Here is a 56,650-nt window from a genome sequence, read left to right as displayed (position 1 = left end):
GGCCTTGGTGCGAAGCTCCGCGATGCGCTGCTCGGCCGTTTCCATGATCTGCTCGGCCTCACCCTGGGCGACGAAGAACTCCTCACCCAGTTCCAGCAACCGCTGCTCCCGAGCCATCGACTCCGCGGCCGCCCGGCGGGCCCGCTCCCGCGCCTCGGTCTTGGTCGCACTCTTACGCTGCGCCATCACGCCTCCTTAACATCAGCAACACCATTCCATCCCATTGAACACCAAACCCGCCCTAACGGTCATAGACCAACTTCTCCCACCCCGACCGTTCCGCCGGCCGAGCCGGCACTGCGGAAAAGGACGCCCTGGGGGCGGCAGTGTCGTGAGCTGGGGTGGGAGCTGTGGACCGCTTCCGAGATTCATCCTCCGGTCTCTCCACCGGACCCACAGCCCCCACCCCAGCTCGCGCAGGTAGCCCACACGAACAGCACATGTGGACAACCTGGTTTCGCTTGCACCCAATCGACGGTGGGTGTGGACAGCTGATGCTCTGCGGTTCGTCCTCGTCCCTCGTCCTCCCTGGGCATCCCCTGCCCACACCCACCGTCTCGTGGGCACAACCGCGTCACTGTCGTGACGGACTTTCTGGGTCGCTCCAGTCCAATGACTCGCAAGCTCGCATCGGCCTTCCACGCCCTATCAGAACGTCACACCTAGTGCATCATTGATAAATGAGGATGAAAACGCGATAGATTGCTTCTGTGATGACCCTCCACAAGCTCAGCGCTGGGGACGGGTATGCCTACTACACCTCCGAGGTCGCCTCGGCCGATGAGCTGCGCTCCGGTGACCGCGCGCTGGGGGATTACTACACCGTCGAAGGGGTGCCCCCGGGGCAGTGGGTGGCCCATTCGGAGGCCCTGCTGGGGGTGTCCGGCGAGGTGACGGAGGCGCAGATGGCCGCCCTGTTTGGGGAGGGCATCCGCCCCGACGCGGACCGCATCCTGGCCGCCGGCGGCACCGAGGCGGACGTGGCTCTGGGCCAGAAGTACCACCGCTACGCCAGCGCTGACACGGAGCTGACCCGGCGCCTGGATGAGGAATTTGCCCGGCACGAACGCACCACCGGGGCCGCCCCCACCCGCGAGGAGCGGCAGGCTATCCGGGGCCGTGTCGGTGGTCAGCTGTTCCGCGAGACGCATGGGCGCGACGTGCGGAACAAGGAGGAGCTGGGCCGGTTCATCACGGCTCAGACCACCGCGAAGCAGCAGACTGTGGCCGGTTATGACCTGGTGTTCTCCCCGGCCAAGTCGGTCTCCCTGCTCTGGGCCCTGGGCGGGGACGAGGCCCGCAAGGCCGTGGAGGCCGCGCACAACGAAGCCATTGCCGAGACGCTGAGCTTCCTGGAGCAAGAGGCGACGTTCACCCGGCGCGGCCGTAACGGGGTCCGTCAGATCGACGTCGAGGGCGGACTGATCGCCACCCAGTTCCGTCACTACGACTCCCGCAACGGGGACCCGCAGCTACACGATCACGTGGTGATCGCCAACAAGGTCTTCGGCGCGGACGGCAAGTGGTCCTCCCTGGATGGGCGCACCCTGTACCGCATGAAAGTGGCCGCCTCGGAGACCTACAACGCGAAGGTCATGGAGAAGATTTCAACCTCCCTGGGGGTCGCTGCAACCCCCAGAATGGCCAGCGGGAACGAGCCGATCTACGAGATTGCCGGGGTGGACCTGGACGCGATCCACCACGCATCCTCACGACGAGCCGACATTACGGCGACCTTGGAACGGCTGGAAGCCGAGTTCACCGAACGCCACGGATACGCCCCACGACCGACTCAGAAGATCGCTTTGGCCCAGCAAGCCACCCTGGAATCCCGGCCGGCGAAGAAGTCCGCCCGCCGCCTGTCCGAACTGGTCGAGGAGTGGGGCAAGGAGTACCGCGAGCAGGTGCACATGCCCGTGGGAGAGGACCTGTTGGCCCACGTGCGGGCTGCGGCCGGCAACGCGCCGCTGGGCGCCGAGGCCACCCAGATCGACGTCTCCGAGCACGCCCGCCTGGTGGTCCACGAGCTGTCCCAGAAACAGGCGACGTGGAGCGTGAACCACGTCCACGCGCAGACCCGCCGGCACCTGAAAGAGGCCATGATCGGGCGCACCGTCCCCGATGAGCTGGTGGCCGAGGTGGTGCGCGAGGCCACAGGCACGCACAGCCTCTCGGTCACCCCGACCGCCGATGTGCCGCGCCTGGCGGAGTTCACCCGCGCCGATGGCACGAGTCAGTTCATCCGTTCCGACGCCCAGGTGTTCACCTCCCGGGAGGTGCTGGAGACCGAGCACCAGGTGCTCGCTGCCGCCCAGCGCACCGTCATTCCAGCCGTGTCGGTGGAGCGGTTTGAGGAGGTGTTGGCGGCCCACACGGGACCGCTCAGTGAGGGGCAGGTGGCCCTGGCTCGGGCCTTCGCCACCGATGAGAAGCTGCTCTCCTTGGGCATCGGCCCGGCCGGGGCCGGCAAGACCACGAGCCTGTCCCTGGCCGCCGATGCGGTCCGGGCGACCGGTGGCAACGTCATTGGCCTGGCCCCCACCGCGGCTGCTGCTGCCGTCATGTCCGAGGATATTAAGACGCAGGCGACCACGATCGACGCCTTCCTGATCGCCCACCGCACCGGCCGCACCGGGGCGGCCCAGCTGAGTGCGGGGGACGTGGTGATCCTCGATGAGGTGGGCATGGTCACCACCCCGAAACTGGCCGAGCTCGTGAGCGTGGCGGCCCGCCACGGGGCCGTGGTGCGCGCCATCGGGGATGACCGACAGTTGGGCGCCATCGGCTCCGGTGGGGCGCTGCGCCTGCTCGATAACGAGGTGGGAGCGACCCGCCTGGAGACCGTCCACCGCTTCCAGAGCGAGGGCGAGGCCGACGCGTCCCTGGCGCTGCGTGAGCCCCCGGCGGCCGGGGCCGACGTCCCGTGGGCCTGGTATCTGGAGAACCGCCGGGTGGTCGCCGGGGACACCGAAGCGATGACCGACACCGCGCTGCGCGCGTGGATCACCGACACCCAGGCGGGCAAGCGGTCCCTGCTGATCGCCACCGACAACGCCACCGTGACCGACCTGAACGCCCGGGCTCAGGCGGCTCGGATCGCCACCGGGGCACTGGATGCTTCCGGGGAGTCGGTGGTGCTTCGTGACGGCCTTACTGCCCACGCGGGGGACGTGGTGGTGACCCGCCGCAACGATCGGACCTTGCAGCTCAACGGCGGCCGCGACTTCGTGAAGAACAACGATGTGTGGACCGTGGAGAAGGTCGGAGCCGACACCGCGACGCTGCGCCACACCGGCCACGGCGGCAAGATCACCCTGGACGCCGACTATCTGAGCAAGCACACCCAGCTGGGTTACGCCGCGACCGTGCACCGGGCCCAGGGCGCCACCGTGGACACCGCCCACGCCATCGTGGACTCCGCCACGGACCGTCCTGCCGCCTATGTGGCCGCCACCCGAGGACGGGAGACCAATCAGCTCTATGTGGCCCTGAGCGACGGTCAGAGCCGGGATGAGGTGCTGGAGAGCATCGCCGGGGCCTACGACCGGAACCTGTCCGCCCACGAGACGGTGGCCGCCGAGGCCATGCGCAACGGTGACGTCGCCACCCTGAGCGAGGTCTATCGGGAGACCGCTGAGGCTGCCTGGATGGCCAAGACCCGTGCGATGGCCGTGGAGGTCATGGGCGCGGACAAGGCCGCGGACTTCACCGGAACCGAGGCGTGGGGCGCGGTGGCCACGCACCTGCACACCGCCCAGCAGGCCGGCATGGACCCGGCCGAACTGCTGTCGCGGGCAGTGCACCAGCGCGGCTTTGGTGGGGCCGAGGACCCGGCCGCGGTGCTGGCCTGGCGACTGGAGCAGCAGATCGAGGCCGCCCAGCGCGTCCTGGATAACGCCGACCGCCGGCCCCTGGGCAACCTCACCGACGAGCACCTGGAGCAGCTGGCCCAGCGTGCTGGGGCCGCCCAGCACCCGCCCCAGGTCGAGGACCCGGGATGGACCTCCCACCCCTACGCGCTTGTGCCCTCCACCCAGTTGGCAGAGGCGAAGGCCAATGCGGAGGCTGAGAACCTGGCCCTGCCTCCCGAGCTGTGGGAGTCCACCACCTCACTGCACCTGGACTGGATGACCCGCACGATGGGCGCTGAGCAGGAGCGCCGGGCGGGGCTGTCCCCGGAGCAGACGGCGGTGGAGCAGATCGCCCGCGGTGAGCGCCCCCGCACCGACACAGCAGTGTCGATCGGGGAAGCGATCACCGCCGAGCAGCAGGTGCGCGCGGTGGCCGCCAAGACCCCCGCGCCGGCCCCCGTGGCGGACGGGCGGCGGGTGAGCGAGGACCTGGCCCCCACCCCACTGATCACCGACGCGCAGGTGCCGGTGCAGTACCGGGAGCAGCTGGAGCGGCTGCGCACCCGTCTGGAGGAGCGCGTCATGGTGCGCGGGGCCGAACTGGCCGAGGCGGCCCCGGAGTGGACTGCGGCACTGGGGCCGGTGCCGGCCAAGCCGACCAAGGCGGCCGAATGGCACCAGGTCGCCGCCGAGGTCGAGGCATACCGAAACCGCTACAACGTCCCCGCCCACGAGACCGCGCTGATCCCCCAGGCCCACCGGGACGACCCGACCGCGGCCGCTCTGGTGACACGGGCCACCGCGCTGCACAAGCACTCCGCGCTCACCACCACCGCCCCGCAGACCCGGGAGCAGATCCGGCAGACCGTCGATGAGGCGCACGTGGCCGAGCGGGTGGGCACCACCCCGTCACCAGCTCAGGAAGCCGTGGAGACGCTGCGCGCCACCCGCGCCGAGGCCGGCGACCCGCTGCCGGCACCGCAGGCGAGGGAGGCCGCCATCACCGCGGCCGCTACGACTCCGGTAGCCGAGGAGACCCGGCGGGTGCTGACCAGGGAGGAGCTGATCGCCCACGTCGTGGCCCAGCACCGGGCCCAGACCCAACAGGCCACCCCGACCACCGAGGCAGCTGCCCCCCAAGAGCCGACGACCCTCACGCCGGAGCCGCAGAAGAAGGAGAGCCCCGTGTCCGAGAACGCCCACAACGACGCCGCCAGGAAGCCTATGAAAACTAACCTGGAGCGCAGCCAGGCCGAGGTCATCAAGCGCTTCAAGGCCGCTAATCGTGTCGAGCAGAAGTCCCGCCGGCAGGAGGAGAACGCCGCGGCAACGCGCCATGCGGCTGACCGCATCCGCCGCGACGGTGGCCGCAGCCTTTAGGGACGGCCCACAAGACCAGACCCCACCTTCGCTATGTCTTCCGAGAGCAATCGACTGCGCTTGCGCGATGTGGAGGATCAATCCCATGTGGGCCAACAAGCTCCACCTATGATTTCCAGATGGGCATCCCCGACGAACTGAGCGACAAACATGGCAGTTGACCAGTTGCAAGCAGAGACCGACAGGCAGCTCCAGCAACAACGCACGCACTCGGACGCTCTCGCTACTCGGGCTGGCATTTTAATAGCAGTTTGTACTCTGTTAATTGGTCTTGTGCCGAAGGGGAGCGGAAGTCTTTCTGATGGACCTTTGGTGCTAACTGTTGGAGCCACTGTGGTTGCAGGCATCATTGTCTTGACAATGTGTCGAATATCGCCAGGACCATCTGCTGTTGCATTGACTGGTTGGAATGGCGAAGAAGACTCCAATCGGAAGCTGCTAGATGCGAAACTGTTGGTAATAGAGGCAAACAGTAAAGTTTTGGGTCGAACAGAAGTTGTTTTTTGGGGGCAGGCCGTTGGCACGGCGGTGGTGGCCATCATGATCGCAACACAAGCGTAAGGCGTGAGAATGCCAACATCACAGGATTACGAGTACCTGGAATATTTGGAGCGTCAATTTTCAGGCGAGGCATCGACTGGAAAGCCGATGCGACCGGATGGTGGATCGCGAGCAACAACCCAGGATGCGCGACGTCAAGCAGAATATGTGAAGTCGGAGCAGGTGCGGTGGCGAGCGGCGGAAGCTGCGGTAGTTCCAAGAAGTAAACTAGGGGTGCTCTTTGGGCTCACCGCAGATGACATAACCAGGTCACGGTTGTTATTGCAGGGCCTCCCTGCTCTTTCAAAGTTCGCGCTGGCCACTAAGCGATTTATGGACGTAATATCCTCTGTGTTGTCCTTATTTTTGCTTGCACCCGTACTTTTGGTGGTTGGCATCTTTATCAAGGCTTACGATGGCGGACCCATCCTTTATGCCCAAGCCCGGGTGGGAGCTCATGGCAAAATATTCTCGATGTATAAATTCCGCACGATGCACCTGGACTCCAAAAATCGCTCAGCAGCATCTTTGACGGATGGACTAAGTGCCGATGGTGTCTTGTTCAAAATGAAAAGTGATCCCCGGATTACACCCATAGGCGCGGTGCTACGTAAATACTCGATCGACGAACTGCCGCAGTATTTTAATGTATTGCTCGGTGATATGTCGTTAGTTGGACCGCGCCCACCGCTGGTCTCTGAGATGGAAGCTTTTTCCCAGTTCGGTGATGGGAATCTTCTGGTCAAACCAGGGATTACTGGACTGTGGACTATTGCAAAAAATTCCAACTTGACCTGGGATGAGCATCAGCAGGCCATTTTATTTTATGCCGAGAATTGGTCCATTTGGCTGGACTTTCTAGTTGTGCTGCGCACGTTTGGGGCAGTTATTCGTTATGGGCCTGAAAAGCCATAAACCTTTTTGAGTTCTTCTCACCACTTAATGTGTGTTTGGTCGAGGGAGACCGATTACCGCACTGGGAGGTGATGAACCAAGGTGTCGAGTAGCTCGATGTCGTACCGCTCTGCGCGCACGGCAGCCTCAGCGAAGGGTCTGGGCCACGACTGGGGCAACTCCCACGCAATTCGTCCCGGACTGAGGTCGGCCAGCACGCCATACCACTCCTGCAAGGGTGTCCGCAGTTGTACGTGTAGGTCAAAGGAACGACGTGTGCGCGTTGCGTCGCCATCTTTTCGTTCTCGCAGGGTGACCTCGTCCGGAAGTGCGACAAATACGGCATCAGCAAAGCCCAGTTGTCGACACCGCATAGCCTGCCGAACCTGCTGGTACTCGTGCGTAAAGCGGGCCCGAGGGGCCGCTCCGATTCGATAGAGACACCAGCTGTAGTGCAGCTTCAGCGGATCGCTGTCGCATAGCACATGACCAAGTGTGCCCTCCAACTCCAAAGCTTCCGACCAGCGCCGTTCATTTACCTGGGTCCAGTACCGGCCCTGCGTTTCAGGATCGCTACCATCGGGCTCACGCCCTGTCGGCACGTACTCCGCCACGAATTGGTCCGCGACGCGACGGCACCAAGTCGTTTTGCCGGCTGCACTCGGCCCCTCCACAGCAATAATCACTCCAACACACTATCTGCCTGCGGCCGCCACTTGCACGAAGGGCTTCCGGCCTGACGCCACATGATAAGAACACTTTATTGTGGAACCCATTGGTTTCTTTGGAGTTTTCAAGTTTTTTGCCATAACTTAATTAGTGTCGAACAGAAGCATAAGTCTTATAAATGCGCATAACAGTGGCCGGGCCCCTGGGAAGGAGGGGCCCGGCCACTGCGGGACAGCGCACGAGTGCCTGTCCCCGGGAAGGGAGCAGGGCGCCTACTGGGAAGGGATGGCGACCTGCCCCAGGTCTATGTGGTCACCACGACCAGTCGGCCGGAGGATGCTCACAGGCCAGCGTGCGTCGGAAGCTTTTCTCGACGTGGGAGGTCCCGCACTCCCCGAAGGGACCGCGTTTGGTGAACAGCACGGCGGCGTGGCGGTCGAAGTGATTGGTCCACCAAGCCGACATGCCACCACCGGCCTGACACACCATCCACTCCTCATAGAGTGACTTGAATCGGTCCACGGCCTCGGTGTGAGCCCACCACTGCGGGCACCAGCGCATGGCCTGGTTCATGTCCACGGACTCCACCCGTGCCACCAACTGCTCCACCCACTCCACGAACTCCTCCGGGGTGAACTGCTCGCCGGTCTCTGCCTGCTGTTCGCTCATGAGCGCTGTCCTTCCGTGATCCGCTCCAGCACCGGGCTGATGTGGGCTGTCAGGTCCTTGTCCTCGAACCACCGCACGGTGCGCACGATGGTGCCCCCGCCGGTGGAGGTCTTCACCCAGGCGTGCCCGGCCGGCAGCTCGGAGAGCTTGGAGACGGGCATGATGTCGCGCTGCTGGGTCTGCACCGACCGCGACGCCACACCCCGGGAGGTGGAGGTGCTGCGCACCTTCGCGTCGTAGGTGCCGATGAGCTTGCGCAGGGACTCCAGGAACTCCGCGTCATCGGAGCCACCGCCGTAGACCTTCACCGCGGCCGCCGACCACAGCGTGTCCCACCCGGTGCGTTGCAGCATGTCCACGCCCTGTCCCTTGGTCTGGAAGTAGGCCGAGACGACGATGCCCATCGACCCGAAGTAGGAGTACCACTCGGGCAGCTGCTTGAGCTTGACCACGTTGCCCACCTCATCGAGGTCAGCCACCAGCGGCACCGGCAGCCGGCCCCCGGCCCGGCGCGCCGCCTGCTGGGCAGCGGTGACCACCGCATAGACCAGGGCCGAGACGAACGCGGCCCCAGACCCGGCCGCATCCTGAGTCAGCAGAATCAAGGTGTCCCGGCTAGTGACAAAGCGGTGCGGGTTGAATACCGGCACCCCCGGGGTGGGGGTGGTCCAGGCCAGGAGCTCGTCGTGGACCAGGGCTGAGGACATGCGCTGGGCACTGGCGGCCACCGACCCACGGGTGTCCTCGGGCTGATCCCCCATGCCCTCCAGCGCCGCGGCCGGGCCGGTGTGCCCGGCCTGCTTCAATAGCTGGGCCGGTTCCATGAAGTTGCCCGCGGACACCCAGCCCAGCACGTCGGAGAGTGTTTTTCCGCTTTTGGTCGCCGCCAAGAGGCACCAGGAGAGGTAGTCGCGGCCCTGGGAGTCGAACTGCGGATCGCCCTTCCCGCCGGCCGAGCCGGCGGCCGAGGCCGTTTCAAAGATCGAGGCGACCTCACCGGCGGAGACCGTATCGGTGACGGTGGCCAGGAGGTTGAAGATCATCGCCGGGCGGGTGCTGTCGCGCCAGATGCGTTGCGGGTCGAACAGCCACACGGTGGCCCCCACCTCGGTGCGGGCGGCCATGACCTCGGCCACTCCATCGACCTTGTTCGACGTCATCACGAACGCCCCCGGGGCCTCGGTGGCATGGCGGATGACCTGGGAGGTGGTCTTGCCGCGCCCGGTGCCCCACACGTGCGCCGAGCATTCCCGCCACCCCTGATAGATCGGGTTCTTGCCCACCAGCCCGATCGTCAGTCCCGGGCCGAGGTTCTCGGCCTCGGGGTGGAGGCGTTGCGCCTCCGTGGTGCGGGCGGGGCCCATCGCCGGGTTGATCCGCCCCGGAGGACTCATCCGGCGTGCGGCTTCCTGGGTCTTGGACGGGGTGCGGGTGCCCCAGATCATCAGCGCGGCCACACCCACCACGACCTCCAGGCCCACGAGGAAGGTCGCAGCGGTCGGCCAGTCCACCGCCCCGGTGGCCAGCTGGATGCCCAAGGTAAACGGGTTCCACGGCAGGTCCCCGGCCACCGGGGTCAACACGTTGCCCAGGTGGGTCAAACTGACCGCACCCATGACCGCTGTGAACAGGATCAGGATGCCGATAAAACTGCGGTTCTGGTCGTTGGTGCTCATGCCATCACCCGCGCCTGTGCCGTCGCCCACGCGGCGTTGGTGTCATGCACCCGGTGCTCCCCGGCGGTGAGGTTGGTCTGGAAGGGCACGCCCGGCGCCTCCCCGGTCTTCAACATGAACCGGCCCCGCCCCGGCGGCGGAGAAGTGCGCCCGGTCTTGGGGTTCACCGACCCCTCGGCCGACCACGCCACCAGCAGCGCCTTCTCCTGCTCAGACAGGGGGAAGACCGTCTCCAGCATTTCCATCTCGTTCTGCGCCAACCCACCCAAGACCTTCATGGAAGACCGCTCCATGAACCCGGTAGCGATCTTCGTCAGCTCCTCCGTGGACAGCTGGAGGTCTTTCATGGAGTGGGTGATCAACAGCTGACCCAACCCCTTGGTGCGGTTCAGCCGGGTGATGCCGTCGATCTGGTGCACCAGCAACTCCGAAGCGCGCAGGGCCTGCCACAGCTCGTCCATGATCATCAGATGGTGACGCTCCTCCATCAGCCCGGCCTCAGCCAACGTCTTAGCCGCCGAAATCCCGGCCTGGGCATAGGACCAGCACACGATCTGCACCGCCGCCCGCAGGTCCAACAACGTCTCGTCAATAGCGGACAGGTCGAAGTCCACCGACTGGTCGATGTGCATCTCTTCGGAGGTCTGCCGGCAGAACACATCACCGAACGGCCCATGCGCCCCCAGAGCGTTGAGCCCGGCCAGCAGATTGCGCACCTGCCCCCGATAGGCCGCCTCGTCATCGACGAGGATCGCGGCCATGATCGCCGGCCGTGCAGCCGTGATGACGTCCACGACGTCTTGGATGATGGGCTGGCGGCCCTGGGCCTCGGCGTGCTCGGCGGCTTCGGTGATCGCCATCGACAGCACCGTGGGCTCCTGCTGCCGGGCATCCAACGGGGCCTTGAACACCAGCTCCAGCAGCCCGGTCAGAGCATTGAGACGGCGGCTGTGAATCTCCGCGCGCATCTGCCGCTGCAACGCCTCCGGCAGCTCCCCCAGCCGGCGCCACAACGGCCCAGCATCCAGGGGATTGATCGACCCCACCCCGGGGGCGACCCGGATGACCTGGCCACCGACCTCGACGGTGAGCCCGGCCAGGTCCGGCTTCACATCACTGGCCCCGACGAACAAGAACCCCTGGTCCACCAGTGCTAGGGCCATGCGCACGGCCACCGAGGACTTCCCCCGAGCCTGGAGACCGAGGATGAAGCAGGAGGGCGAGGAGATGATGCCGCGCAGGAACAGGTTGATCGGGTCCCCGCAGACCACCGAGCCGTTGAGCTGATTGCGCCCCAGCACCGCTCCCACCAGGGGGGAAGAGGTGCCCACCGCAAACGGCCACAGCCCGGCGGTCTGGTTGGAGGTCGCGGTGAACTCCGGGGGTGCCTCCACCCAGGAGGTCATCCCGCCGTGGGCGACGTCCACGCCCTTCTCCGTGAGCTCCCGGAACGCCCCGGTGCCGGCTGCGGTGGAGCGGCCGAAGAACTTGTTGAGGATCGCATCGGTGAGCTGGTCGAAAACAGACATCACAGCGCCTTTCGCACATCAGCCGGAATCGTGGCCACGGCATCCGGGACCACACCCAGGCCGAGGTTGAACGCGAACGCGGCGTCGTCGTTGTAGTCGCACTCGCGCAGTCCCAGCTGCACCCCTTGGGAGGCGTTGCGCCGTAGCGTGGCCGCCACCCGGGGCAGCTGCTCGGGCCGCTCCACGGTGGCGGTGACCACGATCGAGAACCGCACCAGCGACGCGCCCTCGGCCTGCTCACGCTCGGCCTTCCGGGCCTTTTCCAGGGCGATGATCTGGGAGCTGGTGGGTCGGCGGTTCTTCTGGTTCGCCGCGAACTGGGCATTGGTCAACGCCTGCTGTACCTGGGTAGCGGACTTGTCCGGGGACTGCGGGCGGTAGAACACCGTGACCCGCTTCTGCAACATCTCGGAGTTGGGCGCCAGCAGGGCCACCAGCGCGTTCTCCCGGAACGTCCCGGCCGGGGGGCGCCACATCTGCCAGGACTTCGACACCACCCCACCGTGCTCATACCGCCCCGGAGAACCCACCACGCGGGCCGCCGAGGGGCCGACCTCCTCCCACCGCAACCCGGTGCCGGCCTCCGACAGGCGGGCCTTCTCCACCGCGGCGGCCGCCAGGGGGTTGTACGCCAGATAGGTCTGGTCGATCAGGTCCTGTTCCTGCATCAGGGAGACCGACCCGGCCCCGGCCTGCTCCAGCTGCTCCAGGAATCCGCTCAGCAGCGAGGACACGTCCGTGGCCAACTCCTCGGCCGTGCGCTCGGGCACCCCCTCCCCCTCGTTGGCCTTGGCGCTGAACGTCAGGGCGATCCACTGCTCCAGCTTGGGCACGTCCTGGTTGAGGTCGGCCACCACCTCATCCATCGTCGCGCGGGCGAAAGCCGGAACCGACTGGGACCCGGCCTGAGCCCGTCCCACCGCCACCGCATCGGGCAGCCGCTCCCCCGGGTCAGTGGTGGACTGGGTGGTGACCGAGACCTGCACCAGCTCGGTGTTCGACCCGGCATCGCGCTGGAAGGCGGCCCAGGTGCCCACCATCCGGTCCACCCGGTCCTGGTCCAACAGACCCAGCCCGGAGGAGTTGGCGATCACGAACACCGTGCCGGTCTTCAGCTTCGGGTGCCACAGCATCACGCCTTGGTGCCCAAACAGGTCGGTGAAGGTCACCGGCTCGGTGGCCGCCAGCACCCCGGGCGCCCGGAACGACCCATCGGGGAGCTGCGAGGTCGGCCCGGCCTTGTACGTGGTGCGCTGCTTCTTCTCCGCCCGGGAGAACATCGTGCGCGCCACCCACCGCTCGGGCTTGGACCGGCCGTGGCGGTCCTTGGACCCGAGCACCGTGGCCACGATGAACGCGGCCACCGCGATGCCGGCGGCCACCCAAATCTGGGAAAAGATGATGAACACGAACACCAGCACCGCACCCACGCCCAGCACCACGGTGGAGGCCATCGAGAACCCCAACAGCCCGGCCGTCTTGTCCTCAGCGATGTTGCCGTACTGCCGCACGATCACCTGGTTGCTACTCACAGATCCTCACCACTTTCGATGGATTGCTCAGCGTCCCGGACGACTTCCCGCAGCCCGAACTCGATCCGCTGGCCGTTGATCAACGGTTTTTTCGCCCCGGTGGCCGAGGACCCTTCCCCGCCCGGGTGCCCGGTCGGCCCCGCGCCATTGGTCGCAGCCACCGGCTCCGCGCCCGCCGGCCCGCCTGTTTCCCCGGTACAGGTGGCCGGGCCAACGCCAGAGCTCGAGCTCTGCACGCTTTCGGCACCCGAGGGCCCGCCGGTGGTCGCTCCTGCTGCACTGCTGGGAGCAGCGCCGGTCGTGGGGCTTTGGATGTTCTCCGCACCTGAGGCCCCACCGGTCGTGGTTCCTGGCGCGGAGGTGGCAGCTGCACCGGGCGTGGTGCTCTCCACGTTCTCGGCACCGGCCGGCCCACCGGCCGAGGGAGACCCACCGCTAGGTGCGCCAGCACCAGCCGATCCCGGCGCCCCGGCAGCACCGGAGCCGGTAGAGGCACCTCCCCCGGCACCCGAGGCACCGGCCCCCGAAGCGCCGGCCCCGGCACCCGAAGCCCCAGCGCCAGCAGCGCCTCCGGCAGCTCCAGCACCGGCCCCGGCACCCGAGGCACCGGCCCCGGCAGCCCCAGCACCTCCGGCAGCCCCAGCACCTCCGGCAGCCCCAGCACTAGCAGCGCCTCCGGCAGCTCCGGCCCCAGCAGCGCCAGCGGCCCCGGCTCCGGCAGCAGCCCCGGCGGCCAGGGCGCCGACACCAGCGGTGACCGCGCCAATGGCCACCGCACCACCGAGCATGGCCAGCCCACCAGCACCCATGCCACGGGGTCCGGCGCTGACGGCCGGGACCATGACGCGGGCCAGGGCGGGCATCGACAGGCAGGCCATGAAGATGATCACGGTCCCGGTGAGCAGGGTGATCACATGGTTGGCCACCTCACCGTCGCCGGTACCCCGGATGCCGTTCATCAGCGCCAGGCCGAAGCCGTAGAGCACGGCCGCGACCGGCTTGAACAGGATCACCGCGATCAGCCAGCCCACCGCTTTGTCGAACGACTTGCGTCCCCGCTCCGTGGTCGAGGCCGCAGCGAAGATCGGCAGCAGCCCGCACAGGGCTCCGGCCACCCCGTAGGAGAAGATCACCAGGGCCGCGTTGAGGATCGACCCGAGGATGGCGAAGGGAGCGAGCACGATCAGGATTCCAGCGGTGGTCAGCGCCATCTTGGACCCGGCCGCAGCGTCCAGGTCCATCGACTGTCCCAGCCCGTCCCGGGCCGCGTTGCCGGCAATGGTGTCCACCAGCCACGGGGCCACCTCATCGGTGACCGCCAGCGACAGGGACACCATCGAGACCGCCAGCCCGGAGACCACCACGGTGCGGATCAGCCCCATCACCAGGTTCTCGGCCGACTCCCGGTTGTGGTCCCGAGCGATGCGTAGTACGGCGAAGGCTGTTCCGATGATGCCGGCGACCCCGACAAAGGTGGTCGTGGCCCTCTGCACCCGTTCGGTGGCCGATCCCGGGCCCATTTCCACGGCGCCGATGTTGAGCCACCAGGTGCCCACGAAGTCGAGCATGGTGGTGAAGATTTCGATCAGCCACCCGGCCATGAACAGGATCAGCTTCTCCACCGTGTCCCCGGCGATGCTGCCGGCGATGTCCTTGACGATGTCCATCAGCTTTTGGGCCCCCAGTCCACGTAGGGCTGGCCCTGGTACTGGTCAGCGCTCATCAGCTCAGTGCCCGAAGCGGGGTCCAGCTTCCAGTCCCCGTCCTCCCACACCACATCGGCCTGGACGGAAGCTTTAATCGTCAGACCGTCCTCCGAGGGCATGGAGTAGATCAGCTGATAGGACGCCGCTTCGTCGGTGTAGTGATCTTGGGAGTAACCGATCAGCGTCGTGGACGCGGAGGCGGCCCCGTCGTCGCCTTCTTCCACACCGTCACGGATGCGCTGGGCCTTTTCCTCCAGTCGGTCCCGGTTGGGCCCCTCGGCAATGCCTACTTCGATGTTCTCGGCGGCCTCCTCGCTCACGGACGGGTCCAGGGCCATCGCGTAGGTCGCGGCCGCCATCAGTGCCCCGGCCTCGGAGTGGGCGTAGCCGACTCTCAGCCCCGAGTCCCGTCGCTCACAGCCGCCGAACTCCGGGGAGGAAGGCACCACGCTGTAGCCGGCGGCCACCCAGTCCTGCACCTCGGGGGCCTCATCGGCCACCGATACCGCGTCCTGGTTCAGCTGTGCTTGGCAGTCCCAGGCGAAGTTCTCCCCCAGCTGGGGAATGGCCGCCTCAGCCGCCCCGGCAGTGGGGGCTATCGAAGCAGCAGGCGCGGTGGGTGCCTCCGCCTCGTTGGGGGCCGTCAGGTCCCGAATGATCCACCCGGCCACACCGACCAGCAGCAGCACCAGGGCGAGCAGCGCCGGGCCGAACCAGCGGGGGCGGGTCCGGGAAGTGTTGTCGTTCGTGTCCATCGTTGAGCTCTCCCTCTCGTTGCGTGGTGATCAGGGCCGGCTCAGCCGCCGGTGATCATGTTCCAGATCGCCCCGGCCGCCCCGAGCAGGGCGGCGGCGACCAGCGGCCACACGGGGGCCTCGACCTCGTCCCCTCGGCGGCGGTTCCGCCCGGCGGTGACGAGCCCGAAGATGAAGTAGACGAACAAGACCAGGCCGGCGGCCCAAAGGATCCAGCCGAGGATCATGGTCACGTTCTCCATGCCCGGGGGCTGGGTGGGGGTGGCGTTGATGGCCGGGATCATCAGGGCGTTGAGGGTGTTGATCAGCATTGGGGGGTTCCTTTCTCAGTGCCCGGTCTGGGCGATTTTGTGGATCTTCCGCAGCACGGTTTTCAACCGGGTGCTGGAAGGGGAGGGGGTGACGCCGACCTCGCGCCAGGACGGCTCGTAGGGGACGGTCATGGCCACCGGGAACATGCGCGCCACACTGCGGGCGTAGGTCAGGGTGGGTTTGGTGATCCGGTTCTTGGGCTGGTCGTGGACGATGACCAACCCGACCAGCTCATAAGGCAGCTCCCCGGTGGCGGAGGCCCGGGCCATCTGCGCGGCCGCCTCCAAGGAAGACGCACTGGTGGAGCACACCAACAGCGCCCGCCCCGCCCACTCCGGTTCCTGCACACCCGCGTCCACGACCTGCTCCGAGCACAACCCGGCCAGGGTGGAGGTGCCCACCCCACCGGAAGCGCCGACCAGCCACAACGTGGCCGGGGTGACCTCCACCGGGGCCACCGGCTCCTCCGCCGGCGCTGGTTCCTCGGCCAGCCGTTGCTGGAGGTTCTGCGGGCCGCGGATGGAGTCTCGGGTCCCGAGGATCGGGTCCTCCTCCATCGGGTCCTCCTCCTCCACCACCTCGGGGGCGGCCACGAAGGGGTTGCGGGGGCTGTCCACGATCACAGTCCCTCCCGCACCGCTGCCCCGGCGCGCAGCCAGGCCCGGCGGGTGGCCGGGGTCATCGCGGTGAACCGCACCCGCCCCTCCACCAGCGCCCGGTCATAGGGGATCGTCACCACCGCCCGGGCGTAGGGGGCGAACTCCTCAGCCAGTTCTTTGGCCTTGGTCTTCTGGTGGCCGGGTTCGCAGCACAGCACCACCACCACCGCGTTGCGCGCGAGGTCCTGGGCGTGGGGGTCCCCGGTGTGCAGGGCGGCGAGGACCCGGGAGGCGCCTTCGGCGGCGTCATCGATGGACTTCACCGGGATCACCACCTGATCGGCGTGGCCGATCATCGCCTGCCAGTTCGCTCCGCGTTCGGTGTTGCCCGAGTCCATCACGATCGCCCGGTAATACTTCGCGGCTACCGCGTGCAGCCGGTCCACCTCGTCCCCGGTGACCATGTGCCGCTCCTGGTCCCCGGAGCGGTCATCGGAGCGCAGCACGTCATAGCGATCGGCCGGCTGGTGGTGGACGTACCCGGACAGGTCCCCCACCCGGGCGTCAGAGGTCATGAAGTGCTCGGTGCGCCCCAACAGATCCACCACGGTGGAGGCGTGGCCGGCGTCGAAGGTGCGCCAACCGAGGGAACCCAGGGAATTGTTGTTGTCCCAGGCCAGCACCCCACCACCGGACAGGCGGGCGAACACGGCGGCCAGGCAGATCACCGTAGGGGTCTTGCCGGCCCCGCCCTTGGGGTTCAGGACCGCGATCGTGCGCGGGCCGGCCCAGTGGGCCGACACCGCGGCCTCGTCCTGGCGCTGGCTCAGCTCCGCGGCCGAAGGCGCCAGGTGTAGGCCCATCGAGTTCAGCGCACCACGCCACCCGCGCTGGGCCGGGGCGTCGACCTCGGGGCGGTCCACGAAGGACGGCAACGACTCCCGCCGGCTGCCAGCCGCCTCGGGCTCGGCCGTCGTGCGGGCCGTGGAGGGGCGACCGCCGAGGAACGAATTCGGGGCCGTGGACGTCGCCGCCACCGGGGCCACCGCCTGATCCTCCTCAGCCGCAGCAGCCACCGGGGCCGGGGACTCAACAGCGGCCGACGCCACTGGCTCCACCGCAGGCACCGGCTCAGGGGAATCGACAGGGGAGGCCGCCGGCTCTGTCGTGGCCACGGACTCAGCCGGGGCCTGCATGGTGGCCGGTGCCGCGCTCTCCTGCCGGGAGGTGCCATCGGCGCCGACCAGGAAGGTGCGGGACCCGGAGGGGTCCTCGATGTGCAGCTTCATGTCTTGATTGGTCTGCTCCGCCAGGGCCTTGGCCGTGGCCATGACCGAGCGGCGGGCATCGCCTACGGAGGAGTGGTTCTCCTGGGTCGTCTCCCCGGCGGTGTCCAGCTCTACGGCACCGGTGGAGTCGATCGTGGCGGTCATTCTCATCAGGGGGTCTCCTTGGCAGTGGGGGTAGGGCTCGCAGTCGGTGAAGTGCTGGTAGTGGGGCTGGCTGTGGGGGTGGGGCCGGTCTCCACCAGGGCGTAGAGGGAGCCATCGGTGGACCCGTCCACCCGGGTCAGCGCCATCCCGTTGTCCGTGATCACGTCAGGGACCGCTGCCTGGTCCGCCCTGGTGGTGGCCTTGGTCTGCCCGTCGCGGGTGACCTGGGCCTGCTGCCCGTCATCGGTGACCCAGGCGTAGCCGGCGGCCAGCGTGGCTTGGCCCTCCAGGCGGTGGGCGGTGGTGGCGTCCACATCGACCAGCACCGTCGAGGCCAGTAGCAGCCCGTGCACCCGATCGGCCTGAACCGTGGAGGTGGTGATCTGGTTCCCGTCGAGCTCGCGCACCGCGACCTGTTGCACCACAGTCGCCTCGGTGGCCTCGTCCACGTCATAGAACCCGACCAGGGTCTGCTTCCCGTCCTTCCACGCGGCCACCACCCGGCCCTCCACGCTGCCGAGGATGCCGGTCAGTTCCGCACCCTTGGACGGTGCCGGCAGGGTCGCCGGCTTGGGCAGGGCCGCCGAATCGGTGCCGACCCGCCACACCTTCCCCGCCTTGGCATCAGCGGCGATCAGGTCCGCCCCCTGGGCCTCCAGGGGCTTGGCGGCCGCCGGCACCACCCGGGCGGCGGTGGACCCGTCCGCACCGACCAGCAGGGACTTCTGATTGGGCAGGTCCAGCCGGGGGACCGTGCCGCCGTCCAGGACCACGGTGGCCTCCTGCGGCACCTGGACCCGGATCGGCTCGGGTGAGTCCGGGGTGAACAGCACCAGCTCTTTGCCCGTGGCGGCGGCCAGGCGGGTTTGCCCGTCCACGGTGAACAGCCCCAGCTGGGTCACGGTGAACGGCGCGGTGCGGCTCCACTGCTCCACCCCCGTGTCCGGGTCGTGGCCGATGAGCTTGGCGCCGTCCACACTGACCGGCCGTCCTTCCCAGTCCAGGACCGCCTGTACCTGGGACCCGGACATGGGCGTGGCCCAGGCACCGTAGGTGTCCCATCCGGCCGGGGCCGGCACCGGCAGCTGCGCTGGGGGCGGGGTGTGCACCACCGCCACCGGCTCCCCCTCGCCCTCGGTCAGGTTCATCGCCACCGAGGCCCCGGCCGTCAATCCCAGAATCCCGACGCTGCCCCAGATCGCCAGGGCCCGACGACGCTGGTTCCCATACCGGGCACCCGCCGTGCGTGTCCGGGCGGAGCTTCCGCCCCGCCGGGCTGCGCTGCGGTCAGCATGCCCGGGGCCAGTCGGCCGGGGACCAGCCGGAGGCTCGTACTCCTCCAGGGTGCCGAGCTCGGCGTCCACGACCATCTCGAACATGGACCCGTCCTCGGTGTGGCCCTGCACCCGGCACGCCTTCAACCCGAGTCGCCGGCACGCCTCGGTGGCCGCATCAGCGGCGACCTCGTGCGCGGTGGTGGCATCGAGCACGGGATAGGTCAGCACCTCCCCGTTGGCCTCAGCCACGATCTGCTCGGCCCCGAAGGTCAGGGTGATCACCGGCCAGGTGTGCACGGCCGGGCTCACGAGGTGACCTCCCCGGCGGGCAGGTCGTGGGACTGGTGGCCGACGACCTCCCAGGCTCCGGAGTGGCGTTCCAGGTAGAGCGTCACGTGCCGGGTGCCGGTGCCCTCGGCCGGTTCCCCGTCGCGGCTGGCCCACCGCCAGGTCACCTTGTACGCCCGCACCGCTTTGTCGTCAGCGACGTCGCGGGTCGTGTCCCCGATCGCCGGCACCGCTTGGGCCCGGCTGTAGGCCCCGTGCGAGGCGGGGTCCAACCACGCCCCCTGGGAGGAGTTGCGCTCAGGCTCCACCTGCTGCCCCGCCCACTCATCCGACATGAGCGGCTTGGCGCGGATCGCCGCGGCCGTCTCGGTGCGATCCACCACGGTGTCCCAGGAGTGCAGCAGGACCGCGGCCGCCCGGGCGGTGGAGTCCACATCGGTGCGGTCCACGTCCTCAACGGCCGGGAACGTCCCATCCCCGGGGACCTGAGGGGTGGGAAAGCTGCTCGACGTCGGCCAAGCGGCCGGAGACGAGCTGGCCGGGGCCGCAGCACTGGACGGGGCGGACGTCTCCTGACCCGTCTCGGTGGAGCACGCCGCCAGGGGCAGGGCGCACAGGGTCAGGGCAGTGATCAGGTGGGGGTGGTGGCGGCTCATTGGGGCCACGCTCCTTTCTCGCGCAGGATCGGCTCGGGGTCGATGTTGAAACCCTGATAGGGGAAAACCACGTCGGGGGCATCGGGCTTGTAAATCTCGATGTGCAGGTGCGTGGACATGCCGAACTGGCCCCGGTTGCCCTCCGTACCGATCACCTCACCGCGGGCGAGGCGCTGGCCCTTGGCCACGCCCCAGGAGTTCAGGTGGCAGAAGGCGAACCCGAAATTGGGGTCGTCGTCGTTGTCGACTTTGGCAATCACGCACCCGTCCGCATCGTTGAACCCGGTGATCCGCAGGTCGGTCGGGGCGATCACCGGACCACCCGGACGGGAGCCGGCACCGGGGGTGGCGAAGTCCAAGCCCATGTGGTTCTGCGCCCACGCGGGCACACCGGGCACGTTGCGCCGCCCGTAGCCGGAGGTGAACTTGCCCCCGGGCAGCGGGGCGGTCCACTCCCCCTCCCCGAGGTCCCCGTCCCACGCCTTGCCCCCGGTGGGGGCTTCACAGCCAGCGGAGAACTCGATCTGTCCCCCGTCGAGGATCGTCTCCACGTAGCGCTGGGTCTCCGCGAACGGCGGCACGCCTTTGTGCTGGGCCACCGCACCAGGCCCGGCGTTATAGGCGGCCAGCGTCAGGCGCACCAGCTGGTCAGCGTCACCACCGGCCAGGGGCTTCACCTCATTGCGCAGCGCTGCCATGTAGCGCCCATAGGCAGGGATGGCGTCCTCGGGATCGGTCACGTCCCCGCCCTCCCCGTAGGCGGCCCAGGTGTCGGGCATGAACTGGGCGATGCCCTGAGCCCCGGCGGAGCTTCCGGCCCGGGGGTCCCAATTGGATTCCTGCTTGAGCTGGGCGGCCGCCACACTCACCGGCAACCCGGCAGTCCTGGCGGCCTCCTCCACCAGCGGTTCCCAACCGTTAGGGACGTTGATCACCGCGTCGGCGGTGTCCTTACCGGAGACGAGGGTGGCGGGGGTGCACCCGCTGGCCGAGGCCTGCATGCCCGACACCAGCGCAAGGCCGACCACACCAACGACCGGCACACCGACAGCCACCACCCCGACCAATGCCAAAGCAGCGAAAACCAGGCCGGAGGAGCCCTTGGGCTCGTCTTCTTCCATGAGCCACCTCCCTTTCCTGGTCACCATCCACCAAACTGTCTTAGACAGTTATAAAAACTAGCATGTCTCGTCTGTGTAAGGCAGCCATAAGAGTCCTTCAAGGAGTGTTGGAAGCTGCTGGTTGAGGGGTGCGGAGTCGGGTGTTCAGTGCGGGTGCGCCACAATGGCTTTTGTGCCGTCCATAGTCCGTCCCGCAGGCCAGTCCGAACTCGTCGCTCAAGCCGCCAAGGTGTTCGGCAACACCGTCCGGCTGTCGATCATCCATGCCCTCGGGCACGGGCCGGCACTACGCGCGGAACTGGTGGCCCAAACAGGACTCCCAGCCAAAACCATCGGTGCCCAGCTGACCGAGCTCGAGGCCGTAGGTGCCGTCAAAGCAGAGGCGCAGTGCGGACGGGGCCGCCCCATGCTGTACTACGCGAACCAGGTGCACTTAGAGAAGTTGCTATCCGCCCTCGCGGAATACGCGCTTGGGGGCATGTCCGATAAGGGCGCAGTGGTGCCCTGAAGCCTTACTAGAACCTCCCTTCTGTGACCGCCCCATCTAATGGTTCGTGAACCTGTTCATGAACGTGTTCATGGCTAACTATAGGGGTACCCGAAGCGGCATCACAACGAGAGGGAGTGGCTACTGGGGTGTCTCGTCCGCAGACGACTTCTCGTTCTTTTCGATCACGTCAAGGATGGCCTGAAGTCCTGCGGGGTCGATGTCCCCGAGGGCGCGCATGGCGAAATCACGGACCTGTGCGCGGCGCATGGAAATGATTATGTTCAGTTCCCGCTCGACCTGGTCGGGCAAGGGTCCGTCCTCGTGCATGAGGAATCCAGGATCGACACCGAATAGATCAGCGATGGCGCTCAGCAGCTCGCGGTCGGTGCGGAGAGCTGGGTGACCGGTGGTGAGGTAGTACCACTTGGTGCGCCCCAAAGCGACACCCCGCTCCCGCAAGCCAGCCTGGATCGCAGGAAAGTTCAGGGGTTTGCCGTCCTCGCCGGGCAGGGCGTCGAGCAGCAAATTGACCTTATTGGCCAGGACCTGCTGCGGGGTCCGCTCGTCCTGTTCCATGCCTGCTCCCTCTACCCGACTAGAAGTCGGTACGTCACAGCGTAGATGCCTCCGATGACGGCCACGCCGAAAGTCGCCCCAGCTATCACCTGACTGGCGGTGTGGGCGCGCAACACCACCCGGCTGATGCACACGAAGGCACATACCGGGATGGCCAACAGCCCCCACAGGCCCCATGACAACGTGGCAATGGCTGCCACACTTCCTGCTGTCATGGCGTGTCCGGAGATCTTCCACCACGGGCTGATGATGATCAGCCCCACCATCCCGGAGGCGAAAGCCACAGCGAGAGCGAGCAAAATTGATGGACCTTGCCACGTCAACAAAGCCATCATATAGAGCGCCGCCAGCGCGAAGGTGGCGGCCATGATGGGGGCACGTTCCCTCTTGTCGCTGACGTGATGGTCAGACAGGACACCTCGACGGGCCAGGACGATGACTACCGCGAAGGGGATCAGGCAGATTGCACACGCCCCTAAAAATCCCCACAGGACTCCGGCAAGCCCTGCTCCCTGGACCAGGGAAGGCATCGTCACAAATAAGGCGGAAAGCACCAGAGGAGGTTGAAACGCCTCGCTGAACGCAACAGCGATCTTCCGGGCACGGTGTTCGGTCGTTGTTGCTGTACTAACTACCAAAGCGAGCCTCCACGGCTTCCATCATCTTGTTCCTCTTGGGACAGGGAGGGATGTCCCCACGGGATTCGGCATCGTAAGCGGCGATCATGGCCTTGTAGAGATCCTGCCGGGGTTGCCGACTGCGGGCCGCTACGGCGAGGCCGTGGCCCACCCTCCCCTGGCGCTCCGCCACGAGGCGACCTAAATGGTAGCGATCGCCGAAATGCCAACGCCGCAGTGCTGCCGAAAATGCCAGCACAAACAGGCCCACAGCCACCAAGCCGGCCCCGGATAGGTACAACGGCCCGAAGGCCGCATGCGTGACCGTGATGAACCGGCTGTCAGCAGCATGAAAATGATCTGCGGCCATGTAGAGACACTCGATCACTGAGGCGATACCCATGCTCAGCGCCCCCGCACACACCAAGGACAGTGCCACCTGCACCCGGGCGGGCCGCCGGCGCTTTTCTCGCAGTCCACCGAGTACACGCCGGGAGGTATCAAACATCAACCCCGCAGCCGCGGCCATGTAGACCGTGCCGTAGACCAGAGCGGGTAACTGGTCGATGTGCTCCGGGATAAATGCCATTGAGGTCACTGACTTGTCGATGCCCCAGAACGAGAACGTCATCAGGCTATAGACGACGATCGCGATCATCGCCTCCACACGCCGCTGCCGCCGGAACCGGGGACTCATCTGTAGCGCCTCCAGCAGGGCCACCCGCAAAAACCACATGGCTCCCAGGACGAGAACGTTGCGTACGAGGTGGAACCAGTTGTGTCCACCGAGCGCAGCATCGACCTCGTACTCCGTGATGAAGACCGGATTGATCGACAGGGCCAAGGCGCCCAGGATGGTGCCCAGCCAAGCGGCATGGCTGCGAGACCGGTCGAAGATGACGGGCAGGCGCAGCAGCGTGATGGCAAATAGGATCAGCGCGGCGCAGGGCTTGAGTAGGTCAATCAGCACAGGCTCAACCGAACAGCTCGAGGACGGGGTCTGGCTGACTGGCGAGGTGGGCCGCCAGGGCCACAGCAATGGCCTCGGCGTCCTTCTCTTGAGAGGTCCAGCGATCGCTGCGGGCAAGGACCTGCCGGACGTTCTTGTCTTTGCCCACCTTGGAGAACGCCGTCCCGATGCTCAGTTCACACCCGCTGTGGCGCAGCAGGATGTGTCCATACTCGTGCGCCACGATGTGTCTGACGAACGCATCGGACTGTACGCATCCCTCGTCGTGGAAAATGTAGGACTGCGTCTCTGTCCTCATCCACACACCAGTGACTGAACGACCGAGGCTCTGCGGAGCTGGTCCAACGCTGATCTTGTATCCGTGCTGCCGTTCAACGGCCGTGTGTATGTCCGGCCAGGACCTCAATGACGAGGCATTGGGTAGTAACTGGTCGAGATCAACGCTGGGAAGGCGCAGGGGGAGAGCCAGGACTTTCACCTCATGACTGTACCGGGAGTGGCGCGCACGAGTCGGCTCGCGCCTGAAGGGTGGGGCTCGTGCGTATGTCGGTAGAAGAGCTTACCGATCATGTCCTACCATGAACATGTTCACGCTTCCTTGTAGAGCGACTCATGCAAATGTGCTTCAGCTGGGAAACACGCCGCTTTGCTGTGGGCAAATGTGCATTTACCGTGGCAGACTGGCGCTATGACCGAGTACAAGCCACCGAAGATGATCGGGCGCAAAGTGCCGTTCAGCATGCGCCTGACACTGGATCAACACCGGTTGGCAGCAGAGAACGCTTCTCACGTGGGGCTCTCCATGGCTGAGTACATCGGCGCGCTCATCGAGCGTGACTCGGGAAGGACCAACAAGCTCGACAACCCACAGGAGACAGAACTCCCCCTCAGCAACACCGCTTAAACGACTGACGGCCCGCCGGGCAAGGCGGGCCGTCTAAGTCAATCAGCTGTCCCAGGTCGCCAAACTCGTGACAGCTGGTTCAACAGAACTGAATCAGGAACCTCATGAACCCAATACCAGGGGACTGTTGTGTCCCCTAGTGTACCTGAGGCGCGTCCGCAAATGGACCCCTCTTCACTCAGTCACGCCGATTTTCGGTCACACTCCGCCCCTGACGCTGCCCTCGAGGCCGCTGGGGAGTTCCCCTCACGCCGCCGGCGGGTGCGGGTGGAGCATGAGCAGTCCAAGGCCGTTGTGCTGCGGGCGGTGCCCAAGGGCTGCCAGCTGGCCAAGCACGTCGCCGCCTGGCGCCGGGCCGTGGTGGAGCACCCCAGCCTGGAGTTGATCCGTGCTGATGCCCGGGCGAACCTGCTGGCCGTGGTGGAGATCATCTGCCGCCAGCAGGACCCCGCCTCGCGCACCTGGCGCACGACCTGGGACTGGGTCGCTGAGAAGATCGACCGCTCCCGCTCCACCGTGGCGCGGGCGATCCGCCATCTGCGCGAGTGCGGGCTGCTGGCCGTGGTGGCCACCGGCCGCAGCGCGGGGCGCACCCCGCGCGCCACCGGCCGCACCCAGGGCGAGGCCCCCGTCTACGCCCTCATCCACAGCACCCCTCAGCCGGCCTATAAGCCTGTGGAACTAACTGACACCCCGGTCCCCACGAAGTGGGAGAATCTTTCCCCGCACGCGCGCGAAGAGCTTTCCCCGACCGACGCGGCTACGCCGCGACCCAGCCGAAAGCGCGCCGCGCAGCGGCGCGAAGTGGTCGCCGCCCTGAGCCGTCGTACAGCCCCGCTGTGGCCCCGTCATGCAACGACGGAGCCTTTGACCAAGCGGGTGACCCGTCGGGCGCGAAAAGAGACTCAGCGGGCGGCCGCCCTGGAACTCCAGCACGAGGCCATCGTCCTGCGCCAGCTCACCACCGCCCACGTCACCAGCGTGTGCCGCCCGTTCTTCGAAGCCGGATGGACCATCGCCGACGTGCTCACCGCCCTGGACTGGACCCCCGAGAACACCCGCTACGGCTTCCTCACCGTGGAGGGCATCGACAACCCCGCCGCCTGGCTGGGCGCCCGCATGCGCGCCTGGACCCACCCCGACGGCACCCCCCTACGCTCCCGCGACCAACGCGTCGCCGCCGAAGCCGAACAACGCCGCGCCCAAGCCCGCGCAGCCACCCAACGCCAGGCCACCCGCCAGGCCCAGCAACAGGCCGAGGTGGCCAAGATGGGTGGGGTGGCCGTTAGGTCCGATGGTGAGCCGGTGGCTGTGCGGCAGCCGTTCCGCCAACGCTTCGCCGCCCAGATCGCCGCCGGCCAAGCAGCCGCCGCTATGACCAACACCACCCGTCACGGGGCCTAAAATGCGGATGCAAACTCATCCCTTCGGCCTACACTGGACACATCGGTTCCGACCAACGGACTCCTTCCGCATCCCCCGACGCGACGCGGAGCCCACAGAACCGACTGTTGACCGATCCCCATCGGACAACAACGGACGGGCCCAGCCACTCCCCCTGGCCGGGCCCGCCCCCCGTTAACACACCCCATCCCTCCTCAGCCCGACACGACGTCCTCGTCAGACTCTCCAGCTGAGTACCTTTTCCGCTGGGGAATCGAACATATGTTCTACTGTGATGCCATGAGACAACCAGTTCCGCTCACCATTGACCGCCCCGTGCTGGTCTCTGCGGTCCTGGTCCGCGTCCCGGCTGGCTTCCCCTCCCCTGCCCAGGACAGCTTCGACGACGGCCGGATCGACCTCAATGAGGTGTTGATCAGAGACGTCACCTCCACCTACCTCTTCCGCGTCACCGGGGACTCCATGGAAGGCATCGGGATCTACTCCGGCGACGAAGTTCTGGTGGATCGCTCCCTGACCCCCAGGCACGGCGATGTCGTGATCGCCGTCCTCGACGGGGACTTCACCATCAAGACCCTGCACGTCCGCCCCGACCGGGTCGTGCTGCACCCGGAGAACTCGGCCTACCCCGACGTGGAAGTCCCGTCCCTGTCGACCCTGCACATCTGGGGTGTCGTGGTCTACGGCATCCGCCACCTCCACCAGCGGAAACTGCACTAGGCTGGTGGACGACGGTGATCGCCCTGGTCGACGTGAACAACTTCTACGCCTCCTGCGAGGCCCTCTTCGAGCCCTCCCTGGCAGGCAAGCCGCTGGTGGTGCTCTCCAACAACGACGGCTGTGTCGTCGCCCGCTCCCCCGAGGCCAAGGCCCTGGGGATCAAGATGGGTGACCCTTGGTTCCAGCTGCGCGCCGACGCGAAACGGTGGGGGCTGCTCAAACGCTCCTCCAACTACCAGCTCTACGCGGACCTGTCGGAGCGGGTGATGCTGCTGTTGGCCCGCCACGCGATGGGCCAGGAGGTGTACTCCATCGACGAATGCTTCCTGCTCCCACCCGAGGGCACCGCGGCCGAGCAGGTGCGGTGGGCGCGCCGGCTGAAGGCCACGGTGGCCCGCAATGTCGGGTTGCCGGTGAGCATCGGGATTGCGAGTTCGAAGACGCGGGCGAAGATCGCCACTGAGGCCGCGAAGAAGGTGCCGGCCACCGGTGGGGTGGTCCACTGGGATCAGGCCCCCGACGGGTACTGGGACCGGCTCATGACGGCCCTGCCCGTCACCGAGGTCTGGGGTATCGCCGGACGGCTGGCCAAACGGCTGGAGGCGATGGGTATCGAGACCGTCGCCGACCTGCGCGATGCCGACCCGGTGGCCATCCGGGACAAGTTCTCCGTGGTGCAGATGCGCACCGTGCTCGAGCTCAACGGCTTCCCCGCCATCCCAGTGGAGGACGAGGTCGCCACCAAGCAGCAGATCCTGGTCTCCCGATCGTTCCCGGACCCCATCTGGGATCCGGAGATCGTGGGTGCGGCGGTGGCGGAGTTCGCCCAACGCGCCTCCCGCCGTCTCCGGAAGGAGGGGGAGGTCGCAGGGCGCCTCATCGTCTTCGCCACCACCTCCCCCCACCGGCCTGGGCCTACCCACAACGTCTCCACCCAGGTGCGTCTGGCCGTGCCCACCAACGAGCCCGGACCCTTGGTGGCCGCGGCCCGGGCGGCCCTAGTGCCCAAGCTCATGCACGGCATGTCCTACATGCGCGCCGGCATCCTCTGCACGGACCTCGCCCCCGAGGGCTCGGCGCCCGTCCTGCCCGGGGTGCTCGAGCAACCCGCACCCCTCGGGGAGCTGGTCGACGCGGTCAACCGCCGCTTCGGCACCGGCACCCTGGCGCTGGGCCGGCTTGGCACCCGCTCCCCCGCCACCTGGCGAAACCGGCAAGCTGACCTGTCACCCCGGTATACGACCGACTGGGCGGAACTACGCACCGTCAGCTGACCCAGGACACAGGAGGGGCTGCCGCACGTTTCCTCGGCCCCAGAGGGCCTCCGAAACGTTTGCCTGAGAAGAGTGGGAAACCTAAGTGCCACCTTCCTGACCCGCACCTGGGAAGACGCGTCACCTTTGATGTCAGTGGGCCTTGAGGTCGGCCGCATCACTGGGGGTAACTGACCCTTGATCGCTTTCCTGTATGAGATTGGTGCTACGCCTGGCCAGAATGTTGGAGCTGTTAGTTTTAACTATGTATTGTTAGTTCCAACGGAGCTAACTGTGATAGGCATGATTTGGCATCACTTCCCCGAGCCCCAAGGAGTCCCCGTGGACATCGTCGCTGTCGCCGCCCAGAAGGGCGGGGTCGGGAAAACAACCACCACGTACCACCTGACCCGAGCTGCCGCCCGTGCAGGCCTGCGCGTACTGGCCATCGACGCCGATCCGCAGGGCAATCTGACTTCCGCACTGGCTGCTGAGCCCCCACAGCCGGAAGCCCTTGGGGTTGCTGACACGCTCAATCCGGAAGCGGAGCACCGCTACGCGCTTGACGACGTGATCGTCCCCGCTGTTTGGGAAGGCGTGGATCTTGCTCCAACTTCCGGTGAGGCGCTGACCTACATCGAGGATGAGCTCACTCAAAAACCAAAAACGCCAGAGAACTCCTCGCGGCTGAAAGCCAACCTGGCCACAATGGCCGACCGCTACGACTTGGTGATCATCGACTGCCCGCCTAACCGCGGGGCTCTGACTGTCAATGCCTTGGTGGCAGCCACGCAGGTGCTGGTGGTGACCATGCCGGCACTGTATGCCGCCAACGGAGTCGCCCATATCTTCACCTCCATCCAGGAAGTTCAAAAGGAACTGAACCCGGAGCTGGTCAACCGTGGGGTGCTACTCAATCTGTGGGAACCCTCCACCATCGCCTCGCGAGAATGGCGCTTGTGGCTGGCTGAAGCCTACGGAGACCAGCTCCTGGAGCCCTATATCCCCAAGCGCGAAGCTGTGAAAACTGCTCAAGAGGCCGGAATGGGATTGGACGAGCTGCCCAAGACTGAGGAACTGGTTCGTTTCTACGATGCTCACCTCCAACGCCTGCTGCCCAGCCGAGTCGGAAGGAACTGACCAATGCCCGCACGCCCAGCACGCCGACAGGCCTTGACGCCTCCGCTGCCAGCCTCGGATCGTCCCATATCCCCTATCGCCGGACGATCCACCTTGCCCTCACGCAACACGCCGGCGCCCGCCTCGGAGCCCGAGGCCAAAGCCAGCCCCAAGCGCCCTAAGGCAAATCTGCGAAAGACGCGCGTCCAGCCCTACGTGGAGCCCGAAATCGACCTCAGGCTGAGGGCTGCCTACAACGCTTTGGCTCCACGGGACGATTCATTCAGCGACTTCCTCGAACAGATGCTTGTGGACCGATTGCAGGATCTGGAGTCCACCCACAACGGCGGCAAGCCTTTCCCTCCCGTCACCAAGCGACTGCGTACTGGCCCGCGGATGAAGATGCGCGATACAGAGTGAACTTGTAGCCGCCAACGCGCCTCCGCCAACGTGGCCCGATGCTTGATCGAGCGCCCATAAGGCGTTCGATCAATGTGTGACTTTCTCGCAACTGCATCGAGCAGAAAACGAACGACGGAGTAACCTTGACCCTTCTCTATGCAGGAACTGGAGATCATTTAGAGATGTTGGTTCTAACAGTTCCATCAGAACGAACTTACGCCAACCACTGAACCTGTCGGAGGGCAGAGCTTCAGGCGCAGACCTTACACGCAATAACGTCCCTCGTTAGAGCTGTTGGCTCCAACTTCCCCCACTTAGGTTCTGGCTCTGTGGGTCGCCCCCACTTTTGCGTGACAGGCTAGGTAGGGAGTGGCGGCATAAGCTCCAATGTCACCCCGTCAAGGTTGCAGGCCAATAATGTTAGAGCGGTTAGCTCTATCCGCTCTAACATTATTGGCGGGGCTCGCTTCGCCTGGGCTGCTTGATGAATGGTGGGAGCATCTAATGCGGGCAGTTCATGTATCGCCTCGCCGCCCAGTCTTTCGCAGAAGCGTGGATCCAAGTTGCTAGGGGCGCCCGCTTTGGCTGGATGAGCTAAGAGTCTGGTGCTGCCGTTGTCACCCTCGGCCTGGGTAAAGGTCCGGTTGCCCGGAGTTGGTTGGCTGTGTGGTGGTGACGCTCTATGGACATTGAGAGTCGCTCTCCGTGGTCTTCCCGATATGGACGTCCATTGAGGGCAACAGGGGACAGTGGCACGCTGTTGGAGCGGTTAGATCTAACAGTTCCAACAGGCTCGGGGCCCTTTTGATCCAAGCCTCCTGAGCCCATCCCGAAAGGTCACGCGGTTAGAGGCAGGCTCTTCTTCTCCCACTCAACCAGTCCCCCGATCAGCAGCGTTCCCGGGCGGGTGGCCTCCCGGTAGACGGACACGACCCCGGTGAGGGACGCCCCGGCCGTGATGACCAACCATGCTTCAGACGGGTCGAGGAAGCTGATCGGAGCTGCCGGTGGCCACGACCGGCGTCGCCGCAGGAGTGGCACGAAGGTGGCATGAGTCTCCACGCGCACCAGGTCCTGGAGGCGCAGCGCGTGGTAGCCGTTGAGATAGGCGCCGTCACGGATGCCGGCCAGCAGCACCCAGGTCCCACCGAGCTCGACCACTACGCCCTCGAGCACCTCGTGCGGTTCCACGGATCGCTGCACCTGGACCGGCGTGCCTGAGGCCAGGGACTTCTACAGCGTAGCGAGTAGCTTCTTCCGCGACGTCTTCTTCGAGGGCTGGTCCTTGGTCACGGCCCATGGTGGCACCCGGGCGAGATGGCCCCATTGGAGACACGCGGTATCCGATTGACGCCGTAGGGTCAGCGCGGCTTGTGAATGCAGACGCAGATTGTTAGATCGGTTCGTTCTGTTAGAACTAATAGATCTAACAGAGTGAAGGATGCTTAGCGCCCATGGGCGGGGTGAGGGCAGTGCTTGGTCCGAGACGTCGTGACCCGCCCATACTTCCTTTCCTGCGACCGCCTCATGCTGGTGGTCGCCCGCCGGATGAGCGCACACCGGGTGCTGAATACCTACACCGCGATCGCTAAGAAGGTGTTGCAATGACCGAGAAACCTGAGCGTTCCGCCTCGTTGCAGAGCCGCCGGCCCCGCCCGGCACCGGATGAGCACATCGACCCGGTCGACTACACACCCCCACGCGCTACCACACCCCAGCCCGCGACACCGGTGGTGTCGACCCCGCTGGTGCAAGCGGTACCGGTGGCGGAGCCCCCGGCCGCTGCGCCCAAGCGCGGCGCGGCCGGCCGCGCCGCGAACCCACGATCCAGCTCGGCGTGCGGGTGGCCCAAGACGTCTCCGATCTGATCGAAGAGCTCACCGAGCACGACGGCACCGCCCGTGCCGTGATCGAGAACGCCGTGCGCGCCTACGCTCAACAGATCAACCTAAGACCTGGTCTCATAACCTGACCCGTCGTTGCTCGTCTTCCGTGATGGGTTCACAGTGCCTGCATGACGACGAGGACGCAGTCGTGGATGGTCGATGATCGTCTGTGGGAGCTGATCGCTGCGCTGATCCCGCCCCAACCGCCACCTCGAGGCCCAGGTGGGCGGTCCCGGATCGAGGACCGGGCCGCCCTGGAGGGGATCCTGTTCGTGCTGCACACCGGGTGCCGGTGGCGTGACCTTCCCCCGCAGTTGGGTTGCGGGTCCGGGCACACCGCTTGGCGCCGGTTGCGCCAGTGGCAGAAGGCCGGGGTATGGGAGAAGCTCCACCGGGTCGTGCTCGAGAAGCTCTCCGGGGATCAGATCTTGGACTGGTCCCGTGGCTGTGTCGACGCGGTGTCGGTGCGGGCCTAAAGGGGGGCGAGCTGACCGGGCCGAACCCCACCGACCGCGGGAAGCTGGGCACGAAGTACCACCTGCTCACCGACGCCAACGGCCTGCCACTGCACGTGCTGGCCTCAGGAGCGAACACGCACGACAGCCGACTCTTCGAGCCGCTGTTGGAGACCAACCCAGGCGTGCGCGGCCGGCACGGGCGCCCAGGCCGGCCCCGCCGGAGACCGGAGAAGCTGCACGCGGACAAGGGCTACGACTACCCCCGGTGCCGTCAATACCTGCACCGCCGTGGTATCAAGGTGCGGATCGCTCGGCGCGGGATCGAGGACAAAACCCATCTGGGCCGGCACCGCTGGGTGGTGGAACGCACCATCTCCTGGCTGTTGCGCTTCAAGCGTCTGGGCGTCCGCTACGACCGCACCGAAGCCACCGTGGTCCCACTGCTATTGCTCGCCGTCACACTGATCAATCTGCGCCGACTCGCCCAGCGAACACAGGTTCAGGCGCGGCGTACGGCGCGGGAGGTGGCGGCGTACCAGACCACGGCGAACAACCCGAGGGTGCCCACCGAGTAGGGCCACAGCTGCGGGGCCAGGTGGAAGAGCAGGATCGACTGGGCCAGCAGGAACAGCAGCGCGAATCTGCCCGTGGTGGCCAGACCGTCCTGGGCGATGGCTTCTTCCCGTTCGTCGGCCGGCTCGAAGGTCAGCACCCGTTCCTTGTCGGTGGAGTCCCGCCACCGGGCCATCCGCGCCCCGCCCCACCAGGCGAAGGCGATGACCAGGGGAAGGTACAGATCGCCCCACCGCCCCTGGGCGGCCGGGACGAGGGCGGAAGCGGCGATGACGGCGATGATCGCCCAGTTCATCCCGGAGACGGACCAGCGGCCGCGGTCGGCAGGCAGGCTGGTGGGCTCACGCAGCTCAGGTAGTGGTCGGTGCCGGGTCATCGTGGAAGATCTCCTCGATCGGTTGGGCGAAGAAGCGGGCCAGTGCGAAGACGAGGGGCAGGGAGGGGTCGTAGCGGTCGTTTTCGATCGCGTTGACCGTTTGCCGCGAAACCCCGAGGGTGGCGGCCAGCTGGGCTTGGGACAGGCCCCGCTCGGCTCGGAGCAGCTTCACGTCATTGCGCACATGGAAAGCATGTTTGACACAGCGGGGTGTGTCAAACGCTCTTGTCATGCAGGCGTTTTGAGACCAGGTCTAAAGCACCCACCCTCTAATAGGGGAGGGGGCCGGTCGCGGACAGCTTTCCCGTCGCCCAGGACGCAGGAACCCGCCCCACGGGTGGTGGGTCGGGTTCCTCATACTGGTGACAAGCGGCGGGATGGGGTGGCTGGCCGAATGGGTCGTCGATCGACACGGGTGCCCGCGCCTCTTCCGTAAGGATCCAGGGCCGGCCCCCAGCAGTGCCCGTGGTTGGGAGCGAAAGGGCCGACCAGTGCGATCCAGGCTGGACGCGGGGCGTCCCGGCGGTCCTATGCCGGGAGAGGACCGTCAGCCCGTCACCGGCTGCTCATCGCGCGGAGAGGCCACGGTGGAGGCCTCCGTGCTCGAGCCCTGCCCCGAGACGTTCCCCGGTAATGCCGCGGCCGTGGCCGCCGGCATCAGACCCCGCTGTCTCGCAAGCACCCTGACAGGCCCGAGTGGTGTCCGGGTGGGGGAGTGGGAATCTACTGGGCAGCGTAGTAGGCGTCCTTGACGGACTGGTGGATGCGGCCGCGGTCGGAGACCTCGTAACCGTTCTCCTTCGCCCAGGCCCGGATCTTCGCCGTCTCCGGGTTACCACCCGAGGAGGAACGGGGCCCGGTCGCCCGAGTGGACTTGCTCTGGGCCCGTCGGCCAGCGGCAGCATAGGGTCGCAGGCTCTCCCGCAGCTTCTCCGCGTTGGCGGTCGACAGGTCGATCTCGTACTGCTTACCGTCCATACCGAACTGGAGGGTCTCGTCAGCAGGACCACCCTCGAGGTCGTCTTCCAGGATGATCTGCACGCTCTGGGCCATCACAGCACCTTTCTGTTGATTTCGTCTTGTCTTGCGCCGGAATGCTTCCACGGTCGGAAACTCTGGCACCGACTCGCTTTCCCGCTTGCTTTTTGGAGGAAGCGAGTCGGCGCCGATTGTGGGGAGCGCTTTCGGTCACCGAATCACTCTACCGAAAAGTCGACCATTTTTTAGGTCCCTTCGAAGGTGGCGGTACCGACCGCATAGATGTCAGGGGAAAGGGCCCCTCGGGAACGGTGGGAGGGTCCGGTGCTGAACGTATCTATCGATACTGCACTGTCTTTAATTACACTCAAGTACCGTTTAGTTCCTTTCGTATCTCAACAGCAACGCCTCTTCAAGGTGCCGCGGTGGGCGGTGTGGTACCGGCTTCGCGGCATGGTGGGGGAGTGACCGGGGCTTTCGATTATGGACCTGGCCGTTACCTGGGTTGGCTCATCGGGTTTAGTGCGTGAGTTCGGCGCCGCTGATGCCCTCTAGGAGGGCTTGGACGGCGCCTTTGATCACAATGGTGGCCGAGCGCAGCGGGCGCTGTTGTTGGATGACGTTATGGACCGTGCGAATCCGAGCGATCTGACATGGGCTCCGTTGGCCAGACTCTGGGGCGTGGCTAGTGTGGGCGCACAGCGTCGGTAGATTTACCGATTCTCGCTGGAAGCTGCTGGAGTCGGCTTGAATATACAGATGACCTCTACCATCTGGGACAGCCTTGTCGTCGAGACCCAGTTCGCCACAGAGCTGGCCCTGACAGGGCTTCGGAGGCTGTGCTTCGTCCCTACCGACCCTGCACGGGTCGTGTGGGGTAGCAGTAGCCTGAACTACGCACTTCACGTCGGGATGTACTCGTACTCGTCCGGCTTGGAGCGCCTGTGCAAGTTAGCTATCGCCTGTAACGGGTATGCGACCACCGGAGAGTTTCCCAGGCTCCGGAGCTACTCGCACAAGATTGGGAACTTGCTCGACGCCGTTGAGAAGTTGCCCCCGACAGGCTCCGGTGCCTCGATGCACCGGGCGAAGTATCTTGTTCGACCGGTAGATGGGCTCGACCCCGACCTCACGAACACGGTCGAGCGGTTCGCCAGTGGAGCCGGACGGTACGAGCACCTCGACTCGCTGTGGAACGACGACGTCGAGGTCAATACCTACAACGAATGGTCTGCACTTGCTGCGAGGGCTTCGGTCTCCGAGAAAGTGCGCCGGTTGATCTCGACCAAGGGGGCAATGGTGTACGCCATCGAATCAGAACTGATCAATAACGGGCTCGAAGAGACCGCGCACGGGATGCTGGAGGACCTTGTGGTCCCGATGTACGAGCCATCGGTCGGCGTGGTGCTGAGTCTGTTCCGGAAGGTTCGGTGGGTGTCGACCATCCTTGATGGTGCCACTTACTACACGAGTCGGAATCTCCCCATCCTAGGCGAGGTCGTCGCTCCGATTTTCGGCCACTCGTCTGCGGACTTCTTCAATTACCACATCGCCAGAATCGGAGACGAGGAAGTCATCCTTGAGGAGATACAAGCGGCCGACGAACGGATTCGCGCACAGGAGGCGGAAACGGACGACTAAGACTTCGATGGAATCGGGATCGGGGAGTGACGTGTACCTGCGTGTACTTAAATTCCAACGCCTCGCGTGTCATGTCCGTGATGCCGCCAGCCAAACGCAGGGCATTTGTTAGTGCGTGAAACAGGCCACTCCCGAGACCATCACCGCAGGTCGCGAACCCGCAGATCACCGGATCGCGCTGTCGTGAGTCGACTCAGGTCAGGAAAGTCCTTCACCACGACGAGGCCCCATGCTCAAGGGCTGTAAGTAGCCAGACAGTGCTGGGTCCAGAGGGTTATTCCCCTTCGTGGACGGCGAGTTCTTTCCCGGTGTAGCGTCCGCGGGCGTGGACGTGTCCGGAAACCGGGGTGGCTTCCAGGACCGTCTCGATCAGGGAGGCGAAGAACTGGGGTGCTCCGAGGTCTTCGGGCACGCCTTCGCTGAGCTCATCGTCGGGGCCGGTGGTGTGGTCAAGCACCCGCACGGATCCCCCGGGATTGGCGTCGTCCCACTCCAGTAAGAGCAGGCAGGTGGCGGTGTAGCCGTTGCCGTCGCCGCGGTCGCGCAGTTTGCGCATCATGTCCACGGTCTTCTCGAACGCGGCCTTGTCCTTCTCGCCCAGGATGGTGGCGCGTTGGACGAAGAGGAACCCGACTCCGGCCAGGGGGTAGCGGGCGCGGAGGTTGCCGGCGTCTCCGTAGGCTTCTTCGAAGCGGTTGGCCACATTCTTGCCGAAGGAGGCGGTCATGGCTTTGGTGGAAATCAGCAGTTCCGGGCCGCGGTCCCAGCGGGCCATGGCCACATCGACCTGTTTGACGTAGGCCCGCCCCAGGAACCGGGCGTCGGAGGGCGCCACACTGGTCAGGGCCGGCAGGCGGCGGTTGATTTCCGCACTCAGGGCCTTGGGCAGTTTCTCCATCAGCACCCGCACGTCCCGGGGGAGCACCCGGGGCCGGGTGGCCCGAGGCCAGACATCATCGGGGTCGAAGCCGGCCCGGCGCAGCTCGTGCGCCACCCAGGCGTCGATGCCTTTGGCCAGGCGCCCGCTCTGAGTGGTGGCTTCATCGGCGATGGGCAGGCGCACCAGGTCCTGCAGCAGGTCCGTGTCGATGCGGTAGCGCGGTTTTGCCCCGGTGTGGTCCCACGGGTTGGTGGCCAGGTCCGCGGCGGCCAGGACAGCGTCGAACTCCCCGTGCTCGGCAGCCACTTACTTCACCGACTTGGAGCGGGCGATCCGGCGGGCCTTGAGCGTGGCCCGGCCCTGGGCCAGGGCCTCGTGATCCTCGGGGTCCATGCCGAGCCCGTCGATGAGCAGGACCTGGTCGACCAGGGCGGTGGCCCGGTCCCGGTCCCCGTCCTCCAGCAGAGCGGTGACCTTCGGTTTGATTGCCAGCAGCGCCTCTCGGTGCTGCTCCAGCAGCTCGGGGGAGGGCACGTGCCACCGGTCGGCTTCCCGGGGTTCGATCTTGAGCATCCCGCCCCCGTAGGCCCGGCCCACGGTTTCCGCGCTCAGGGAGGTGACCGTGTTCAGTGCGGCCAGCGGCAGCAGCTCCTGGCCCAGCCGGTGGTACGGGTCGGCGAGGTAGACCCCGTGCACGGAGTTCAGGTGCCGCACCCGGGCGGTGTTGCTGGCCAACTGCGGGATGTCGGCGTTCATGTAGGTCAAGAACAGGTCCGGGGCCTCCAGCAGCGGGGTGCGCCACCACGGGGTGCGGACCCGGCACTTGTAGGCCTGATCCACCCCGGCGGCCTCCCCGGCGGCGATCTTCACCTGCGCCGCCGCCGACGGGTTGACCCCGGGGCGGAAGAGATAGGTGGCCGAACCTGCCTGGGTGAGCTTCTTCAACCGGGCCGGGGTCAGGGCGAGCTGGCGCAGGTGGCTGGAGCCCGGTGGGGAGATCCGCACCACCTCCCCGCGTCCCAGGCCGAGCTCGGCGACCTCCTCGGCGGTCATGGTGAAGTACCGGTTCCCGCCGGTCACCGCCCCGAGGCTGGTCTTGCCCCACATCCGCAGCTCGGTAAAGGCGGGGGAGTCGACCACGGTGTGGAACAGGGCGCTGGCGATGGGGGAGACCATCGCGGCCGTCCACTTCTCCCCGGTGCTGGTCGGCACCCAAGTAGCCGGGGCCCCGAGGTGGGCCAGATCCGCGGCGTTGTGCGCGTGGAAGAGCTGGAACCGGTCGGTGGGGCCCTGGGCCCAGCCTGCGGCCAGCAGCAGCACGACCTCTTCCTGGACCGTGGGGAAGACCCGTTCGGAGAACAGCACCAGGTCCACCTCCGCGAAGTTCTCCATCAGGAAGGACCGGACTGGGGCGGCGTAATTGGTGGAGAGCAGCTCCGCCGGCAGCACCAGCCCCAGCTTCCCGCCCGTACGCAGGAACGCGGTGGAGTGGGCCACGAACGCAGCCCAGGAGGAGGCGAGCTCGGACAGCTCCACGCCCGCAGCGGCGGCCGCGGCGCGGGAGGCGGCCCGGGAGGCCCCGGCGTGGGCCTGGTAGCGGATGTAGGGGGGATTGCCGATCACCGCATCAAAGCGCGGGGAGGCCGGGACCTCGAAGAAGTCCGAGACCTCCAGGTGGGCCTGTACCCCGTGATCGGCCAGGAACTCGCCGGCGAAGGCGGCCGAGGACTCGTGCAGCTCCACCCCGACCAGCTCCACTGTCCCGCCCATAGTCTGGGCGTGGGTGGCGGCGGAGAGCAGGAACGCTGCTTCTCCGGCGGCCGGCTCCAGGACCGCCTCGGTGGTCTCGTCGATGGCCCACTGGGCGATGAAGTCCACGATCGCGCCCGGGGTGAAAAACGCCCCCCGGGCCTTGCGGAGATCGACGGTGTCCCCGTCACGCAGTACATCGAGAGCCACAGCTTCGGTCATACGTTCATCCTAGGGCGACCCTCTGCCACACTAAGCCAGGCACCGGCGCGGTGCCTGGCCTCTAGTCAGCTGGCGGCTTCGCCCGAATCACCTGAGCCTCGCGTGGGCAAATGCGAATAACCGCATAGGCGACTGTGGAAGCGACCACCCTGCTCTTGAGAATCGAGATGATGAACCAGCTCAACCTCAACGTGCCCCTAGTCCTGGACACTCCCACCGGGATGAGCACCACCGTGCACCGGACGATCCATCCTGCGGACCGCCCGCCCCTGACCGTCCAAAGCGGCCGAGCCTGGCACTACACCTCCCTGTCCGCGTTGCGAAGTATTCTCCAGGGTCAGCAGCTGTGGGCTACCAGCTGGCGGGCGACCAACGATCGTACGGAGTTCCGTCACGGGATCGAGTTCCTGCGCCAGGCATGGGAGCGCTACGGTCGTGAGAACACACTCGCGGACCGGACGCGCGACCTCCTTGAGCAGGCCGGTTCCTTCGAGGGGTACCCGGATCACTTCGAGCACGTCAATATCCTGTGCGCCGCCCGGGAACGGGACAGCCCCTACCAGTGGAACTCCTATGCCACCGGTCCTGAAGGCGTGGCCCTCGGAGTGGACTTAGGGGTCGAACTGGTCACCGACGTCGACGACCGGCCACGGCATGACGGGCAAGCGGAGTTGTTCGGCATGCAGTGGCTCAAGGTCGTCTACACCGACCGGCAGAAGCAACTGACCGCAGCCCGGTTTGTCGCGGAGATGGACGACTCGATCCGGCTGGGCACGGATCTAAACCTTCCGAGCTTCATGGTCCTCAACATCTTGACGGCGCTGAACTTTAAGCACCTTGGCTTCCGCCATGAAAGAGAGACCAGGTGTGTCAGTCTTTCCGCTGGCGTGGAGTTGCAGGTGATGCCGGCCAATGCGCAGAAGACGATCGTGCCATGGAAGGGCCTACCGCTGCGCGCCATGCCCGCGACCGCAGAACGCCAGCCCCTGCCCATCGCAGAAATCTTGGTTGGGCCCCGGGCGACTGAGGAGACCGTCGCAATGGTCACGCAGTGCCTCATCGACGCCTGCATGGGCGACGTACCGGTGGAGCGAAGCGAACTTCCCTTCCGCTGATTTCCACTGATCCGTCTAGGCCCAAGGGTAATGGTTAGCCATCCACTCATGCCTTCTGTGCCTCCACGACAGGTGCAATCCCATGGGTGCCAGATCAAGTCCCAAGATGAAGTGGGCCGCAGATAATGACTCCGGCCAGGTCCCCATAGGCGCACCAACTAACCGGACGAGCGAGCGAATCGGGAACCGTCCGAGCCGCTGGAGGTCGTTGACGCCTACCTGGACTACCGAAAAGGACCTCGCAAATGATTGACGCGCCGTCTCAGCTCACGGGGTGGCGGACGGACTTGACCTCAGTGGGATTTGTATATGTAATCGCAAATACTTAGCCCTGAGTAGTGGGAGCCACGATGAGAGTCCGGCAAGTCATGATCGCCCTGGCACCAGCCGTTTTTCTGATTGGCTGTGGGGGTGCGGCAGTACCGACCGCGACCGAGACCGCACGCGACATCGAGGCGTCCGTGGAGCAGGTGTCCGAAGTCGTCACAGTCACCGGGGAGAACGACCCCAATGACATGATCGGGCGCGACAGCGGTTACGAGGACGCGGCGGTGCTCAAGGATGAGCGCTTGGAGTGCGGAGGCGATCGGTTTGGCACGGACTGTGGAGCGATGATCGAGGTCTGGGCGGATGAGGACGCGGCGGCTGCTCGCGACGAGTACATCTCCACGATCCACGATGCGGCACCTCTTTTCGGCTCCGAGTATCGCACGGTGGATGGGCGCACCATCCTCCGTGTGTCGGGTGAGCTGACCCCGGAACAGGCGGAGGTCTACACGAGCGCGTTCACCGACTAAGCGTCAGTTCACGCGGTGCGGAGGCCCTGCCGTGGCGGGTAGCGGGCGCGTTCGCCACCGCGCCGCTGGGAGCCGGATGTCCTCCTCGTCGGGGAGGTGAAGCCTGGCCTGGAGCTTCGTGTGCGTGGCTCCGATCATGGAGGACTCGACGTTCAGTGGATGAGTGACTTCCTCGCCCTTGGAATTGACCGTGGTGGAGGGGCCGGCCGAGAGCGGCGTGGTCCTCATCGACGGGTTGTACCCGGTCAGCGGTGCGGCACATTACCAGTACGGCCAGGGCCTTCCACAGCGCTTCATCGAAAAGCACACCAGGGCGATGCAGGCGTTCACGGTCCTGGCCAGCACCATCACCTGGCGGCTCTTCCGGGGGCCTGGAGCCAGCACCACTGGGACACCAGCTCCGACCGACGCCCCTGAGCCATCGGCGGAGAAACGTTAGATCACCCGAAGGAGTTGCTGAAGGCGGCAGTCCCCTCATGGGTGGTTGCGCATTCCTGGTGGTGTGGGTTCCGGTGCGGGCTGGTCACTCAAGGTGTGGCTGGCTGTCCGGCGGGGTCCGGGCGTGATGAGGGGTGTGAAGAGTAAGAGGAGTACGCCGAGGACGGCCACTGCGAGCATCGCGGCACGTAGGCCGGCGACGTCGGAGAAGAAACCGACGTAGGGAGGCCCGAGAAGAAATCCGAGGTAGGCGACGGTGGAGACGGTGGAAATCGCGCGGCCGCGGTTGGCCGCGTTGGTGCGTGCGGAGACGACGGAGAGGATCATCGGGAACAGGACGGCGGTGCCGGCGGCGGCCAGGACGAGACCGAGAGCGGTGACCGCCAGACTGGGGGCGTAGGCGATGACCAGCGCGCCGGTGGCTGCCGCTGCCGCCCCGGCAGCTATCACCGCGCGGGCATGGGCGGCGCTGATGCCTCCGGTGGCGAAGCGGGTGATCGCGCCGGCACCGGCGAAGACGGCGGGGGCGATCGCGCCGACGGCGGCGCTGGTGTTCAGGGCGTCGGTGGCGAAGATGGCGCTCCAGTTCTCGTGGGCGTTCTCGCTGGCGAAACCGAGCGCACCGAGCAGGCCCAGGCCGATCAGCGACAGGGTCGGCGCGGCCGGAAACTGCGCGTTGACGTCACCGCTGGTGGGAGTGTGTACCGGGGTACTGGCATCGGGTCCGGTGGGGAGCCCACGGACCATCAGGGCGGCGGCGACCAGCGCGGCGATCGCAACGAGGGCGAATGGGGTCACCACGGGCGCTCCGGCAGCGGTGAGCGCCCCGGTGCCGAGGCTGGCGATCACGACGAATGAGGAGAAGACTCCGTGTGCGCGGGTGATGATGGGGCGCTTGGCCTCGTGCTCGGCTCGACCGGCGACGGTGTTGATCGCGACGTCGGAGGCCCCGGAGGTCACTCCCACCACGGTGAGCGCGATGGAGAGGCTCACCAGGTCCGTCGCGATCAGGGCGACGAGGACGCCGGCCCCGCCAAGGGTGGTGAGCATCAGGCCCGCCACGCGCAGACCCCATCGGTCGATCGCCCGACCGGTCAACATCATCGCTGGCAAGGCTCCCGCGCCCACGAACAGCAGGGCGAGCCCAAGCTGGGCGTCGTCCACGCCCGCCTGGGTGCGGATCCGCGGGATGGAGGCGCCCCAGGCGCCCCAGAACGCCCCGAACGTGGCGAAAGCAAGCGTGGTGGCAACGACCAGGGGGCGGGTGCGCGGGTGAGAAGGTGCCATGTGTGTAACGATACACATGGCAAGGTGTGGTCATGGACAGCTCCTCATCGCCGCGGGTGACACTGGCGCAGGTGGCCGAGCATGCCGGGGTTTCGACGATGACCGCCTCGTACACGTTCAGCCGGCCGGAGCGGGTCTCGGACACCTCACGGGAGAAGGTGCTGGCCGCCGCAAAGGCGCTGGGCTACGCCGGGCCCGATCCCTCGGCCCGTTCCCTGCGGCGCGGCAAGGCCGGAGCACTCGGCGTGGTATTCGGTGAGCACCTGACGTACGCGTTCGACGACCCGCAAGCCACGGCGTTTCTGGCCGGTGTGGCAGAGGTGTGCGCGGAGCAGGGGCAGGCGATGACCATCCTGCCGGTCACCGACGCCACCGCTGATACGAGCAGGATCAGCGCCGCCGCGGTGGACGGGTACGTGCTGTGGACGACGGAGAACGGTGCCCCGGTCGTGGATGCCGTGATCGCGACCGGTCGTCCCGTCGTGGTCCACGGCGGCCCCACCACCCCGGGCGCGCAGGTGGTCAGGATCGACAACCGGGCCGCGGCCCGTGCTATCGGCCGGCTGCTCTTCGCCGGCGCCACGGTGCCGACGGTGCTCAGCTTCCCCCTCACCGGAGCCCGCACCCCGGGCGTCATCGCCGGCCCCGACCCGCACGGGGCGACGTTCCCCGTCACGCGTGATCGCCTGCTCGGCTTTCGCGATGCGGCTGCCGAGGTGGGTATCGATTGGGCAGACGTGCTCGTCGCCGTGTGCTCGACGAACGACGCCCGCGAGGCCCAGACCATCACCGCGGAGCTGATCTCCCGAGCCCGCCGCCCCGACGCCATCGCAGCCATGAGCGACGAGCTCGCAGCCGGCGCCCTGCGTGCCCTGGACGCTGCCGGGCTGCACGTGCCGGCCGAGGTAGCCCTCACCGGCTGGGACGACGCGGACGCCGCGCGCACCCTGGGCATCACGACCGTCGCCCAGTCAATGCGCGAACAGGGTGCAGCCTGCGCCCGCCAGGTCCTCACCGGCAGCGACACCGATTTCAGCGATCAGTGGCAGATCATCGAGCGGGCCTCCACCCACGTCCACGCCCGGAACACGGTCGATGCCGACCTCGAATAAGAGACATTATGAGGGCTTAAATAGCTAGCCTGTCGGGACCATGAAGTAGCGTTTACATCATGTTTGAAGCCCTCGTCTCGCTGACTCTCCGCCAGGGCTGGCGTGAGTTGCTGTGACATTGCGAGGACGTCCATGCCCCCTTTGCCAGAGGAGCTTCAATGCCTCACGTTACTGACTACTACGGGATTCCCGAGCCCGTCCCTTTTCTCAATGTCGACGTCGACCATGACAAGCCCATGTTCGTGGATCCTCGATCCGTCCGGTTGCAGGCAGGGCCAGCGCCCTATGTGGATCAGGCCAACCACAACACCCGTACGTTCTTTCACGAGATTGCCCGTTGCGCACTTTCAAGTAATGCCGCTGATCAGCGGCGAGGCTTGGATCTGCTGCAGCACTTTGAGGAACCACGGGAAACGCGCCTGGGATATGCCGCCGCAGGGTTCAGCGGTCACGGTGGGGCTGCTGAAGTTGGGACATGGATTTGGGAAGCGCTCACAACTGAGCTTGAGGCCCTTTTGCGGGTCGGAATCTTGACTCAGATCGAAGATCTGCCTCTTTTTGTCGAGGGCCTGGCCGAGGACATCACCTCAGATCTGACGACTCGGATCATCTTCGAGCCGTTGAGTAATTTCACCGCCTCGATGGTGGCCGCCTATCCGCAGTTCACTGCCAACGGTCACACCACCGTGGAGGTGGAGAGGCAGGTGTGGGACAGCGCCACACTCCAGTGGATTACTAAGGAAGTTGTGCTGCCTGACGCCAACGGCCACCCACTCTTGCTGGTGCCACGTGACTGGGCACGTCCTTCTCTGCTGATGAGTGCCGGTCGGTACTACGAGACTAAGGTCCTCGGTTACGCTCAGCTTGAGCAGGCCGTGGTCTCACGGGACACCGGGAGGCTCATCAAGACGCCGAAGCCTCAGCTTGCTCAGCAAGATGGTCTGGGTCGAGGGCGTGGGACCAACTTGGCAGTGACCGAAAGAGCCCAAGCCGAGAATGAAGACTTGGTCGCCACGTTCAAGGCCTACGTAGACAACAAGTACGAGCCCGTTCCCGATGATCGAATCGAGGGGAAGCTTGGCTGAACCGGTACGGCCGCTAGTCGTCTTCTCACTCTGTCAGAAGTTCATGACTCTTCGGGAAGGCGACCGTAAGGAATGGCAACAAGGGGCCACCGCTCCTTGGGCAGCATGAGATCTAGGTGTGGTGCTGGCTCATGCTGCGAACTCCGTGGGTGGAGACCCACTCTGGGGTATGTCAGGACTGCAACAGACTGCGATGGACCGCAATGGATTGTGACGGGTCCGCTAGACAAGACGGGTCCCTCAGAGTTAACTGGGAGTAGCTCCCCTCCTGCGGGTGGGTGAGAAGTAAAGGCCAGGACCCCCGTGTTTAGCGGGACCTGGCCTTCGCGCTGTCTAGATCGTGATCTCGATCCGTTCGATGGCTCCCTTGTACTGGTCGAGCCACACGGTCTCATCCGACTCCGCGTCTCCCAGAGCCCCGAGCACCTGGTCGGGCACCCACAGCATCGGCTCGGTCGAAGGCCGCTCGATGTCCACCCGGAGGAACGAGGGGATCGACTTCTTGCCGCGCAGGTGCCGGACCAGCTTCATGTCCCGTTCGTTGAGGGACTGGGTGCGCTGCTCAAGGAACACTCGGGTGACCTCGATCTCGCCGAGCTCCCAAAGCAGGCGCTCCATGCACTTGGCCCGGGCGTGCTCCTGCTTGCGGTGGTCCAATGGGGTGCCGATGACCACCATGTGAGCCATGTCGAACTCGGTCACCATCTCGGTGACCTTCCTCTTCTCCCTGTTCTCCATGTCGGTCCAGTGCAGCTTCCGTGCGCCCTTGGGCAGAGCCTTCCTCAGCTCATCCCGAGCGGGGTCACAGCAGATCGGATCCGCGACGACGGCACCGAGCAGGTACATCCGCTCGTCGGTGCCCTTCGGGCGCATGCTCTCATCCACCCAGGCGTGGAGCTCGAAGCCGTCTGCTGTTTGCACTCATGCATTCTCCCAGAAGCCTCCGACCACCTTGGGTATCAGCTCCACCGACAGCAGCTCCTCTCAGCTCCGTTCCTCGGCGCCGTCCATCCTCCCTTTTCGGATCATCTTCCACCGCTCTCCCTCTCCTTACCCCGTTTCGGTTCTCCGGTCGTGCCGTCCTCAGATCCGCCGCCGCGCCGCCGTCCTTCCGCTCGGGGTCGCGGGGTGCCTCCCGCCGTCGGTTACCTCGTCGTTCGTTCCTCCTCCGGCTGGCTCGCGTAGCGCGTATCTCGGGACTATCGCAGTAACGGTGTAAGAGGCCCAATCACCCCGTTCGGGGTTGGAGGGTCGACATGAGCGAGAAGATCGAGACACTGGTGGACGTGAGCCCACCGAAGCCCGGTGACGAGCCGGAAGAGAACGCGCAGCTGAGCGCGGCTGAGCAGGACACGGTCCGGGAGCTGGTCCGTGCCGCCCGCGCCAGCGGGGCGGCGTTGACCGGCCCGGGCGGGCTGTTGAAGCAGCTGACCAAGATGGTCGTCGAGGCCGCCCTGGATGAGGAGATGAACGAACACCTCGGCTATGAACCCGGTGACCCGCAAGGGCGTAACCGGGGCAACTCGCGCAACGGGAGGCGGGTCAAGACGGTGATCACCGACAACGCCGGCCCCGTGGAGATCGAGGTCCCCCGGGACCGGCAGGCCAGCTTCGAGCCGGTGATCGTGCGCAAGCGCCAGCGGCGGCTGACGGACCTGGACCAGGTCGTGCTCTCGCTCTCGGCCAAGGGCCTGACCACCGGAGAGATCAGCGCGCACCTGGGCGAGGTCTACGGCGCCGAGGTCAGCAAGGACACCGTCACCCGTATCACCGACCGGGTGATCGAGGAGATGCAGGCCTGGTGGGCCCGGCCGCTGGAGCAGGTCTACGCGGCGATCTTCATCGACGCGATCATGGTCAAGGTCCGCGACGGGCAGGTCCGCAACCGGCCCGTGTACGCCGCGATCGGGGTGGACCTGGGCGGGCATAAGGACATCCTGGGGATGTGGGCCGGGGACGGCGACGGGGAGTCGGCGAAGTTCTGGTACGCGGTCCTCAACGACCTGAAGTCACGCGGGGTGCGCGACGTGTTCTTCGTGGTCTGCGACGGGCTGAAGGGCCTGCCCGACTCGGTGAACGCGGTGTTCCCACTGGCCACGGTGCAGACCTGCATCATCCATCTGATCCGCGGGACCTTCCGCTACGCCTCAAGGAAGTACTGGGACGAGCTCGCCAAGGACCTCAAGCCCGTCTACACCGCCCCGACCGCCGCTGCCGCCGAGGCCGCCCTGGAGGAGGTGGAGGACAAGTGGGGCGCCCGGTACCCGGCGATCAGCCGGCTGTGGCGCAATGCCTGGACCGAGTTCGTGCCGTTCCTGGACTACGACGTGGAGATCCGCCGGGTGATCTGCTCGACGAATGCCATCGAGTCCCTCAACGCCCGGTTCCGGAGGGCGGTGCGGGCCCGTGGGCACTTCCCGAACGAGCAGTCCGCGATGAAGACCCTGTACCTGGTCGTGCGATCCCTGGACCCGAAGGGCACCGGGCAGACACGATGGGTCACACGGTGGAAGCCGGCGCTGAACGCCTTTGCCATCACCTTCGCCGACCGGATGCCGGCGGCGGAGAACCACTAACCATGGAAACGCCTCTTACACCGTTAGAGCGACAGTCCCCGTATCTCAACGAGGGGCGGACTCTAAAGGGGTGTCTCTGCTTGGGGCTTTGTGCGATGTCCGAGCTACGCGGACTGCTCGGCCCGATGACCTCGAGCTGTGGGAAACGGCGAGGCGGGATGACCTCTAGCGACGCGGAGCTGCGAGGCGAGGTGGGTCGAGGACGAGGAGCCCGCGCCAGGTGGTCAACGAGGACGAAAGAGTCCTCGGCGCTGCTCCGCAGCTAAGCGCTGAGGAAGTCAAGAAGCTGCTCGGCGCTGAGGACTTGCTCGAAGGTTTGTCCCGCTGGGTGAAAGATGAGCCGAAGAACCAGCAGCGGAGACGAAGGGGCGAGCTTTGGGGTCTTGCTACCGTGCAGAGAGAGGGTGGAGCACTTCGCGCTCCACCCTCTCCTGAAGTTACCGGGAGCTGTTCATGAGTCGTTTTCTGTTGGCCTCGACCCCGTTCGCCGGTCACGTCTATCCCATGGTTGGTCTGGCTCGTGCTCTGCTGACCCGTGGGCACGAGGTGGTGTTCTACACCGGTGCGAAGTACTGCACGACGGTGGAGTCCGCCGGGTGCCGGTTCCTGCCGTTCCGGGCCGCGATCGACTTCGACGACACCGACCCCGAGGCATCGTTTCCCGCCATGCGGGGCGGCGATGGCCCCGCGGCGATGTTCAGCAGCTTCCGGGAGATCTTCTTCGGCACGGCCCCCGGGCAAGTCCGGGACATCCTCGAGGCCCACCAGCAGGAGCCTTTCGACGCCGTGGTGGCCGAGATGACGTGCTTCGGGCCGATGCTGGTCCACGAGCTCACCGGGTTGCCGTGGGTGACCTTCTCCCTCTCGCCCTTGGGCCTGCCCAGCCGGCACCTGCCTCCTGCGGGTCTTCCCCTGACCGCGGGAAAGGGACGAGCCGGTCGAACTCGGGACGCGGCCCTGCGCGCGCTGATGGACCTCACCATGAACCGCGCCGTGCGGGGCCTGCACAACAGGGCGCGCCGGGCCGTGGGGCTGCCAGCCACTTCCGCACCGGGCATGGACCCGGCCTACTCCTCCCAGCTGGTGCTCTGTCAGGGGGTGCCCGAGCTGGAGCCGCCCCGGCCGGACCTGCCTGAGCACGTGCACCACATCGGGGACGCCGCCGCCAGCACCCGCACGGTCGAGCCCGCCCCGGGATGGCTTCAGCAGCTCGACGGGACCCACCCGGTCGTGCACGTCACCGAGGGCACCCTCGGGCGCGGCCACGACTCCTTCGTCGCCCGGGCCGTGGAGGCCTTCACGAGCCAGGGCTGGCAGGTCGTCGTCGGAGGGCGCCACGGCATGGCGGACTTGCCGACGGGGGTAATCGCCTCGGAGCGGGTGCCGCACGACCAGCTGCTCCCGCGCACCGACCTGTTCCTCACCAACGGCGGCTACGGGGGCGTGCTGGCGGCCTTGGGTCACGGCGTGCCCCTGCTGATCGTGCCCGGCCGGCAGGACAAGCCGTTGGTCGCCCGGAACATGCGCCTGGCCGGAGCCGCCCGCGTGGTGCCCGCCCGGCGCGCCACGGCCGCTCACCTGCGCAGCGCAGCCTCGGACATTCTGGATGACGAGGCGATGACCGCCCGCGTCCAGCACATCGCACACCGCATGGCACAGGCCGGCGGAGCAGACGCCGCCGCCCGGCGGATCGAAGACCTCCTGGCCACCCTCCGCGTCCAATGATCAGCGCCGCGTTCCATCAGGCTTCTTTGGACACGGCTTCGATGCGCTGGGCCAGGCCTTCGAGCCCGGAGCGGATCATCTTCCCGTAGCCCTCCGGTGGCAGCGCCTCCGCGGCGGCCAACCCCTGCTCCAGGTGGTCGCGGGCCGCCTCGACCTCCCCACGCCGCAGGTACCCATCACCCAGGTTCAGGTGCAGTGACGGGGCCATGCCCCGGGCGGAAGCAATGCCCACCGGGGCGAGGTCCTCGTCCTCCACCAGGGCATGCTCCGCCAAGGCCGCGCGGTCCCAGACGATCTCCTGCTCGAGGTCGGTCTCCAGATCAGCCAGGTAGTGGGCCAGCACACACCGTTGCGCGTGGTCTGCCTCCGTGGTCTCGGTCCAGCACCGCATGAGCTGCTGCCGGCCTGCCGCCTGGTCACCGCCGAGGGCGACACCGACCGCGGCCGTGATCTCATCCCACTGAGCCATAAGAACCCTCCGTGTCTTTAGGTGCGCTGAGCAGTAAACCGGCCATAAATACGTTCACACTCGACGAGCGAGACGTACGTGTGAGCCCGTCAGCGAGGCTAATGGTCCCCTCTGACGGGCCATGACCGTCGCGACGAGCGGACGGGAGTCGAACGGAAAAGTTGATGCGCTCAAAAACGCGCTGATTCTCTCCGGATCCCGGGCTGATCCGTGGCTGATCATGGAGGCGCGGGCATCCCCATTACTGAGGAACACCCTCATGCCGAGGTGACAGCGCAACTGCATGAGAGCCAAGGCCAGCAGGCGATTCGTGGCGGAGCGCATCGTCGCTCAGGATCGGATGGTCGAGGAACTCGGCGATGGTGGGTTGTTCGGCAAGGTCCTCGAGGGCGTGCAGATCCAAGGGTGCGAGTTTCGGGAGCTGCGTGAAGCCCGGGCTTGGGAGGCAGAGAGGTGGAGCCCGATCATCGGCCGCTTCCGGAAATGCCAGCTTCAAGGCGAGAGCGACGATGCGAACTAGCGGAGGCGTCTTTCGACGTTCTCTGAGGGCCCCCAGTGACGCGCCGTGGCCGGTGTGTCATGGACATCCGGCAACTAGTCCAGTAGCCCAGCTACTCGGCGAATCCGGTCACGGCCACTCGCCTCCTGAGCGCATAAGGCGCCCACGGACGGATCAGGATAGGCGCTGCACGTCAGTAGGGGAGCATCAGCTTCGACTGAATCTTCTCAACCTACAGTTGGATCTGGCCGGTTCGTTGCTGCTAGACCGTGCCGCCCTGTGAGGTTTCTGCTATCACCGGTCTGCCAGCTGCGCAAAGACTATCGGGTCGTTGGTGAGGCTCTGCGACAATGACAGCGAGCCACCGCTGCTAGTAGATGATGCGCATTGACACTGAGCGGCGGTGGGGGGCGTGAACCCAAAATTGGACCTCATCTGAGAAGATTGGTTGGTGAGCAAACCTACTTTGGTACTAGTAAGCGCATCGGCAACCGGCGTGCTCGGAGAGTACAACCATTCATTCACCATCGGTGAACACGACGAATTTGTGATCATCTATGGTCCGAACGGCGTCGGCAAAACGAAATTTCTTGAGATCATCGATGCGTTGACTCGACTTCGGGGATTCACTCTGTCCAAGCTCCCTTTCGAGTCGGCACTATTAAAGTACTCCGACGGGTCGGAACTCAGTGCTGAGCGTCGTGAAGTGGGGGCAGATGCGGGGGATGCCTCGCCTATTCCAACATACAATATTACCTTTACCGTCAAGAGATTCGGGCGGAAATCCCTTGCCTGGGAACACAAGGACGATGATTTCAGCGCGTACCTCCGTAGGCAGGTCCGATATGAACAGATGGCCGATGAGTACTGGCAGGATCAAGCTGATGGCGAACTCGTACACGTTGAAGAACTGAGGAATCGGTATCGCTTCGAAAGGGAATCGCGATCTCGAAAGCCCGTTCAGCAAACCTCAGGCCCAGCGGAGGCTCTCGAATTCGTTAACTTGGTTCCTAGTTTCCTGATCGAGACTCAACGTCTCCGTATCGAGGAAAGCCACACAAGAACAAGATATGGAGCGGTTCGAGAATCAAAACGACCCCGCTCTCGTATTACTGAACAAGCTGATAAAATCCGTTCACTTTTAAATGACGCCCAAACCGAGCATTCTAGAATCACCCAACGACTGGATCGAACCTTCCCCAATCGGGTACTTGGGGCCGCAGCGCGGGAGAACCATCTTAATTCGGATGATATTAGATCCCAATACAATACTCAAAACGATTTCCGAAGCCGTTTGGGAAGAGTTGCATCAGTCTCACTGGATAATGAGCTTTCGCTTCCCTCAGGTGATCTTGACGGGTGGGCACTCACCCTTCTGAATCAGTACCTGGTGGATGCCGAGCAAAAACTCTCCCCTTTTCGAGGATTGCTCACAAAAATCGAGCTACTCGAGCAGATTATCAATGGTCGCCTCTTGAACAAAACTCTTCAGGTGACAGATGGGGATGGACTTTCGGTCCAGCATTCTCAATCCGGCAGACCAATCACTCTCGATTCGCTCTCTTCTGGAGAGCAGCATGAGATTATTCTTATGATTGACCTGCTTTTCAACGTTCCGCCAGGCGCAGTAGTGCTCATTGACGAGCCTGAAATCTCTTTGCACGTCGCCTGGCAGATCGCTTTCATTCCGGACGTGGAGCGAATCGCTGAATTGGCAGGATTTCGATTTGTTGTGGCTACGCATTCCCCACAAATTATCAACGATCGATGGGAGCGCGCGATTCGTCTTGGACCAGATGAGGTGTCTTTCTCGTGAAGGAGTTTCTAAATGAGAATACCCTTTACAACACCCTGGCTATGTACCTGGCCGAGGGCAACTCCCTACTGCTCGTCGTTGAAGGGCCCGATGATCATCTAATGCTCAAGGAGCATTGTTCGTCGGATCTGGTGTTGATCGCTGGCATAGGTGGCAAGGGGCAGGTGCTTCGAGCGGCGGAACTCTGCATCAAGAGAGACCTTAGAGGGGTGCGGTTCCTGGTTGACCGTGATTACGACGACTTTACTGGTTTGAAGAGAATTAATCTGAATAATGTGTTTATGAGCGAGGGGCATGACTGTTTCATCGACGTGCTAACCAGCGATCCGGCGTTGCTTAATAGGGTGATCGATGTCGAAAGTTCCTCTGCTCGCAGGCGCCCTGGAATAACCAGTGCGTTACCTAACCCAAGTGAAATCCAGGCGGAAGCCGTAGCCTTGGCATCCCATCTCGTCGCTGTGAGAGTTATGGATGCCCGGCGTGGCCTCGGGCTAGATTTTAAGAAATTTTCGTTTGGTGGGCTGAAGGTGAGCGAATTCGATATCAAAGTAATTGCCGAAAAAGTTCTAGTTAGGTCCAGTTATGGCGGTGCTGACTCAGTAGAAATCATCGATGAAGTTGTGCGAACACATCTTGAAATGCGGGAACTCCCGCATCTTCCAGTAGGTGACCACGATCTCTTCTCGGCGCTGTCCAGAATTCTCAAACAATTCAATGTTTCGGTTTCTTCGAATGCACTCCATAGAGGGGTTATTTTAGCGGTTTCATGCTCTGCATTAAAAGGTACGATTTGGTTCAAGCAAATTCAGGAATGGTGTGCACGTAATGATCGCGTAGGATTCACCTGTGTGTCCAGCACCGCTTTTGCGGCTTAAGATCCATCAGTTGCCTTTGCTGATTGTCTAAGTTCAATGGCAATAAGGCCGCAGTACCATGCCCTCGCTGATGGGCTGGTCATCCTGAGGGGGGCTGGCGATCGGCCGTGGCCGTGGCCGGGTGCCGGTGCTGTTGCACGATCTGCCCTGCTCCGGGGGACTGTGCGCGTGGTCTGGTGCCGGCCATACCATGCACCAACTGCTCTGCTGCCCGGGCAACAGGGGCGGCTCCGGGTTACGCCGGTCAGCCTGTCTGCGGCTCCCACCTAGACCGCGACGGGATGGGCTACGGATAATCATCCGCCTTAACCCGTACCGGCCATGACTTAGGGAAAGGCCCCGCACTCGATCACAGGTGCTGGGCCTCTCGACTCGAGCACATCCTGCCGGATATCTCCGCCATGTCAGTAGCACCACTCAGGTACTTACCGGGCTTGGAACCGGCATCGTCCTCACGTTGTATGGGGTGAGACAGGGGCAAGCACCTCAGGGGTGGTCAGTGGGCGGCGTAGTAGGCATCCTTGATGGACTGGTGGATGCGGCCCCGGTCGGAGACTTCGTGCCCGTTATCCTTAGCCCAGGCCCGGATCTTCGCGGTGTCCGGGTCACCCTTGGCGGTACGATTCCCGGTGCTGCGGGTGCCTCCGCCGCGGGTGGTCTTGCGGCTGGCGGCCGCGTAGGGGCGCAATGCCTCGCGCAGCTTCTCGGCGTTGTCGGTGGAGAGGTCGATCTCATAGTTTTTGCCGTCAAGGGCAAAGGTGACGGTCTCCTCGGCGGGGCCGCCGTCGAGATCGTCCTCGAGGTGCACTTCAACTTTCTGAGCCATAGAGGCTGTTCCTTTCCATTTCCCCTAACAGGGGAGTATTGCTGCAGGTTGGTACTAGGCGGATTTGGAACGATCCTCAACCGGTGAATCAGTCGAAGCATTCTCACCAGAGGAGTCATTCGCTTCGCCTGAATCTAACAATGCTGGGGCTTTGGTGCGATTCCCGGTGATGACCGTGCCCTCCTGGGTAAGGTCCACGCACAGCATGCCGTCCTCCACGAACGGTTTCCATCGTCTGGTGGCGGTGGTGTCGATGTCGTAGTGGGCGATGAACGCGGTGGCCGAAACGATTGCCTGTCCCGGTCCGCGCTTGGACCCGTTGCGCACCGCATAGGCGTGCGGGGAAGAATCATCGGCCGAACGCAGTGCGATGATGTTACGGTCGCGGTCGTAGAGCAGCTCCACCGTCTCGGCGTTGCCGATCAGGTCGTGGGCGGCCTTGTTTAGCGAGATCACCCCGCGCTTTTGGATCGTCACACTCGGCGCCTTCGCCAGTGGAGTCATTTTCTTGTCGAATACTTCAAACTGCATTGTTCCCCCTACAACTTACACCTAATTGTTCCAATACCCATCGTAACCATTGCACGCAACGCAGATGTATCTGCCGGCATGTCGGAGGCGCGTCTTGGAAGCCATGGGATGCGAGACGTCTCATCGAAGAAATTTTCGTCCGCATGTGAATTGCAGCGGTAGATGGCGGCATTTTCGCAGCGATAAATGGCGCCTCCATCGCCCGTAAGCCGATCGCCTTACGGGCGGTTCGTCGGAGGTGGGGCCGAGGTCACTGCGATCCGGGTCGTCGCATGCGAAGCTCGCGGATGTTGTCTTCAACCTTCACGGTTCCGTCGGGTACGAATCCGTTCTTCCGGTAGAACGCTTGAGCTCGGGGAACGGGGTCGCCCACCCAGAGAGCAGCAGACTCGGACTGGTCGAGGGCCGAGTTCAGGAGCGCCGTTCCGACACCGGTCCCGTGGTGCTTCGCGAGTACGTAGAGCACGTACAGATGGTGCGCCCACTCCTCGTCATGGACTGGTCCTGACATGGCGATCCCAATCAACGTGCCGCCGTCTTCGGCGATGCGGATTCGGTTCGCTGCCCATCGTTGATCCGTCAGTGCGGCGGTCCAGAATCGCTCCCGGCTCGGGAGAAAGTCAGGCGAATCGAGCACCTGTTCGGATACCAATGTTCCGCGGTAGGTCTCGCGCCATGAGGTGACGTGAACCAGCGCGATGTCTTCGGCATCCGCGGGGGTAGCTGGCCTGATGACGAAATCGCGCGACATGCCGAGAACGTTACCGAAGCGCGTGCGATCCGGTGTGGCAGAGAGCCAGACGTGCCCGTAAGCGGGTCGGTAACCGGGCGCCGTTCGCTCCGATCGAGATGCCGCGACCCCGTCATCGTTGAGACGCCCGTTTAGCCCGCCCGATGAAAATGCCCGCAAGGGTGCGGTGCCTTATCTGCAACACAGGGAGCGTCTCGGAAAACGGGATGCGAGACGTCTCGTTCGCAAAATTCTCGGTCGTGTGAATCGCAGTGACAAGTGGCGGTGTTTTAGACAAGTGGCGGTGTTTTAACGGAGCTAATGGCCACCTCGGCACCGTGCAGCCAGATCCGGTTCCGGATGACCGTCCCACTTCCTTGGGAGTCGGACGGTCGACAATGGAGTCCCTGCTCGGGTACGGCGATTCTCGTCCATGCTGTGTCTGGTCGAGGTTCGCTAACGTGTGAGACTGAGTCTTGGGAGCTACTGGTGCGTCCGCATGTCTTGCAGTTCAAGGGATGCGAGACGTCTCGTCGCAGAAATTTTCACCCGCACGATTCCGCGGTTGAGCGTGTCTCGCATCCTTGTGCTTTATCCATACCCCTAGAATCGGATACTCAACGTTAGTTGCGAGACAGATGGGGTGGACATGGGGAAGCTGATCGGCTACGCCCGGGTGTCGACGCGGCAGCAGGATGCGGACCGTCAAGTGTCTGACCTGCTGGGTGCCGGTGGGCGGCGCGACGACATCTATGTGGACAGTGGAGTGTCTGGAGGGCGTGCTTCGCGTCCGGCCTTCGACAAAGCGGTGGCCGCACTCGAGGACGGTGACACGCTGGTCATCACCACGCTGGACCGTCTGGGGCGGTCGACGCAGAACATGCTGGCCTTCGCCGAGGCGCTGCGGGGAAGAGGTGCCGGGCTGCGGGTGCTCAACCTTGGTGGGGGAGACGTAGACACCGCCACCCCGATGGGCTCAATGGTCTTCACCGTCATGGCCGCCCTGGCCCAGATGGAGCTGGAGATCAAACGGGAGCGGATCACCGACTCGGTGGCCAAGCGGCGGGCTGCCGGCAAGGACCTCGGTGGGCGGCGCCAGACCTACACCGACTCCCAGATCCGTAACGCGCTACGACTCATTGAGTCGGGGGAGCCCGCGACCCAGGTCGCCCGCGACCTCGGGATGTCCAGAGCCACCCTCTACCGGCGGATCCGGGAGCTGCCGCAGGCAACGACCATCTGAGTCCGTCTTGCCTGTGGACATCGTGATGCGTATGTCGTACCTGAGCGGGCATTTCAGCGGGCGGGGTATACGGGCATCAACCACAGCTGGTTTCTTGCGCCAGCACCATCGCTGAGGCTTGGAGCAGCAGGGGTCCCTCTTGCGTGCACAGTGACCACCACGCAGGGTCGTGCGGGTGTCCTCGGCGTGCCAGGAGCTATGTTCGTATTCCCGAGGGCTCGGGCAGCAGAGTCCCTGCTCGAGAGGACATGATGAGCGAGCAACCCATCACCGTCGAGGCTCCCCTGCACGGGCCGTGGGGGCAGATCCAGGCCTGGTTGCAGGCCGGCCCTCCCGAGGCCCGGCGGCTGCTGGAGCAAGTGGCGTTCTCGCCGGTGTTCACCGACCAGTCCTTCGCCCCCGGCGACGAGGAGCTGCGCGAGCTCTGGAGCACCGGTGGGTGGGTCAGCTGGCTGGGAGGTCCCGCCGCAGCGCCCCTGGATAGGTGGCCGCGCACGGTCGACGGCACCGCCCTGGCCCACGTGCTCACCCTGGATCTGGTCGACCTGTCCGGGGTGGTCGATGACCAGGGCAAGGCCGTGTGGCCCGGGCTGCGTGAAGGCCTGCCCACCGACGGGGTGCTGGAGGTCTTCCATGACCTACGCACCTTCGGTTACGACGCCACCGACCGGGACACCGGTGCCTGGGCGGTGCGCTGGGTAGCCGACCCTGCGCGCACCGAGCTGGTGGAGCCACCACCGGAGGCGGACACGCCCTCGGCGGTGTGCCAGGTGGTACTGGCCCTGCCCGGGTTCACCCTGCCACCGGCCGCCGATGCCGCCGGCGGTCCGGAAGAGGACTTTGAGACCGCCCAGGCTCTGGAGGAATCTCTGCAACGGGCTTGGCTGGGCCAGCGCACCGGCTCCACACAGGGCCATCCGATCCCGGTCAGCCACGTCTACGGGCACAGCCAGCACGGGGAAATCCATGCCCGTGCCCTGCTGGATAAGGTGCTGCCGCTGAGTGTGCCCGGTGATGAGCATCGCCTGGTCCTGGACCTGGAAAGCTGGACAGCCCTGAAGGGGTGGTTCGGCGACGCCGGCAACCTGGAGGTGTGGATGCGTGGATCGGATCTGAAGTCCCGTCGCTTCGACCACGCGTGGTGCTTGATCCGCACCGACTGAACCGCATCCACGACCAAGGTGCTGAGCGTCCGCCGCGAACACGAATCCTGTAATGCAGCTGGGGTTGGCATCTGCGCAGTTCCTGATACCAGGCCCACCTACGACCTAAGCGGGGCCGCTAGTGAATTTCGTCGGCGTTCCTACTCGGGGTCGTTGAACGGGTTGCTTGCCGGGCCTCGAGTCGGATCTAGGAACAGTCGAGGAGCTCGGGTTTCTTCGGGGCGCCGGCCGAGTTCCGGCGCGCGGTCAGCGCCCTGA

The 56,650-nt window shown here is 65.4% G+C and carries 54 protein-coding genes and 1 pseudogene (1 of these 55 cut by a window edge); 26 read left to right on the top strand and 29 right to left on the bottom strand.

The genetic code is table 11. The features are described from left to right. A protein-coding gene (locus tag E7Z53_RS17045) for a hypothetical protein (RefSeq protein WP_176338333.1) crosses the window boundary here: on the bottom strand, window positions 1-186 show its 5' portion. The gene continues 216 nt to the left of window position 1, outside the view; the window shows 186 of its 402 coding nt (coding positions 1-186); it begins with the start codon at window positions 184-186; its stop codon lies off the left edge, out of view. A gap of 527 nt (window positions 187-713) precedes the next feature. Between E7Z53_RS17045 and mobF the strand changes: the two genes are divergently transcribed. The 3 genes from mobF (at window position 714) to E7Z53_RS17030 (ending at window position 6,686) form a co-directional block, all read left to right on the top strand. Then, window positions 714-5,231, top strand: coding sequence for a MobF family relaxase (gene mobF, locus E7Z53_RS20660; protein WP_303396646.1), 4,518 nt, complete (start codon window positions 714-716; stop codon window positions 5,229-5,231). A gap of 150 nt (window positions 5,232-5,381) precedes the next feature. After that, window positions 5,382-5,792, top strand: coding sequence for a hypothetical protein (locus E7Z53_RS17035; protein ID WP_176338331.1), 411 nt, complete (start codon window positions 5,382-5,384; stop codon window positions 5,790-5,792). Between the two features lie 9 nt (window positions 5,793-5,801). Further along, a complete protein-coding gene (locus E7Z53_RS17030; protein WP_176338330.1) occupies window positions 5,802-6,686 on the top strand; it encodes a sugar transferase in 885 nt (294 codons plus the stop codon). 960 nt (window positions 6,687-7,646) lie between these two features. Here E7Z53_RS17030 and E7Z53_RS17020 read toward each other — a convergent pair. From E7Z53_RS17020 to E7Z53_RS16965, 12 genes are read right to left on the bottom strand one after another with little or no spacing between them, the layout of a single operon-like run. Further along, the gene (locus E7Z53_RS17020; protein ID WP_176338328.1) at window positions 7,647-8,003 is read right to left on the bottom strand and encodes a DUF4913 domain-containing protein; all 357 of its coding nucleotides are present in this window, start codon (window positions 8,001-8,003) and stop codon (window positions 7,647-7,649) included. Next, a complete protein-coding gene (locus tag E7Z53_RS17015; RefSeq protein ID WP_176338327.1) occupies window positions 8,000-9,679 on the bottom strand; it encodes a type IV secretory system conjugative DNA transfer family protein in 1,680 nt (559 codons plus the stop codon). Before E7Z53_RS17015 ends, E7Z53_RS17020 begins: the two co-directional genes overlap by 4 nt. Beyond that, window positions 9,676-11,208, bottom strand: a complete 1,533-nt coding sequence (locus E7Z53_RS17010) for a hypothetical protein (RefSeq protein ID WP_176338326.1) — start codon at window positions 11,206-11,208, stop codon at window positions 9,676-9,678. Before E7Z53_RS17010 ends, E7Z53_RS17015 begins: the two co-directional genes overlap by 4 nt. Then, a complete protein-coding gene (locus E7Z53_RS17005) occupies window positions 11,208-12,740 on the bottom strand; it encodes an SCO6880 family protein (RefSeq protein WP_176338325.1) in 1,533 nt (510 codons plus the stop codon). Before E7Z53_RS17005 ends, E7Z53_RS17010 begins: the two co-directional genes overlap by 1 nt. Then, complete coding sequence (locus E7Z53_RS17000; RefSeq protein ID WP_176338324.1) at window positions 12,737-14,407, bottom strand: hypothetical protein; 1,671 nt, start codon at window positions 14,405-14,407, stop codon at window positions 12,737-12,739. Before E7Z53_RS17000 ends, E7Z53_RS17005 begins: the two co-directional genes overlap by 4 nt. After that, the gene (locus E7Z53_RS16995) at window positions 14,407-15,201 is read right to left on the bottom strand and encodes a hypothetical protein (protein WP_176338323.1); all 795 of its coding nucleotides are present in this window, start codon (window positions 15,199-15,201) and stop codon (window positions 14,407-14,409) included. The genes E7Z53_RS17000 and E7Z53_RS16995 overlap by 1 nt, the downstream gene beginning before the upstream one ends. A gap of 41 nt (window positions 15,202-15,242) precedes the next feature. After that, entirely contained in the window at window positions 15,243-15,512 is a 270-nt protein-coding gene (locus E7Z53_RS16990) for a hypothetical protein (protein ID WP_035963084.1), read from the bottom strand. A gap of 15 nt (window positions 15,513-15,527) precedes the next feature. Then, complete coding sequence (locus tag E7Z53_RS16985) at window positions 15,528-16,130, bottom strand: DUF6668 family protein (protein WP_176338322.1); 603 nt, start codon at window positions 16,128-16,130, stop codon at window positions 15,528-15,530. Window positions 16,131-16,132: 2 nt separating this feature from the next. Next, the gene (locus E7Z53_RS16980) at window positions 16,133-17,551 is read right to left on the bottom strand and encodes a MinD/ParA family ATP-binding protein (protein WP_176338321.1); all 1,419 of its coding nucleotides are present in this window, start codon (window positions 17,549-17,551) and stop codon (window positions 16,133-16,135) included. Beyond that, window positions 17,551-19,131, bottom strand: a complete 1,581-nt coding sequence (locus E7Z53_RS16975) for a hypothetical protein (RefSeq protein WP_176338320.1) — start codon at window positions 19,129-19,131, stop codon at window positions 17,551-17,553. The genes E7Z53_RS16980 and E7Z53_RS16975 overlap by 1 nt, the downstream gene beginning before the upstream one ends. Continuing rightward, complete coding sequence (locus E7Z53_RS16970) at window positions 19,128-19,766, bottom strand: hypothetical protein (RefSeq protein WP_176338319.1); 639 nt, start codon at window positions 19,764-19,766, stop codon at window positions 19,128-19,130. The genes E7Z53_RS16975 and E7Z53_RS16970 overlap by 4 nt, the downstream gene beginning before the upstream one ends. Then, window positions 19,763-20,887 (bottom strand): transglycosylase SLT domain-containing protein, encoded by a 1,125-nt coding sequence (locus E7Z53_RS16965; RefSeq protein WP_176338318.1) that lies wholly within the window; start codon window positions 20,885-20,887, stop codon window positions 19,763-19,765. Before E7Z53_RS16965 ends, E7Z53_RS16970 begins: the two co-directional genes overlap by 4 nt. 163 nt (window positions 20,888-21,050) lie before the next feature. Between E7Z53_RS16965 and E7Z53_RS16960 the strand changes: the two genes are divergently transcribed. Then, complete coding sequence (locus tag E7Z53_RS16960; protein ID WP_176338317.1) at window positions 21,051-21,395, top strand: ArsR/SmtB family transcription factor; 345 nt, start codon at window positions 21,051-21,053, stop codon at window positions 21,393-21,395. Window positions 21,396-21,515: 120 nt separating this feature from the next. On the opposite strand, the gene E7Z53_RS16955 is transcribed toward E7Z53_RS16960, so the two are convergent. The 4 genes from E7Z53_RS16955 to E7Z53_RS16940 all read right to left on the bottom strand — a co-directional run bounded on the left by E7Z53_RS16955 (window position 21,516) and on the right by E7Z53_RS16940 (window position 24,018). After that, window positions 21,516-21,953 carry a hypothetical protein gene (locus tag E7Z53_RS16955; RefSeq protein ID WP_176338316.1) on the bottom strand — a complete coding sequence of 146 codons (438 nt, stop codon included), beginning with the start codon at window positions 21,951-21,953 and terminating at the stop codon, window positions 21,516-21,518. An 11-nt stretch (window positions 21,954-21,964) separates the two neighbouring features. Then, window positions 21,965-22,507: a phosphatase PAP2 family protein gene (locus E7Z53_RS20890; protein ID WP_176338315.1), complete on the bottom strand. Its 543-nt coding sequence runs from the start codon at window positions 22,505-22,507 to the stop codon at window positions 21,965-21,967. A 73-nt stretch (window positions 22,508-22,580) separates the two neighbouring features. Beyond that, window positions 22,581-23,540: a hypothetical protein gene (locus E7Z53_RS16945; RefSeq protein WP_176338314.1), complete on the bottom strand. Its 960-nt coding sequence runs from the start codon at window positions 23,538-23,540 to the stop codon at window positions 22,581-22,583. A 4-nt stretch (window positions 23,541-23,544) separates the two neighbouring features. Next, window positions 23,545-24,018, bottom strand: coding sequence for a hypothetical protein (locus E7Z53_RS16940; protein ID WP_176338313.1), 474 nt, complete (start codon window positions 24,016-24,018; stop codon window positions 23,545-23,547). 210 nt (window positions 24,019-24,228) lie between these two features. On the opposite strand from E7Z53_RS16940, the gene E7Z53_RS16935 reads away from it, so the two are divergent. From E7Z53_RS16935 to E7Z53_RS16910, 6 genes are all read left to right on the top strand, one after another. After that, window positions 24,229-24,444: a hypothetical protein gene (locus E7Z53_RS16935; RefSeq protein WP_176338312.1), complete on the top strand. Its 216-nt coding sequence runs from the start codon at window positions 24,229-24,231 to the stop codon at window positions 24,442-24,444. 267 nt (window positions 24,445-24,711) lie between these two features. Then, window positions 24,712-25,848, top strand: a complete 1,137-nt coding sequence (locus tag E7Z53_RS16930) for a hypothetical protein (protein WP_176338311.1) — start codon at window positions 24,712-24,714, stop codon at window positions 25,846-25,848. A gap of 279 nt (window positions 25,849-26,127) precedes the next feature. Further along, window positions 26,128-26,568, top strand: coding sequence for a LexA family protein (locus E7Z53_RS16925; protein WP_176338310.1), 441 nt, complete (start codon window positions 26,128-26,130; stop codon window positions 26,566-26,568). Between the two features lie 14 nt (window positions 26,569-26,582). After that, entirely contained in the window at window positions 26,583-27,842 is a 1,260-nt protein-coding gene (locus tag E7Z53_RS16920) for a Y-family DNA polymerase (protein WP_176338309.1), read from the top strand. Between the two features lie 321 nt (window positions 27,843-28,163). Then, the gene (locus E7Z53_RS16915) at window positions 28,164-28,961 is read left to right on the top strand and encodes a ParA family protein (protein ID WP_176338308.1); all 798 of its coding nucleotides are present in this window, start codon (window positions 28,164-28,166) and stop codon (window positions 28,959-28,961) included. A gap of 93 nt (window positions 28,962-29,054) precedes the next feature. Next, the gene (locus E7Z53_RS16910) at window positions 29,055-29,360 is read left to right on the top strand and encodes a hypothetical protein (protein WP_176338307.1); all 306 of its coding nucleotides are present in this window, start codon (window positions 29,055-29,057) and stop codon (window positions 29,358-29,360) included. Between the two features lie 819 nt (window positions 29,361-30,179). Here the strand turns inward: E7Z53_RS16910 and E7Z53_RS16905 are convergent. Next, the gene (locus E7Z53_RS16905) at window positions 30,180-30,533 is read right to left on the bottom strand and encodes a hypothetical protein (protein ID WP_176338306.1); all 354 of its coding nucleotides are present in this window, start codon (window positions 30,531-30,533) and stop codon (window positions 30,180-30,182) included. Window positions 30,534-31,185: 652 nt separating this feature from the next. On the opposite strand from E7Z53_RS16905, the gene E7Z53_RS20465 reads away from it, so the two are divergent. Continuing rightward, on the top strand, window positions 31,186-31,314 hold the full coding sequence (locus E7Z53_RS20465; protein ID WP_255219649.1) for a hypothetical protein: 129 nt from the start codon (window positions 31,186-31,188) through the stop codon (window positions 31,312-31,314). A gap of 66 nt (window positions 31,315-31,380) precedes the next feature. Beyond that, window positions 31,381-32,168 (top strand): annotated as a pseudogene (locus tag E7Z53_RS16900) (IS5 family transposase); the annotation flags it as partial. Between the two features lie 17 nt (window positions 32,169-32,185). Here E7Z53_RS16900 and E7Z53_RS16895 read toward each other — a convergent pair. The 3 genes from E7Z53_RS16895 to E7Z53_RS16885 form a co-directional block, all read right to left on the bottom strand. After that, window positions 32,186-32,635, bottom strand: a complete 450-nt coding sequence (locus E7Z53_RS16895) for a hypothetical protein (RefSeq protein WP_176338305.1) — start codon at window positions 32,633-32,635, stop codon at window positions 32,186-32,188. Then, window positions 32,610-32,819, bottom strand: coding sequence for a helix-turn-helix transcriptional regulator (locus E7Z53_RS16890; protein WP_176338304.1), 210 nt, complete (start codon window positions 32,817-32,819; stop codon window positions 32,610-32,612). The genes E7Z53_RS16895 and E7Z53_RS16890 overlap by 26 nt, the downstream gene beginning before the upstream one ends. A 539-nt stretch (window positions 32,820-33,358) precedes the next feature. Further along, the gene (locus E7Z53_RS16885; protein WP_176338342.1) at window positions 33,359-33,688 is read right to left on the bottom strand and encodes a histone-like nucleoid-structuring protein Lsr2; all 330 of its coding nucleotides are present in this window, start codon (window positions 33,686-33,688) and stop codon (window positions 33,359-33,361) included. Window positions 33,689-34,372: 684 nt separating this feature from the next. On the opposite strand from E7Z53_RS16885, the gene E7Z53_RS16880 reads away from it, so the two are divergent. Continuing rightward, window positions 34,373-35,254, top strand: coding sequence for a hypothetical protein (locus E7Z53_RS16880; RefSeq protein ID WP_176338303.1), 882 nt, complete (start codon window positions 34,373-34,375; stop codon window positions 35,252-35,254). Window positions 35,255-35,528: 274 nt separating this feature from the next. Here E7Z53_RS16880 and E7Z53_RS16875 read toward each other — a convergent pair whose 3' ends face one another. Beyond that, window positions 35,529-36,440: a hypothetical protein gene (locus E7Z53_RS16875; RefSeq protein WP_176338302.1), complete on the bottom strand. Its 912-nt coding sequence runs from the start codon at window positions 36,438-36,440 to the stop codon at window positions 35,529-35,531. Continuing rightward, on the bottom strand, window positions 36,441-38,105 hold the full coding sequence (locus tag E7Z53_RS16870; RefSeq protein WP_176338301.1) for an HsdM family class I SAM-dependent methyltransferase: 1,665 nt from the start codon (window positions 38,103-38,105) through the stop codon (window positions 36,441-36,443). A 170-nt stretch (window positions 38,106-38,275) separates the two neighbouring features. Between E7Z53_RS16870 and E7Z53_RS16865 the strand changes: the two genes are divergently transcribed. The 3 genes from E7Z53_RS16865 (at window position 38,276) to E7Z53_RS16855 (ending at window position 40,456) form a co-directional block, all read left to right on the top strand. Beyond that, a complete protein-coding gene (locus E7Z53_RS16865; protein ID WP_176338300.1) occupies window positions 38,276-39,220 on the top strand; it encodes a DUF2971 domain-containing protein in 945 nt (314 codons plus the stop codon). A gap of 368 nt (window positions 39,221-39,588) precedes the next feature. Next, entirely contained in the window at window positions 39,589-40,017 is a 429-nt protein-coding gene (locus tag E7Z53_RS16860) for a hypothetical protein (RefSeq protein ID WP_176338299.1), read from the top strand. A 163-nt stretch (window positions 40,018-40,180) separates the two neighbouring features. Beyond that, window positions 40,181-40,456 carry a hypothetical protein gene (locus tag E7Z53_RS16855; protein WP_176338298.1) on the top strand — a complete coding sequence of 92 codons (276 nt, stop codon included), beginning with the start codon at window positions 40,181-40,183 and terminating at the stop codon, window positions 40,454-40,456. Between the two features lie 35 nt (window positions 40,457-40,491). Here the strand turns inward: E7Z53_RS16855 and E7Z53_RS20885 are convergent, their stop codons facing one another. Continuing rightward, entirely contained in the window at window positions 40,492-41,742 is a 1,251-nt protein-coding gene (locus E7Z53_RS20885; RefSeq protein WP_369598009.1) for an MFS transporter, read from the bottom strand. A gap of 32 nt (window positions 41,743-41,774) precedes the next feature. On the opposite strand from E7Z53_RS20885, the gene E7Z53_RS16845 reads away from it, so the two are divergent. Both E7Z53_RS16845 and E7Z53_RS16840 read left to right on the top strand, forming a co-directional pair. Beyond that, window positions 41,775-42,854 carry a LacI family DNA-binding transcriptional regulator gene (locus E7Z53_RS16845; protein ID WP_176338296.1) on the top strand — a complete coding sequence of 360 codons (1,080 nt, stop codon included), beginning with the start codon at window positions 41,775-41,777 and terminating at the stop codon, window positions 42,852-42,854. Between the two features lie 158 nt (window positions 42,855-43,012). Beyond that, complete coding sequence (locus tag E7Z53_RS16840; protein ID WP_176338295.1) at window positions 43,013-43,939, top strand: hypothetical protein; 927 nt, start codon at window positions 43,013-43,015, stop codon at window positions 43,937-43,939. A 333-nt stretch (window positions 43,940-44,272) separates the two neighbouring features. Here E7Z53_RS16840 and E7Z53_RS16835 read toward each other — a convergent pair whose 3' ends face one another. Next, window positions 44,273-44,860 carry a hypothetical protein gene (locus E7Z53_RS16835; RefSeq protein WP_176338294.1) on the bottom strand — a complete coding sequence of 196 codons (588 nt, stop codon included), beginning with the start codon at window positions 44,858-44,860 and terminating at the stop codon, window positions 44,273-44,275. Window positions 44,861-45,195: 335 nt separating this feature from the next. Between E7Z53_RS16835 and E7Z53_RS16830 the strand changes: the two genes are divergently transcribed. Together E7Z53_RS16830 and E7Z53_RS16825 are read left to right on the top strand one after the other, a co-directional pair. Beyond that, window positions 45,196-46,515: an IS256 family transposase gene (locus E7Z53_RS16830; protein WP_249033848.1), complete on the top strand. Its 1,320-nt coding sequence runs from the start codon at window positions 45,196-45,198 to the stop codon at window positions 46,513-46,515. Window positions 46,516-46,968: 453 nt separating this feature from the next. Then, window positions 46,969-48,240: a glycosyltransferase gene (locus E7Z53_RS16825; RefSeq protein ID WP_176338293.1), complete on the top strand. Its 1,272-nt coding sequence runs from the start codon at window positions 46,969-46,971 to the stop codon at window positions 48,238-48,240. 16 nt (window positions 48,241-48,256) lie between these two features. Here E7Z53_RS16825 and E7Z53_RS16820 read toward each other — a convergent pair whose 3' ends face one another. After that, window positions 48,257-48,709, bottom strand: a complete 453-nt coding sequence (locus tag E7Z53_RS16820) for a hypothetical protein (RefSeq protein WP_176338292.1) — start codon at window positions 48,707-48,709, stop codon at window positions 48,257-48,259. Between the two features lie 310 nt (window positions 48,710-49,019). Here E7Z53_RS16820 and E7Z53_RS16815 point away from each other — a divergent pair, with 310 nt between their 5' ends. From E7Z53_RS16815 to E7Z53_RS16800, 4 genes are all read left to right on the top strand, one after another. Then, a complete protein-coding gene (locus E7Z53_RS16815; protein WP_176338291.1) occupies window positions 49,020-49,229 on the top strand; it encodes a hypothetical protein in 210 nt (69 codons plus the stop codon). A gap of 430 nt (window positions 49,230-49,659) precedes the next feature. After that, a complete protein-coding gene (locus E7Z53_RS16810; RefSeq protein WP_176338290.1) occupies window positions 49,660-51,024 on the top strand; it encodes an AAA family ATPase in 1,365 nt (454 codons plus the stop codon). After that, on the top strand, window positions 51,021-51,899 hold the full coding sequence (locus tag E7Z53_RS16805) for a hypothetical protein (RefSeq protein WP_176338289.1): 879 nt from the start codon (window positions 51,021-51,023) through the stop codon (window positions 51,897-51,899). Before E7Z53_RS16810 ends, E7Z53_RS16805 begins: the two co-directional genes overlap by 4 nt. A gap of 107 nt (window positions 51,900-52,006) precedes the next feature. Beyond that, window positions 52,007-52,195 (top strand): excalibur calcium-binding domain-containing protein, encoded by a 189-nt coding sequence (locus tag E7Z53_RS16800; protein WP_176338288.1) that lies wholly within the window; start codon window positions 52,007-52,009, stop codon window positions 52,193-52,195. A 200-nt stretch (window positions 52,196-52,395) separates the two neighbouring features. Here E7Z53_RS16800 and E7Z53_RS16795 read toward each other — a convergent pair whose 3' ends face one another. The 3 genes from E7Z53_RS16795 to E7Z53_RS16785 all read right to left on the bottom strand — a co-directional run bounded on the left by E7Z53_RS16795 (window position 52,396) and on the right by E7Z53_RS16785 (window position 54,007). Beyond that, window positions 52,396-52,725, bottom strand: a complete 330-nt coding sequence (locus E7Z53_RS16795) for a histone-like nucleoid-structuring protein Lsr2 (protein ID WP_176338287.1) — start codon at window positions 52,723-52,725, stop codon at window positions 52,396-52,398. Between the two features lie 54 nt (window positions 52,726-52,779). After that, the gene (locus E7Z53_RS16790; protein WP_176338286.1) at window positions 52,780-53,256 is read right to left on the bottom strand and encodes a hypothetical protein; all 477 of its coding nucleotides are present in this window, start codon (window positions 53,254-53,256) and stop codon (window positions 52,780-52,782) included. Window positions 53,257-53,506: 250 nt separating this feature from the next. Beyond that, entirely contained in the window at window positions 53,507-54,007 is a 501-nt protein-coding gene (locus tag E7Z53_RS16785; protein WP_176338285.1) for a GNAT family N-acetyltransferase, read from the bottom strand. A gap of 628 nt (window positions 54,008-54,635) precedes the next feature. Here E7Z53_RS16785 and E7Z53_RS16780 point away from each other — a divergent pair. Then, window positions 54,636-55,229 (top strand): recombinase family protein, encoded by a 594-nt coding sequence (locus E7Z53_RS16780; RefSeq protein WP_176338284.1) that lies wholly within the window; start codon window positions 54,636-54,638, stop codon window positions 55,227-55,229. Between the two features lie 251 nt (window positions 55,230-55,480). After that, window positions 55,481-56,392 carry a DUF1963 domain-containing protein gene (locus E7Z53_RS16775; RefSeq protein WP_176338283.1) on the top strand — a complete coding sequence of 304 codons (912 nt, stop codon included), beginning with the start codon at window positions 55,481-55,483 and terminating at the stop codon, window positions 56,390-56,392. The last annotated feature ends 258 nt before the right edge of the window (window positions 56,393-56,650 follow it).

The organism is Kocuria salina, from assembly GCF_013368965.1.
Classification (GTDB): Bacteria; Actinomycetota; Actinomycetes; order Actinomycetales; family Micrococcaceae; genus Kocuria; species Kocuria rosea.
The sequence above is the reverse complement of the archived record's forward strand: the minus strand, read 5'-3'. Positions and strand labels throughout refer to the sequence as shown.

What these genes read in the sequence shown, in the direction of transcription:
- mobF (WP_303396646.1), top strand. Translation starts at nt 714, where the DNA reads ATGACCCTCCACAAGCTCAGCGCTGGGGACGGGTATGCCTACTACACC.
- E7Z53_RS17035 (WP_176338331.1), top strand. Translation starts at nt 5,382, where the DNA reads ATGGCAGTTGACCAGTTGCAAGCAGAGACCGACAGGCAGCTCCAGCAA.
- E7Z53_RS17030 (WP_176338330.1), top strand. Translation starts at nt 5,802, where the DNA reads ATGCCAACATCACAGGATTACGAGTACCTGGAATATTTGGAGCGTCAA.
- E7Z53_RS17020 (WP_176338328.1), bottom strand. Translation starts at nt 8,003, where the DNA reads ATGAGCGAACAGCAGGCAGAGACCGGCGAGCAGTTCACCCCGGAGGAG.
- E7Z53_RS17015 (WP_176338327.1), bottom strand. Translation starts at nt 9,679, where the DNA reads ATGAGCACCAACGACCAGAACCGCAGTTTTATCGGCATCCTGATCCTG.
- E7Z53_RS17010 (WP_176338326.1), bottom strand. Translation starts at nt 11,208, where the DNA reads ATGTCTGTTTTCGACCAGCTCACCGATGCGATCCTCAACAAGTTCTTC.
- E7Z53_RS17000 (WP_176338324.1), bottom strand. Translation starts at nt 14,407, where the DNA reads ATGGACATCGTCAAGGACATCGCCGGCAGCATCGCCGGGGACACGGTG.
- E7Z53_RS16995 (WP_176338323.1), bottom strand. Translation starts at nt 15,201, where the DNA reads ATGGACACGAACGACAACACTTCCCGGACCCGCCCCCGCTGGTTCGGC.
- E7Z53_RS16990 (WP_035963084.1), bottom strand. Translation starts at nt 15,512, where the DNA reads ATGCTGATCAACACCCTCAACGCCCTGATGATCCCGGCCATCAACGCC.
- E7Z53_RS16980 (WP_176338321.1), bottom strand. Translation starts at nt 17,551, where the DNA reads ATGAGAATGACCGCCACGATCGACTCCACCGGTGCCGTAGAGCTGGAC.
- E7Z53_RS16970 (WP_176338319.1), bottom strand. Translation starts at nt 19,766, where the DNA reads ATGAGCCGCCACCACCCCCACCTGATCACTGCCCTGACCCTGTGCGCC.
- E7Z53_RS16965 (WP_176338318.1), bottom strand. Translation starts at nt 20,887, where the DNA reads ATGGAAGAAGACGAGCCCAAGGGCTCCTCCGGCCTGGTTTTCGCTGCT.
- E7Z53_RS16960 (WP_176338317.1), top strand. Translation starts at nt 21,051, where the DNA reads ATGGCTTTTGTGCCGTCCATAGTCCGTCCCGCAGGCCAGTCCGAACTC.
- E7Z53_RS16955 (WP_176338316.1), bottom strand. Translation starts at nt 21,953, where the DNA reads ATGGAACAGGACGAGCGGACCCCGCAGCAGGTCCTGGCCAATAAGGTC.
- E7Z53_RS16935 (WP_176338312.1), top strand. Translation starts at nt 24,229, where the DNA reads ATGACCGAGTACAAGCCACCGAAGATGATCGGGCGCAAAGTGCCGTTC.
- E7Z53_RS16925 (WP_176338310.1), top strand. Translation starts at nt 26,128, where the DNA reads ATGAGACAACCAGTTCCGCTCACCATTGACCGCCCCGTGCTGGTCTCT.
- E7Z53_RS16895 (WP_176338305.1), bottom strand. Translation starts at nt 32,635, where the DNA reads ATGACCCGGCACCGACCACTACCTGAGCTGCGTGAGCCCACCAGCCTG.
- E7Z53_RS16885 (WP_176338342.1), bottom strand. Translation starts at nt 33,688, where the DNA reads ATGGCCCAGAGCGTGCAGATCATCCTGGAAGACGACCTCGAGGGTGGT.
- E7Z53_RS16880 (WP_176338303.1), top strand. Translation starts at nt 34,373, where the DNA reads ATGACCTCTACCATCTGGGACAGCCTTGTCGTCGAGACCCAGTTCGCC.
- E7Z53_RS16870 (WP_176338301.1), bottom strand. Translation starts at nt 38,105, where the DNA reads ATGACCGAAGCTGTGGCTCTCGATGTACTGCGTGACGGGGACACCGTC.
- E7Z53_RS16865 (WP_176338300.1), top strand. Translation starts at nt 38,276, where the DNA reads ATGAACCAGCTCAACCTCAACGTGCCCCTAGTCCTGGACACTCCCACC.
- E7Z53_RS16860 (WP_176338299.1), top strand. Translation starts at nt 39,589, where the DNA reads ATGATCGCCCTGGCACCAGCCGTTTTTCTGATTGGCTGTGGGGGTGCG.
- E7Z53_RS20885 (WP_369598009.1), bottom strand. Translation starts at nt 41,742, where the DNA reads ATGGCACCTTCTCACCCGCGCACCCGCCCCCTGGTCGTTGCCACCACG.
- E7Z53_RS16845 (WP_176338296.1), top strand. Translation starts at nt 41,775, where the DNA reads ATGGACAGCTCCTCATCGCCGCGGGTGACACTGGCGCAGGTGGCCGAG.
- E7Z53_RS16840 (WP_176338295.1), top strand. Translation starts at nt 43,013, where the DNA reads ATGCCTCACGTTACTGACTACTACGGGATTCCCGAGCCCGTCCCTTTT.
- E7Z53_RS16830 (WP_249033848.1), top strand. Translation starts at nt 45,196, where the DNA reads ATGAGCGAGAAGATCGAGACACTGGTGGACGTGAGCCCACCGAAGCCC.
- E7Z53_RS16825 (WP_176338293.1), top strand. Translation starts at nt 46,969, where the DNA reads ATGAGTCGTTTTCTGTTGGCCTCGACCCCGTTCGCCGGTCACGTCTAT.
- E7Z53_RS16820 (WP_176338292.1), bottom strand. Translation starts at nt 48,709, where the DNA reads ATGGCTCAGTGGGATGAGATCACGGCCGCGGTCGGTGTCGCCCTCGGC.
- E7Z53_RS16795 (WP_176338287.1), bottom strand. Translation starts at nt 52,725, where the DNA reads ATGGCTCAGAAAGTTGAAGTGCACCTCGAGGACGATCTCGACGGCGGC.
- E7Z53_RS16790 (WP_176338286.1), bottom strand. Translation starts at nt 53,256, where the DNA reads ATGCAGTTTGAAGTATTCGACAAGAAAATGACTCCACTGGCGAAGGCG.
- E7Z53_RS16785 (WP_176338285.1), bottom strand. Translation starts at nt 54,007, where the DNA reads ATGTCGCGCGATTTCGTCATCAGGCCAGCTACCCCCGCGGATGCCGAA.
- E7Z53_RS16780 (WP_176338284.1), top strand. Translation starts at nt 54,636, where the DNA reads ATGGGGAAGCTGATCGGCTACGCCCGGGTGTCGACGCGGCAGCAGGAT.
- E7Z53_RS16775 (WP_176338283.1), top strand. Translation starts at nt 55,481, where the DNA reads ATGAGCGAGCAACCCATCACCGTCGAGGCTCCCCTGCACGGGCCGTGG.